Annotated in this window: 47 protein-coding genes and 1 riboswitch (1 of these 48 running past the window's edge); of the genes, 29 read left to right on the forward strand and 18 right to left on the reverse strand. The window is 36.5% G+C overall.

Annotated elements, in window-relative coordinates:
* Positions 1 to 131: 131 nt before the first annotated feature.
* Positions 132 to 1,208: a hypothetical protein gene (locus tag MM214_RS00005; RefSeq protein WP_241290633.1), complete on the reverse strand. Its 1,077-nt coding sequence runs from the start codon at positions 1,206 to 1,208 to the stop codon at positions 132 to 134.
* A gap of 512 nt (positions 1,209 to 1,720) precedes the next feature.
* On the opposite strand from MM214_RS00005, the gene MM214_RS00010 reads away from it, so the two are divergent.
* Positions 1,721 to 5,188, forward strand: a complete 3,468-nt coding sequence (locus MM214_RS00010; RefSeq protein ID WP_241290634.1) for an alpha-L-rhamnosidase — start codon at positions 1,721 to 1,723, stop codon at positions 5,186 to 5,188.
* A 142-nt stretch (positions 5,189 to 5,330) separates the two neighbouring features.
* Here MM214_RS00010 and MM214_RS00015 read toward each other — a convergent pair whose 3' ends face one another.
* Together MM214_RS00015 and topA are read right to left on the reverse strand one after the other, a co-directional pair.
* On the reverse strand, positions 5,331 to 6,029 hold the full coding sequence (locus tag MM214_RS00015) for an SIR2 family NAD-dependent protein deacylase (RefSeq protein WP_241290636.1): 699 nt from the start codon (positions 6,027 to 6,029) through the stop codon (positions 5,331 to 5,333).
* Positions 6,030 to 6,093: 64 nt separating this feature from the next.
* Complete coding sequence (topA, locus tag MM214_RS00020) at positions 6,094 to 8,412, reverse strand: type I DNA topoisomerase (RefSeq protein ID WP_241290637.1); 2,319 nt, start codon at positions 8,410 to 8,412, stop codon at positions 6,094 to 6,096.
* A 159-nt stretch (positions 8,413 to 8,571) separates the two neighbouring features.
* On the opposite strand from topA, the gene MM214_RS00025 reads away from it, so the two are divergent.
* Together MM214_RS00025 and MM214_RS00030 are read left to right on the forward strand one after the other, a co-directional pair.
* A complete protein-coding gene (locus MM214_RS00025; RefSeq protein ID WP_241290638.1) occupies positions 8,572 to 9,042 on the forward strand; it encodes a SixA phosphatase family protein in 471 nt (156 codons plus the stop codon).
* Positions 9,043 to 9,513: 471 nt separating this feature from the next.
* Entirely contained in the window at positions 9,514 to 10,581 is a 1,068-nt protein-coding gene (locus MM214_RS00030) for an agmatinase family protein (RefSeq protein WP_290294941.1), read from the forward strand.
* Positions 10,582 to 10,635: 54 nt separating this feature from the next.
* Here the strand turns inward: MM214_RS00030 and MM214_RS00035 are convergent, their stop codons facing one another.
* From MM214_RS00035 to MM214_RS00045, 3 genes are all read right to left on the reverse strand, one after another.
* Positions 10,636 to 13,287 (reverse strand): TonB family protein, encoded by a 2,652-nt coding sequence (locus tag MM214_RS00035; RefSeq protein ID WP_241290639.1) that lies wholly within the window; start codon positions 13,285 to 13,287, stop codon positions 10,636 to 10,638.
* Positions 13,288 to 13,297: 10 nt separating this feature from the next.
* The gene (locus tag MM214_RS00040) at positions 13,298 to 13,660 is read right to left on the reverse strand and encodes a BlaI/MecI/CopY family transcriptional regulator (protein ID WP_241290640.1); all 363 of its coding nucleotides are present in this window, start codon (positions 13,658 to 13,660) and stop codon (positions 13,298 to 13,300) included.
* Positions 13,661 to 13,861: 201 nt separating this feature from the next.
* Entirely contained in the window at positions 13,862 to 14,611 is a 750-nt protein-coding gene (locus tag MM214_RS00045; RefSeq protein WP_241290641.1) for an acyl-CoA desaturase, read from the reverse strand.
* Positions 14,612 to 14,774: 163 nt separating this feature from the next.
* On the opposite strand from MM214_RS00045, the gene MM214_RS00050 reads away from it, so the two are divergent.
* Positions 14,775 to 15,149, forward strand: coding sequence for a phage holin family protein (locus MM214_RS00050; protein WP_241290643.1), 375 nt, complete (start codon positions 14,775 to 14,777; stop codon positions 15,147 to 15,149).
* Positions 15,150 to 15,233: 84 nt separating this feature from the next.
* Here MM214_RS00050 and MM214_RS00055 read toward each other — a convergent pair whose 3' ends face one another.
* A complete protein-coding gene (locus MM214_RS00055; RefSeq protein WP_241290645.1) occupies positions 15,234 to 15,665 on the reverse strand; it encodes an AlbA family DNA-binding domain-containing protein in 432 nt (143 codons plus the stop codon).
* 126 nt (positions 15,666 to 15,791) lie between these two features.
* Here MM214_RS00055 and MM214_RS00060 point away from each other — a divergent pair, with 126 nt between their 5' ends.
* The 11 genes from MM214_RS00060 (at position 15,792) to MM214_RS00110 (ending at position 28,201) form a co-directional block, all read left to right on the forward strand.
* Positions 15,792 to 16,364 (forward strand): hypothetical protein, encoded by a 573-nt coding sequence (locus tag MM214_RS00060; protein ID WP_241290646.1) that lies wholly within the window; start codon positions 15,792 to 15,794, stop codon positions 16,362 to 16,364.
* A gap of 42 nt (positions 16,365 to 16,406) precedes the next feature.
* Positions 16,407 to 17,309 (forward strand): histone deacetylase family protein, encoded by a 903-nt coding sequence (locus MM214_RS00065; protein WP_241290647.1) that lies wholly within the window; start codon positions 16,407 to 16,409, stop codon positions 17,307 to 17,309.
* A gap of 92 nt (positions 17,310 to 17,401) precedes the next feature.
* Positions 17,402 to 18,007, forward strand: coding sequence for an OmpH family outer membrane protein (locus tag MM214_RS00070; RefSeq protein WP_241290648.1), 606 nt, complete (start codon positions 17,402 to 17,404; stop codon positions 18,005 to 18,007).
* A 159-nt stretch (positions 18,008 to 18,166) separates the two neighbouring features.
* Complete coding sequence (locus MM214_RS00075) at positions 18,167 to 19,138, forward strand: deoxyhypusine synthase family protein (RefSeq protein WP_241290649.1); 972 nt, start codon at positions 18,167 to 18,169, stop codon at positions 19,136 to 19,138.
* Positions 19,139 to 19,172: 34 nt separating this feature from the next.
* Positions 19,173 to 20,876: an OmpA family protein gene (locus MM214_RS00080; RefSeq protein ID WP_241290650.1), complete on the forward strand. Its 1,704-nt coding sequence runs from the start codon at positions 19,173 to 19,175 to the stop codon at positions 20,874 to 20,876.
* 6 nt (positions 20,877 to 20,882) lie between these two features.
* Positions 20,883 to 21,398, forward strand: coding sequence for an acyl-CoA thioesterase (locus MM214_RS00085; RefSeq protein WP_241290651.1), 516 nt, complete (start codon positions 20,883 to 20,885; stop codon positions 21,396 to 21,398).
* A 379-nt stretch (positions 21,399 to 21,777) separates the two neighbouring features.
* Complete coding sequence (locus MM214_RS00090) at positions 21,778 to 22,368, forward strand: DUF3244 domain-containing protein (RefSeq protein ID WP_241290653.1); 591 nt, start codon at positions 21,778 to 21,780, stop codon at positions 22,366 to 22,368.
* Positions 22,369 to 22,740: 372 nt separating this feature from the next.
* Entirely contained in the window at positions 22,741 to 24,276 is a 1,536-nt protein-coding gene (locus MM214_RS00095; protein WP_241290654.1) for a M20/M25/M40 family metallo-hydrolase, read from the forward strand.
* Between the two features lie 215 nt (positions 24,277 to 24,491).
* Positions 24,492 to 25,649 carry an acyl-CoA dehydrogenase family protein gene (locus MM214_RS00100; protein WP_241290657.1) on the forward strand — a complete coding sequence of 386 codons (1,158 nt, stop codon included), beginning with the start codon at positions 24,492 to 24,494 and terminating at the stop codon, positions 25,647 to 25,649.
* Positions 25,650 to 25,869: 220 nt separating this feature from the next.
* Positions 25,870 to 27,555, forward strand: coding sequence for an AMP-binding protein (locus MM214_RS00105; RefSeq protein ID WP_241290658.1), 1,686 nt, complete (start codon positions 25,870 to 25,872; stop codon positions 27,553 to 27,555).
* A 223-nt stretch (positions 27,556 to 27,778) separates the two neighbouring features.
* Positions 27,779 to 28,201 (forward strand): hypothetical protein, encoded by a 423-nt coding sequence (locus MM214_RS00110; RefSeq protein WP_241290660.1) that lies wholly within the window; start codon positions 27,779 to 27,781, stop codon positions 28,199 to 28,201.
* 248 nt (positions 28,202 to 28,449) lie between these two features.
* On the opposite strand, the gene trpS is transcribed toward MM214_RS00110, so the two are convergent.
* Entirely contained in the window at positions 28,450 to 29,421 is a 972-nt protein-coding gene (gene trpS / locus MM214_RS00115) for a tryptophan--tRNA ligase (RefSeq protein WP_241290661.1), read from the reverse strand.
* A 162-nt stretch (positions 29,422 to 29,583) separates the two neighbouring features.
* Here trpS and MM214_RS00120 point away from each other — a divergent pair, with 162 nt between their 5' ends.
* Both MM214_RS00120 and MM214_RS00125 read left to right on the forward strand, forming a co-directional pair.
* On the forward strand, positions 29,584 to 30,591 hold the full coding sequence (locus MM214_RS00120; RefSeq protein WP_241290662.1) for a DUF1573 domain-containing protein: 1,008 nt from the start codon (positions 29,584 to 29,586) through the stop codon (positions 30,589 to 30,591).
* A 122-nt stretch (positions 30,592 to 30,713) separates the two neighbouring features.
* Positions 30,714 to 30,971, forward strand: a complete 258-nt coding sequence (locus tag MM214_RS00125) for a YtxH domain-containing protein (protein WP_241290663.1) — start codon at positions 30,714 to 30,716, stop codon at positions 30,969 to 30,971.
* Positions 30,972 to 31,026: 55 nt separating this feature from the next.
* Here MM214_RS00125 and MM214_RS00130 read toward each other — a convergent pair whose 3' ends face one another.
* The 3 genes from MM214_RS00130 to MM214_RS00140 form a co-directional block, all read right to left on the reverse strand.
* A complete protein-coding gene (locus tag MM214_RS00130) occupies positions 31,027 to 32,904 on the reverse strand; it encodes a CocE/NonD family hydrolase (protein ID WP_241290664.1) in 1,878 nt (625 codons plus the stop codon).
* A 126-nt stretch (positions 32,905 to 33,030) separates the two neighbouring features.
* On the reverse strand, positions 33,031 to 33,642 hold the full coding sequence (locus tag MM214_RS00135; protein WP_241290665.1) for a hypothetical protein: 612 nt from the start codon (positions 33,640 to 33,642) through the stop codon (positions 33,031 to 33,033).
* Between the two features lie 183 nt (positions 33,643 to 33,825).
* Positions 33,826 to 34,527 carry a hypothetical protein gene (locus MM214_RS00140; protein WP_241290666.1) on the reverse strand — a complete coding sequence of 234 codons (702 nt, stop codon included), beginning with the start codon at positions 34,525 to 34,527 and terminating at the stop codon, positions 33,826 to 33,828.
* Positions 34,528 to 34,592: 65 nt separating this feature from the next.
* Between MM214_RS00140 and MM214_RS00145 the strand changes: the two genes are divergently transcribed.
* A complete protein-coding gene (locus MM214_RS00145) occupies positions 34,593 to 35,117 on the forward strand; it encodes a HEAT repeat domain-containing protein (RefSeq protein WP_241290668.1) in 525 nt (174 codons plus the stop codon).
* 48 nt (positions 35,118 to 35,165) lie between these two features.
* Here the strand turns inward: MM214_RS00145 and hrpB are convergent, their stop codons facing one another.
* The 3 genes from hrpB to MM214_RS00160 all read right to left on the reverse strand — a co-directional run bounded on the left by hrpB (position 35,166) and on the right by MM214_RS00160 (position 39,476).
* Entirely contained in the window at positions 35,166 to 37,649 is a 2,484-nt protein-coding gene (hrpB, locus tag MM214_RS00150; protein ID WP_241290669.1) for an ATP-dependent helicase HrpB, read from the reverse strand.
* 112 nt (positions 37,650 to 37,761) lie between these two features.
* Positions 37,762 to 38,277 (reverse strand): DUF2911 domain-containing protein, encoded by a 516-nt coding sequence (locus MM214_RS00155; protein ID WP_241290670.1) that lies wholly within the window; start codon positions 38,275 to 38,277, stop codon positions 37,762 to 37,764.
* A 53-nt stretch (positions 38,278 to 38,330) separates the two neighbouring features.
* The gene (locus MM214_RS00160; RefSeq protein ID WP_241290672.1) at positions 38,331 to 39,476 is read right to left on the reverse strand and encodes a Gfo/Idh/MocA family protein; all 1,146 of its coding nucleotides are present in this window, start codon (positions 39,474 to 39,476) and stop codon (positions 38,331 to 38,333) included.
* A gap of 273 nt (positions 39,477 to 39,749) precedes the next feature.
* On the opposite strand from MM214_RS00160, the gene MM214_RS00165 reads away from it, so the two are divergent.
* Positions 39,750 to 40,208, forward strand: a complete 459-nt coding sequence (locus tag MM214_RS00165; protein ID WP_241290674.1) for a (2Fe-2S)-binding protein — start codon at positions 39,750 to 39,752, stop codon at positions 40,206 to 40,208.
* Positions 40,209 to 40,210: 2 nt separating this feature from the next.
* The gene (locus MM214_RS00170; protein WP_241290676.1) at positions 40,211 to 42,373 is read left to right on the forward strand and encodes a xanthine dehydrogenase family protein molybdopterin-binding subunit; all 2,163 of its coding nucleotides are present in this window, start codon (positions 40,211 to 40,213) and stop codon (positions 42,371 to 42,373) included.
* Positions 42,374 to 42,481: 108 nt separating this feature from the next.
* Here MM214_RS00170 and MM214_RS00175 read toward each other — a convergent pair whose 3' ends face one another.
* Positions 42,482 to 44,962: a S9 family peptidase gene (locus MM214_RS00175; RefSeq protein ID WP_241291230.1), complete on the reverse strand. Its 2,481-nt coding sequence runs from the start codon at positions 44,960 to 44,962 to the stop codon at positions 42,482 to 42,484.
* A gap of 346 nt (positions 44,963 to 45,308) precedes the next feature.
* On the opposite strand from MM214_RS00175, the gene MM214_RS00180 reads away from it, so the two are divergent.
* Positions 45,309 to 46,055 (forward strand): hypothetical protein, encoded by a 747-nt coding sequence (locus tag MM214_RS00180; protein WP_241290678.1) that lies wholly within the window; start codon positions 45,309 to 45,311, stop codon positions 46,053 to 46,055.
* Positions 46,048 to 46,644 carry an ATP-binding cassette domain-containing protein gene (locus MM214_RS00185; RefSeq protein WP_241290680.1) on the forward strand — a complete coding sequence of 199 codons (597 nt, stop codon included), beginning with the start codon at positions 46,048 to 46,050 and terminating at the stop codon, positions 46,642 to 46,644. Before MM214_RS00180 ends, MM214_RS00185 begins: the two co-directional genes overlap by 8 nt.
* A 132-nt stretch (positions 46,645 to 46,776) precedes the next feature.
* Here MM214_RS00185 and MM214_RS00190 read toward each other — a convergent pair whose 3' ends face one another.
* Both MM214_RS00190 and MM214_RS00195 read right to left on the reverse strand, forming a co-directional pair.
* Positions 46,777 to 47,478: a TetR/AcrR family transcriptional regulator gene (locus tag MM214_RS00190; RefSeq protein WP_241290682.1), complete on the reverse strand. Its 702-nt coding sequence runs from the start codon at positions 47,476 to 47,478 to the stop codon at positions 46,777 to 46,779.
* A 252-nt stretch (positions 47,479 to 47,730) separates the two neighbouring features.
* On the reverse strand, positions 47,731 to 48,081 hold the full coding sequence (locus MM214_RS00195) for a hypothetical protein (protein WP_241290684.1): 351 nt from the start codon (positions 48,079 to 48,081) through the stop codon (positions 47,731 to 47,733).
* A 173-nt stretch (positions 48,082 to 48,254) separates the two neighbouring features.
* On the opposite strand from MM214_RS00195, the gene MM214_RS00200 reads away from it, so the two are divergent.
* The 6 genes from MM214_RS00200 (at position 48,255) to MM214_RS00225 (ending at position 55,981) form a co-directional block, all read left to right on the forward strand.
* Positions 48,255 to 49,397, forward strand: a complete 1,143-nt coding sequence (locus MM214_RS00200; protein ID WP_241290686.1) for a cysteine desulfurase family protein — start codon at positions 48,255 to 48,257, stop codon at positions 49,395 to 49,397.
* 126 nt (positions 49,398 to 49,523) lie between these two features.
* Positions 49,524 to 50,765, forward strand: a complete 1,242-nt coding sequence (locus MM214_RS00205; RefSeq protein WP_241290688.1) for a protoporphyrinogen/coproporphyrinogen oxidase — start codon at positions 49,524 to 49,526, stop codon at positions 50,763 to 50,765.
* 85 nt (positions 50,766 to 50,850) lie between these two features.
* Positions 50,851 to 51,807, forward strand: coding sequence for an aldo/keto reductase (locus MM214_RS00210; protein WP_241290690.1), 957 nt, complete (start codon positions 50,851 to 50,853; stop codon positions 51,805 to 51,807).
* 68 nt (positions 51,808 to 51,875) lie between these two features.
* Complete coding sequence (locus MM214_RS00215) at positions 51,876 to 52,049, forward strand: hypothetical protein (RefSeq protein WP_241290692.1); 174 nt, start codon at positions 51,876 to 51,878, stop codon at positions 52,047 to 52,049.
* 312 nt (positions 52,050 to 52,361) lie between these two features.
* A riboswitch (cobalamin riboswitch) is annotated at positions 52,362 to 52,557 on the forward strand.
* A 241-nt stretch (positions 52,558 to 52,798) separates the two neighbouring features.
* Positions 52,799 to 55,165, forward strand: coding sequence for a 5-methyltetrahydropteroyltriglutamate--homocysteine S-methyltransferase (metE, locus tag MM214_RS00220; RefSeq protein WP_241290694.1), 2,367 nt, complete (start codon positions 52,799 to 52,801; stop codon positions 55,163 to 55,165).
* Positions 55,166 to 55,498: 333 nt separating this feature from the next.
* On the forward strand, positions 55,499 to 55,981 hold the full coding sequence (locus MM214_RS00225; protein WP_241290696.1) for a PAS domain-containing protein: 483 nt from the start codon (positions 55,499 to 55,501) through the stop codon (positions 55,979 to 55,981).
* Positions 55,982 to 56,004: 23 nt separating this feature from the next.
* Here MM214_RS00225 and MM214_RS00230 read toward each other — a convergent pair whose 3' ends face one another.
* Positions 56,005 to 56,916 (reverse strand): SMP-30/gluconolactonase/LRE family protein, encoded by a 912-nt coding sequence (locus MM214_RS00230; protein ID WP_241290698.1) that lies wholly within the window; start codon positions 56,914 to 56,916, stop codon positions 56,005 to 56,007.
* A 121-nt stretch (positions 56,917 to 57,037) separates the two neighbouring features.
* On the opposite strand from MM214_RS00230, the gene MM214_RS00235 reads away from it, so the two are divergent.
* On the forward strand, positions 57,038 to 57,671 hold the start of the coding sequence (locus MM214_RS00235; RefSeq protein WP_241290700.1) for an AbgT family transporter. The gene runs 920 nt beyond the window's last position; 634 of the gene's 1,554 nt are visible here — the first part of the coding sequence; its start codon is at positions 57,038 to 57,040; its stop codon lies off the right edge, out of view.

Here is a 57,671-nt window from a genome sequence, read left to right on the forward strand (position 1 = left end):
CAACCTTAAAATACAAAAAAGAAAACCCCGAAAAAAGCTGGGAACAGCCAAATTCGGGGTTTTTGTGTTATGTTTTTGTTAATTATTTTACTGATTATCAGTTAGTTAATAATTAAGCAAGAAGCCCATTTTTATCGGTTGAAAGGACGCTCATTCACCCAATTGAATCCACGTTTAATTAGCAGGTAATCTTCTTTGATCTTTCTTGTAGTTTCTAGCTGATAGACATTATCACCAATTTTTGTCTCCAACCTATAGGTTTTCTCACCATCTATTGGAGTTATTCTCAAAGTAAATGGATCTTCTTGTTCATTGTCTTCCACGAAATTGATCTCACCTTCATTCCAGATATTTTCAATGGTATAGTAGTTCCTTGTTTTGGCATTGTTTATTGTGATGATGGTTTTTCCTTGAATCAGCACCTTGTTCCACTTAGCTGTGAATGCTAAGTCTGGCTTACCTTCAATTTCAAAAGAATCAACTTGATATACTCCTTCCCACTCATTGATGTATATATAGAAAGATTGGCTATTGACGTGGCCTACAATTAGACCAAGTGGGATCAAACCTACCAGAAATATTTTAACTGAATAGTAGCTGACTCTTTTCCATTTCTTATCAAATCTATATACACTTGGTCTGATCAGCGTACGCTGATGTAATAAGAAAAATCTGATCAAGTACTTGATACTCGGTGCTGCGATAAAGATGGAGAATAGAAGTAAATGCCCTGAGAAAAGTTTGACTGGTACATCAAAGGAAAGATTGACAAGGAATATGTTAGTACATACCGCTATAGATATAAGAGATCCTAATATGGCGGTTCTTCTAAAGAGTAATAAAAATCCAGCGAGAACTTCGGAAACACCCATAAAGCCTTTGTAAATATTAGAGTATCCCAAAAATCTCCATGCCAATCCCATTGGAGAAGATTCTCCATAGGTGGTTTCTAAAGTAAGTAAGCTTGGACTAGGGAATTGACCTTCTAGAAATTTGATTACACCATAAGAGATCAAGGTAAGTCCAACAAAATAGCGCGCATAAATCAGCATCATGGCATAAAAGCTGTTAGCTCTCTGCTTATTTTTCAAAAAGAATAGTACTGGAACAGACATTGAAATGGCGATAATTGAATAACTAATTAGAGCCAAATAGTGCATTATTGTATCTCCACTGCCATTGGTAGGTGAATGAACTAAATCACTCATGCCTAGCAGTTTTCTACCTATGAAAAGTGTAAACTCAGATTTTAATGCATAAACATATTTGCTAAAATATGCATACACATATGGGATATTATCTAATGGAAAAGGGAAACAATAAATCAAGATATATAGACCCAAAAAAATCTTAAAATAGAAAGAGAGGAAATATTTGGGATTTTTCATAATTTTCTAAGTTTTAGTCAATCAATATAACTTATTTTTTAAACATAAGCAGGACAATACAGCATAGTTGATATTTATATTCTTTCATTTTTTGCTTTTATTCAGGACTGGTATGATATTTCGACCTTGAAATGAATCATATCTATTATTCATCAAAATTTGTTTGTTGTCAATTTGCTCAATAATGAGGTTTATATCTTATGAAGACTTAATTGAATTCCCAAGCATCTAGATTTGATGTAAATAATTCTTACTACTATTAAATCTATTATGCGTCATATTTTGAGCCATCGCAATTATTCAATACCATCTCTTTGTTCACACCATTAAGCATGACTATTTTCTATCGTTTATTTGTTGTAGTTTTTATCAGCACTTTCACAGGAATTACTGCTTCAGAAAGTAAAATCCTCAATTTGAAGACAGAGTATGAAGTGACTCCTCTGGGTATAGATGTAGCCGAACCTAGGTTCAGTTGGAATATGGGAGGAGCGACATTTGGAGATTTTCAGAAAGCCTATCAGATTTCTGTATTGGATGAAAGTGGAGAAGTAGTCTGGGATTCAGGTAAGACAAGCTCCAATGAATCTGTGCATATAAAATATCAAGGGAAACAGCTTCATCCCCGAACAAGATATGTATGGAAGCTTAAAGTTTGGGATCAGAAAAATAAGATACATCATTCGAGTTCATGGTTTGAGACAGGATTTTTAGACCCAAGGATTGATGCTTGGGATGGTGCTAAGTGGATAGGAGGAAGTGATCAAGACTTGGTGTTGTATTCTCAATACTTACCGGTATTTAAAGTGGACCTTACAGTTCAATTAGAAGAAGCGTCACAAAGTACAAAAGTTGGTTTTATCTATGGGGCCAATGATGAGCGCTTGATGGATAAGAATAAGAATATTTTTCAACTAGAAAATCAACGTGATCAATCTTATGTCTTGGTAGAGCTAGATATTTCTCCTCTCAAAACTGGAGAAAATGCCTTATTGAAAATATTTAGGGTGGGCTATTCACCAAAAGATCAAAGAAGCGTTCCGCTTAAGCAATTTGAAATCCCTCAAGAAATCATCAATGCAAAGAATCAATATGAAGCTCACAAGATTTATATCCATTCTAACTTAGGCTATACAGATGTATATGTGAATGAAGAAAAGAAAACGAATCATATAGGATACGTTGGTCTAAACCCAAACGGTAATGGGGGAGATTATATCAGTTTTCCTGTATTGGCTGATATAGGGATACATTTGGAAGATGACCAAGTAGCTCAAATCTCCAATGTAACTATCCGAAACTTCCGAGCTCCTTCAAATGTTCTATTTGAGGGTGCTTTGAATAGAGATCAACCAAATGGAAGTTTTTTGAAAACACTAGACCCGAGCCGAAACTCATCACCAATGCTTCGAACAGCCTTTGAAGTAAAAGGTAAGGTGTCAAAGGCGAGACTTTATGTGACGGCTAGGGGGATTTATGAAATTCAGCTCAATGGAGAAAAGGTAGGGGAGGATTATTTTAACCCAGGTTTTACACAATACAACAAAACCCTATTTTATCAAACTTATGATATTACTGACCAGATTCAAGAAGGTAAAAATGGCCTGGGGGCAGTTCTGAGTGAAGGTTGGTGGAGTGGAGCAAGCACTTACATGGGAGAATATTGGAATTTCTTTGGAGATAGACAGTCTTTACTTGCTAAATTGGTGATCACTTATGCTGATGGAAGCATAGAAGAAGTAAATTCAAATCCTGAAACTTGGAAATATTATAATAATGGCCCAACAAGCTACAGCAGCATGTTTCAAGGTGAGGTATATGATGCCAACAAGGAAGCTAATGTCAAAGGTTGGTCTACTGGTGCTTTTGATGATGCAGGATGGTCAAATAGTGTAGAAGTTTCACTTTCTGGCACGACAAACACCGATCCAAATTCCGGTAATGTGCCTAGCGTAGCTGATCATGATAAGTTAAAAATAATTGGGCAATATGGCTCAAATGTAAAAGCTATTCAGGAAGTTTCTGCCCAATCATTTGAAGAAGTAAGGCCAGGGGTATATGTCTATGATTTAGGTCAAAACTTTGCTGGTGTTCCTAAGGTTTTGGTAAAGGAAACCTTGCCAAATCAAAAAATTTATTTGCGCTTCGCAGAAGTGAAATATCCTCAAATGGAAGAATATGGTGAAAACCAAGAAATGATCATGCTCGAAAACATTCGTGCTGCAATGGCGCAGGATGTGTATATAGCCAAAGGTGGTGAGGCATTGATTTCTCCAAAATTCACTTTTCATGGATTTAGATTTATAGAAATTACAGGACTAGAAAGCCCACTACCCCTTGAAGATGTCAAAGCCCAAGTGCTAAGTTCTGTGCATGAATTGGCGTCAAGTTACCAAACTTCCAATCCCTTGGTGAATAAATTGTGGAAAAATATTACTTGGTCTACTTATAGCAATTTCTTATCCATTCCCACTGATTGTCCTCAGAGAAATGAGCGGTTAGGGTGGAGTGGTGATATTTCTGTTTTTGCTCCTACAGCAAATTTTTTAACTAACATTCCTCAGTTTTTAAGGCGTCACTTACTAGCTATGAGAGATGTACAAACTGAAAATGGTAGATTTCCTGATGTAGCACCATTAGGTGTCGGGTTTGGAGAAATGATGTGGGGAAGCGCTGGTATTACTGTTCCTTGGGAAAGTTACAAGCAGTATAATGACATTGACTTGCTAAAAGAGCATTACCCCTCTATGACAGCCTACATGGACTATTTGCTGGAAGATATCAATGCCGAAACAGGCGTATTCAAAGAAGATGAAAAAGATGTCTGGGGAAGCCTTGGTGATTGGTTGAGTCTGGAAGATAGAAATAACGAGAAATTGCTTTTTTGGGAAGCATATTTGATTTATAACTTGGACTTAATGACGAAAATGGCTCAAGTGTTAGGTCAAAAAGAAGATATGATCAAGTTTTCGATACTATCTGAAAGCAGAAAGGATTTTTTCAACAATACGTATTTTGATGCAGAAACAGGAAAGACCAAATATCAAGACAAGTTAATTGATACCCAAGCATCTTATGCGCTTCCATTGGCATTTGAGATTGTGAAAAAGGATATTCTGGATCAGGTAATTGATAATTTTGCCAATAGCATCACACGAAAAAGCAAAACAGATCAGGGTATAGATACACCTCCATTTTCCCTGATGACGGGATTTATTGGTACGGCTTGGATTTGCAAAGCACTTTCGGATCACGGTCTTGATGACTTGGCTTATAGGCTCCTGCAGCAAAAGGAGTATCCTTCTTGGATCTATCCTGTCGAACAAGGAGCTACTACGGTTTGGGAAAGGCTTAATTCCTACACCCATACGAATGGTTTTGATGGAAACAACAACATGAATTCATTCAACCATTATGCATTTGGAGCTGTCGGTGCATGGATGTATGGCTATAGCCTTGGGATAAAAGTGAATGAAGCTAACCCTGGTTTTCGTCAATTTGAATTAGCGCCAACACCTGATCCATCAAACCTCATGACATTTGCTAAGGGACATTATGATTCTATGTATGGAAGAATCGAAAGTGCTTGGACTAAAACAGATAAAGGAGTGAATTATAGCTTTCAAATTCCAGCAAATACCAGTGCGAAAATTATTCTTCATGCAAGTGAAAGTGATCAGGTATTGATTAATGGTAAGGATTATAAGAAGAATAAGTTTGTAAGTCTAATTGAGAGAGAAGAAGGGAAGCTTATTTTCGAAGCTAAGGCTGGAACTTATAGCATAGAAATAAATCAATGAATCATTACTGATTAGTTTAGACCTTTCAGGTTTTTCATCAAATAGCAAATGAGCGAATTAATCGTCCTCTCCCAAAATGCAAAACAAATCTGGAAGGTCTTCTCGGTTTAATTCAAAATCTGTGTTTTTAAAAGGCACTTTTCTACTTATGCAAACCCTCTATTAATTCGTCTGCCATTATTTTTGTCCCTACTGAAACCAATGCTTCAATTACTTTTAGGTTTTTGACTGGAGGAATTGCGGGAGATTTGATATCTATGAGGTACTTTTTACAATTTTCACTGGCATATTGAATGAGTCCAGCAGCAGGATATACTAAAAGTGATGTGCCTATAACAGCAAATATATCAGCTGTACTTGCAATTTCTGCGGCAGGCTCAATCATCGGTACCATCTCCCCAAACCAAACAATAAATGGACGAAGCTGACTCCCTTTTTCACATTTATCACCGATGTTAATCTCTAAAGTGTCCATGTTGTAAACTAAACTGGGATCAACTGTACTTTGAGATTTGAACAACTCTCCATGAAGGTGTATTACCTTGCTAGAGCCAGCTTTTTCGTGCAAGTTGTCTACATTCTGTGTGATGATCGTCACATCAAAGTATTGCTCAAGTTTTGCCAAGATATGGTGAGCTTCATTTGGCTTTACACCATGTGCTTGTTTCCTTCTTTTATTGTAAAAATCCAAGACTAGACTTTTGTTTTTTCTCCAACCCTCGGGTGATGCCACTTCCATGATATCATGGCCTTCCCAAAGCCCATTACTATCTCTAAATGTAGCAATGCCACTTTCGGCGGAAATACCTGCACCCGAAAGGATAACCAGTTTCTTTTTCATGAGATTATTTTCTTTAAGGTAAATAAGAAAGGCAAGATTTTCATCTTGCCTTATAATGTTCAGCTTATTTCTTTTTAGTGAATCTTCCTTTTTTCTTTTCAGGTTGATTTTCTATGATCTCAATAGTATCTGCATAAGTCAACTCAGCGGCCTCCTTATCTTTTGGGATTTTGAAATTATTCTTTCCAAATTTGATGTAGGGACCCCATCGACCATTTAGAATTTGAATTTCCTCATTTTCTTCAAAAGTTTTGATATGCTTTTCTGCATCAGCTTTTCTCTTAGCTTTGATAAGCTCAATGGCTTCATCCTCGGATATGCTCAATGGATCGTGTTCTTTTCCTAAAGATACAAACTTGCTGTCATGTCGTAGGTATGGGCCAAACCTTCCAATGGCAGCTACAATTTTTTTATCTTCAAAATGTCCTACATCACGTGGAAGCTTAAACAATTCCAAAGCTTCTTCTAAAGTTACACTTTCTATGAATTGACCTTTCTTCAAACTAGCGAATTGCTTTTCCTCATCGTCTTGTTCACCTATTTGTGCCAATGGCCCAAATTTACCTAGCCTTACGATGATTTTTTTACCAGTTTTTGGATCTACGCCCAATTCACGTGCGCTGTTCACATCTGCACGAGCAACATTGGCAGTCTCTTCTACACGTGTATGAAATGCTCCGTAGAAATTCTGGATCATGTCTTCCCAGTTTTGACCACCATGTGCAATGTCATCAAACTCCTTCTCAACTCTTGCAGTAAAAGAGAAATCAATCACATTTGGGAAATGCTCCACCAAAAAATCATTTACCACCATGGCTATGTTGGTAGGGAATAATTTGTTTTTATCTGCTCCCGCTATTTCAGTTTTTGAATCTTTTTTAAACTGGCCTTTGCTGATTTTCATTTCAACATAATTCCTCTCATTTCCATCACGAGATTCTTTGATTACATAGTTTCTCTTTTGGATTGTTGAAATAGTTGGTGCATAGGTAGATGGTCTACCTATGCCCATTTCTTCAAGTTTTTTAACCAATGAAGCTTCAGTATATCGAGGGGCAGGTCTACTGAATGTTTCACGACCTTTCATCTCTATAAGATCTAGTACTTGACCTATAGATAGGGGAGGTAAAAGTCCTTTTTCTGTAGACTCCTCATCTTCTGGTTCGTCATCCGTACTTTCTAAATACACTTTCAGAAACCCTTCAAATTTAATTACTTCCCCACTTGCACTTAAAGTTTGAGGTAAAGTGGAAATACCAATGGTCACCAAGGTTTTTTCCAGCTCGGCATCAGCCATTTGAGAGGCAATAGCTCTTTTCCAAATCAGCTCATAAAGCCTTTGTTCATTCCTTTCGCCTGTGGTATTGTGCTCTGAAAAGTCCGTAGGCCTAATGGCTTCGTGGGCTTCTTGTGCTCCTTCATTTTTGGTGGTGTATTTTCTTGACTTATGAAAAGAGGCGCCATAAGCAGAAGTGATTTCATTTTTGGCAGCTACCATGGCATCTTCAGATAGGTTTGTACTATCAGTCCTCATATAGGTGATTTTACCAGCTTCATACAGCTTCTGTGCCACAGACATAGTTTGAGCAACGGAGAATCCAAGTTTTCTACTAGCTTCCTGTTGAAGGGTGGACGTAGTAAAAGGTGCTGCTGGGGATTTTTTGCCTGGTTTTTTCTCTAGGTTATTGATGCTGAATTCAGCATCAAGACATTTTTTGAGAAAGTCTTCAGCATCAGCTTGTTCTTCGAATCTTTTTGGCAATTCTGCGGAAAGCGTTTTTCCTTCTACATCAAAAAGTGCTGTAATTCTATAGGCTGATTTTGATTTGAATTTCTCTATTTCTCTCTCTCTTTCTACAATAAGGCGAACAGCCACCGACTGAACGCGGCCAGCTGAAAGACCTGCTTTGATTTTTTTCCATAGTATAGGAGATAATTCAAATCCCACAAGCCTATCTAAGATCCTACGAGCCTGCTGTGCATTTACCAAGTCATAATCAATGGTTCTTGGATTTTCTATTGCTTTCAAAATCGCATTTTTGGTGATTTCTCTAAATACGATTCTTTTGGTACTTTCCTCTTTGAGCTTCAGGACTTCTTTCAAATGCCAACTAATAGCTTCTCCTTCACGGTCATCATCACTTGCCAAGTATACTGTTTCTGCATTTTTAACCAAGCTTTTTAATTGTTTGATCACTTCCTTTTTGTCAGCAGTAACCTCATAAGTAGGCTTGAACTTATTTTGAATGTCGATCGCTTTGTCTCCCTTAGGCAAATCCCTGACGTGACCGTAGCTGGATGCTACTTTAAAATCTTTTCCAAGGTAACCTTCTATGGTCTTTGCTTTGGCAGGTGACTCTACTATAACTAGATTTTTTGACATGCTTGTTTCGAATTTAAACAATAGGCTTCTTTTCCAAGAACCAATTAAAATCTAAAAATAGATGGCTTTAAATTGTATTCCAAATTAAACTGTATTTCATATATAATTTGGCATGATTATTTCAACTATTTGTGTGAATTAAATATTTCAGTTAAGATTATGAAAAAAGTGCTGGGCTTGTTGAGACATGGAGAAGCAGGGTTTGATTTTGAAAGTGATTTTCAGAGAGAACTCAGTGCTAAGGGGAGAAGTAAGTTGATAAAAATGAGCGATAGCCTATTCAGAGCTGACTTTTCCCCCCAGAAGATCATTTCTAGTTCTGCTACGAGGACCATACAAACTACAGAAATAATTTCCTATGGATTTCCAAGCGCTGAAGTAGCATTTTTCAAAGAGCTGTATGAAGCTGATTCTTCTATCATTTCTTCCAAAATATCTGAAATAAAAAATGAAATAGATGAGGTGTTGCTTGTTGGCCATAATCCAGGTCTAAGTTTATTTGTCTCACAAATAGCAGATCAGGGTTATTTGAGTATGGAACCTGGTATGATCATTATACTTGAACTATACATCCAAGAATGGAGTCATATTGGTATAGGCACTGGTATAATCAAAGAGGTATTAGTTTAAGTTAATAGAACTGCCTTAATTTCTCACAATTGCTGTTTGGACTAAATCTAAACAGGTTTCATTAACCTGAATCTTAAAAATCAAGTAAAAATTATTCACTCATGCCTTCCCCGTTTTAAAGTTTGGATAGTGAAGTTTTATTCTTGATTATTGTGATTTGAAATTTCAGCAAAATTTAGTAGCATGAGATATTCTATATCTTTGTGTATTTTTAAAGCTGAAATTAAGAATAGTTTGTTTAACTCATAAAGTAGAAATTCATCCGACATAAGATTACATCAGGATCAATTTCTACTAGAAACTTATTCAAAGAGAATCCAGTATTCATCTCATTCTAAATCAGAACATCATTTCATTGGATTTGATCAATGAAATCTTTGAGAATACACAAAAAAATGTAAACAGCTTAACCAATTGAATTGTTAATATATTTAAAGCAAATTTAATCTAAAGAACAAGAGTAATAATATTATGTCTTTGAAACATCAAATTATTGAAAATTTTGACCCTAACGGAGTAAGTACCCACGAAAGCCTTTTTGGACTGCCTTTCAGCGAAGATACAGCAGAACTTATTATTATCCCAGTACCTTGGGAAGTGACTGTATCGTATTCTCCTGGCACGGCTGATGGTCCTGAGGCTATTCTAAATGCATCTATGCAAGTTGATTTATTTCAAGATGATATTAGAGATGCTTGGAAACTGGGAATATATATGTTGCCTATTCCAATGGAAATCAGAGAATTAAGTGACAAACATAGGATTTTGGCAGCCAATTATATCAACTGGCTTGAGCAAGGATCACCAAAAGAAGAGCTGGAAAGGTTTGCTGCGGTTCCTAGTTTGATAAATAAAGCATCTATCGAAATGAATGATTGGGTGTATGGACAAGCTAAGAAGTATAGGTCCATAGGTAAAATGGTAGCCTTGTTAGGAGGGGATCATAGCACACCATTGGGATTGATTAAAAATATAGCAGAAACCAATGAAAATTTTGGTATTTTACAGATAGATGCTCATGCAGATCTCAGAGTAGCTTATGAGAATTTTGAATACTCTCATGCATCGATTGCTTATAATGCTTTGAAATTGCCTCAGATAAGCAAGTTGGTACAAGTTGGAATCAGAGACTATTGTGAAGCTGAAGCCATCATGGCCAAGGAGAACAATAGAATTACAACCTTCTATGATAAGGATATCAAAAAAGATGGATATGAAGGTAAAGCCTGGAAAATCATTTGTGATGAAATTGTAGAGCAGCTACCGCAGGATGTTTATATCACTATCGATATAGATGGATTAGACCCTAAACTTTGTCCAAATACTGGAACTCCAGTAGCTGGAGGGTTTGAATTGGAGCAAGTATTGTATCTTATCAAAGAAGTAGTGAAATCTGGTAGAAAAATTATCGGATTTGACCTCGTTGAAGTTGCTCCTGGTACTAATGGGGATGAGTGGGATGGGAATGTAGGGGCACGAGTACTTTATCGTGTAGCTAACCTATATGCAGCATCTCAAGGAAAGTTGAATCTAAAATAGTTTTGGATTCTGGCAATAAAAATGCCTGTATCAACTTGATGCAGGCATTTTTATTTAAAAACTCAAATTTCTTTCGGGCTTTGAACTAGAAGGATAAGCTGTTACTTTTATTTCATTTGGTAAGTTAGATCTTTCATATTTTGTTCCATCATGAATCCTAAAGGATACTGGGAATAATACTTCTTGGTTTTTTAATGGTTTTTGAATTTTCCACTCTGGCGCATTTGCCAATGCTTTAAGTACCTCTTCATTTATTTCTTTGGATAATCCTTGAACAATTGAAGTCTTGATGATCTTCCCTTTTTCATTTAAAACAAGCTTTGAGATTACAGTTCCCATTTCATTATTTTCGCGGGCTTTAGTAGGATATTTTAAGTGACTTCTCATGTGAAATTTAAAATCATCCGTTGGTATTGCTTGAGTTGATGTAATTGACTTGTCTAATTCAAATTTAATTGGAATTCTTATGATACTATCAACACTTTTTCCTTCTTTGAAAGCAGGAATCCAATCAGGTGATGAAGTGACTAGTCTTAAGGCTTCTTGATCACATTGAAATCCAATACCCCTTAATACTTGAGGATTTGTAATTTTGCCATTTGAATCTACAGTGGCAGCGAGGTACACAGTGCCTTCGATTTGGAGTTGTTGGGCTTGAAGGGGATATCTTAAGTTGTTATTGATATAAGTTTGCCAATTCGAAAATCCACCTGCAGGACTAGCCATTTTATCAACTTGATCGATTGATGTGATACCATTTTGATTATCAGAATCTTTGCTGCCTTTAAATTTGATAGGAAGCCTCATTTTTACATTGACAGGAATACCTCGCTGAGTACCAGGAGTCCAATCCGGTGAATGTGCCAATACCCTCAAGGCTTCACTGTCCAGACTTGGTGACACTCCTCTGATTACTTCGAATTGGTCTAATTTTCCTTCTCTAGAAACTATAAATGACAAGTAAACAGTACCTTCTTCGCCAGCCTCGATGGCTTCTTGCGGGTATCGTAAATTTGCTCTTAAAAACTGATTCCACCCATCGTATCCATCATGTGGCACTGGCGGAGCTTCGACCAAATCGAATACTTCTTCTCCATTATAAATAATAAGGGGAGTATCAGCTAATTTATTCTGAAAAAAGCTGTGTGCATCAGCATTTCTCATCATGCCCTCAGAAAAGTATAAAGAAACTGATGTGTCATGTACCATGGGTACATTTTTTCCATTTACTTCACCAGGAATCCATTTAGGAGCTTTTGGAGAAGAAATTGCTTGGATTAGTTTTTCATCTACCCCGGAGCCAAAACTCTCCTTTATGACAGGATTGCTAATTTTACCGTTTTGATCTACAATGAACTCTATGCGTAAGATAGAACCAAGTCCTAACGCCTTTTCCTTTGCTGGGAGTGCTTCATTAATTTTATCCTGAAGGAAATTTTGCCATTCAGTAGCATCAGCTGGCCTAGGAGCTACGTTTGCCTTTGTTGAAAATGGAATATCTCCATATGATTTAGCTATCTGTGAGTTCTTTCTAAGTTCCTTGATGAGACTTCTTACTTTCATATACTCTTCATCGGATGAGATTTCAGAGAACTCGTATACTAATTCACCAAGTTGGACTTTTAATTTATCTCCTTCTCTTGGGCCTATAAGTTCGTAGTGCTTAGGATTGGCTAATCTTTTGACTTTAATAGATACATCTATCGAGTCTTGAGAGTCTATCAGCTGTTGTCTAATAAGTTCTATTCTTTCGATGCTTCCATGCATCAAAATTGACATTGCTGATTTAGTTTTCATTGATATTAAGCCCATGAGCATTATGGTCAATGGGATTATCATCGTGAGTTTAAACCAATTTGGTTTTGAATTTTTCTTAATCATGAGGATTCTTTTAAGGGTTGTTGATCTTATAAAATAATTACCAATAGGAAGATCCATTCCCTTAAATGCAATCTTTGCGATTAATTTTGGATAAGTTGATTTATTTTCAGTTTGTTTGAGTACATTTTCATCAGCTAAGTATTCATGAACATCCACCAAGGCAGATTTCATAAGGTGTATGGCTGGATTGAACCAAAAGAGTATGGTTAGAATTTGATAATAGAGAATATCCCAAGTGTGTTTTTGTTTGATATGTACTAATTCATGCTTTAGGATTTGATCTTTTTCTTCGAAAGTTAGTTTTTCGGTATCATCCCAAAAAAGCTTATTGAAGTATGAAAAAATGGGGGTCAGACCGTAAGTGGGGATCAAAAAATACTTCTCTCTGAGTTTGTAGGTTGTTTGATACCATCCTTTTTCTTGGATCAACCTCATTTGCATCAATTGCCAGAATAAATTTAATGTCAGAAAGACTACCAATGAAAGGTAAGCGATCAACAAATAATCCTTAATTTCTAGCAAAACAGGAAGTTTGGTACTTTGTACCGTGACTTCTGGTAAACCAAAAGTACCGACAACTTCTTCGGGCACTTGTTCAACTGATAGTGCCCGAAAAAGCTGAGAGTGCTCTATTGATATGTCAGGCTTTTCAAATCCTACTGGTATTTCTACTAGTGGAAATAATAATGCTAATATCGGGGTGATTAATATATAAATTCTTGTGACTACGAATGCTTTTTCGTTTCTCAAGAATACCCAATAAATTCCATAGAAGAATAATAAGCAGAATATACTTTGCCAAATATAATCAACGAGAGCAGCCATATGAGATCATTTATTTTACCTCATCTTTTACTTCACTCATGATTTTTTCGATCTCTTTTACATCAAGGTTCTCATCTTTTGCAAAGAATGATGCCAATTTTGTAAAAGAACCATTAAAGTAACCAGAAAGCAAATTCTTGATTGAATGGCTTCTATACTCATCTTTAGTTACTATAGGATAGTACTCATGCGATTTGCCATAAGCCTTATGCTTCACAAATCCTTTTCTTTCTAGAATTCTGATGATGGTTGAGACGGTGTTGTAAGCAGGTTTTGGCTCTTCCATCTTTTCAAGAAGGTCTTTTACAAAACCTTTCTCTACTTGCCAAAGGATTTGCATCACTTGTTCTTCAGCTCTTGTTAAATTTCTCATAATAGTGTTAAGTTTTAAATGATCCCTCAAATTATTCAGTTAGTTTTTTAAATCCAAATTTCAGGAACGAATCTTTTCTATTGGTGTCTATAAAGTTAGTGAGTAATTATTAGTTATCAAAATAAAGAATTAGGTATTTTACTAAAAAAAAACTCCTCAAGGAAGAGGAGTTAAATTTTGTCACTATTTTATGTAATTATACTATGCTGTTCTGAGCTTTATTATACCAGTAGCATGAAGAAGTTTTACAACTGGATAAGTAGGGTCAAACTCATACCACTTTACAGCAAAATTTGGTCTGTTAGGAAGTTTGTGGTGATTATTTTGAAATAATTCTCCCAGCATCAAGACATCTAGAAGCAAACTATTTTTTGATTTGTCATTATTATCAAAATTTGCATAACCATATTTATGTCCGCTCCAATTCACGATGGCCCCGTGCACTGGACCCATCAAAAAGTGAATCGGAAGTAGAAAGTACATCCACCAATGTGTACCTGGCAATTCGAATACTGAAATACAAAGGATGTATATGAGTGCATAAAATATACCCCAGCTAACTCTTGCCATCATAGAATCAGCTATTTTATCAAATTTATTCCAATCTGGAACATCTTTCGAAAATCTTTCCTCAGGTTTCAGTCTAAAACTGAAATAATCATTATAAATGTTTTTCGTCTTCCACATCATTGTAAATAAGTTTTCTGTGTGGTGTGGACTATGAGGGTCTTTAGGTGTATCACTATACGCATGGTGCATTCTGTGAAGTATTGCATAGGCTCTCGGTGATAAGTAGCTACTGCCCTGTGTGACCCAAGTAAAGATATAGAAAAATCTTTCCCAGAACTTTGACATGTAAAACATTTGATGGGCTGCGTATCTATGCAGAAAGAAGCTTTGGCAAAACAAAGAGAAGTACCAATGCAAAAGGAAGAAAACGATTAATATCACTATTGAATTTTATTGATGTTGAGGTACAAAGATAAAACCTATATCCTGAAAAAGTGATCAGATAAGATAAAAATTTGAAGTTTTAAGAAACGTACCTCATTTTTTACTATTTTGAGGTGCAGTTTTTGATAAATAAAAAACATCATTCCAAACGAAATACATTATGAGCAAAGCAAAAGAAGCATGGGGCATTATTTTCCAGTTGATATTAGGTGGACTAGCGGTATTGATCACCAGTTATATTTTACCAGGTGTCGCTGTGGAAGATTTCTTGACGGGAGTAGTAGTAGCTGCACTGATAGCTTTATTGAATATTACAATCAAGCCAATTTTAATATTTTTAACCATTCCGATCACCATAGTAACTTTAGGACTGTTTTTAATAGTCATCAATGCATTACTTATTTTGCTCTGTGCAGAAATTGTACCTGGGTTTGCAGTCAATGGATTTTGGTGGGCAGTATTATTTGGGTTGATTTTAGGATTGATCAATTCGCTTCTTGGTGTTTCGCTAGGTGGTTCACCAAATGTAAAGTAGCTCCTAATTGATGTTTTAATTTATATTCTATAGTGAGATAAAAAAAATGACTAACATCAAGTTGTTCATGTGACTACTTGCCATCTAAGAAATAGCAGGAATGCTTTTATCATGAACCCTGTGGTATTTGATCAGTTTTCCTTCTTTATTTAGGACTCCATGTGTTACATTCGACTTATTGACATGAATCAGAAGGACATAAACCTCAGGATCAATTTTTTCTTCATCGATATAGTTGACCTCAAAAATCTCACTTTTGAACTCAATAGGTGGAATGCAACATTCAAGAGCTGCTTTTTCAATCATGTATAATTCTTCTGCTGGATCTATTCCCAAGATCTTTTTTTGATCATTGATACCAATAGCGATTGTACCACCTGAAGTATTTGCAAATGCTGTTAGCGTCTTAGCAATTTTTAAACTATCATTAATGGTGAGTTTGAAATCTAAAGTAATTCCCTCTGATTGATTCAAAATATCCTTAATGTTGTCAAAATTTTTATTTGGTACAAACATTTTTTTTTAGATAAAGTGTTGTATATTAATTCATTGAAAATAGTAAGCAGTTATGAAAGAAAATTATGCTTTCATATTAACGAGTTCCGTATTAAGTTGTCCACGTAAACCTAAAAATTTTTAAGCATGAAAAACCAAAATGAAGGATTTGAACCAGAGATCATAGAAGCACTAAAGAGTGAGTTAAAAGCTTCTGGTAAATCGTTTAAAATAATAGAAGGAGAAGAGGAGAATTCTGATGAATTTGTCAATTTTCTTTTTATTGGAATGTATGAAGGCAAGGAGGTCATTTATGATGCCGCGCTTTATACATTGAGGCTTCACCATTCATCAGAAGTTTATGAATTGGCGGAGCATGAAGCAGCGAAGAAATTTCCAAATTTCAAAGGTATCCGATATGAGGAGGATGAAAATGGTAATTTAAAACCTTTGAGTAGTGAAGATGAGGAGATTGGTTGGTTTATTACAGAAATTATCATGGATATAGAAGAAGAGGAAATTGTAAAAGTACAGGAGTTCATTGATATTGACACCCATCACGATTACGGTATTGGTCTAGATGCAGCTATTCATGTAGAATTTATCGACGAAAAAGTAATTGATAGATTTGTAAAGCAATTCAATGATGATACAATCAAGCTAGACGAAACGTTTTATGCATTTCAGTCAGAAGAGGAAGAAGAAGACGTAGAAGATTAATTTAATGCGCTTATTTTTTTCGAAATTAGGCGCGTTGTAAAAATGTTAAAAATAGCTTATTCACCCCTATATGCTCACCCACTCCCTAAAGGTCACCGATTTCCAATGGAGAAATATGAGCTTTTGCCAGAACAATTAGTGTATGAAGGAACTGTCAAAGAGGATAGTTTTTTTGTTCCAGATGATTTTGGTGAAAAATGGATTACTTATTCTCATGATTTAGCCTATTTTGATAGATTAAAGAAACTTTCCCTTACAAAATCAGAGATTAGAAAGACGGGTTTTCCGCTGTCTGATGACCTGATCAAAAGAGAAATTCAAATCATGAATGGATCTATACAGGCATGTTTGTTTGCTTTGGAATTTGGAATAGGCATGAACATAGCCGGAGGTACACATCATGCTTTCTCCGATAGAGGAGAAGGATTTTGTCTACTTAATGATATCGCTATATCTGCAAATTATCTGATTGCTAATCAACTGGCAAAACGCATATTGATCATAGATTTGGATGTACATCAGGGAAATGGAACGGCCCAGATGCTGACCCATGAGCCAAATGCATTTACCTTGAGCATACATGGTCAGTCCAATTATCCATTGCATAAAGAGAAATCTGATTTGGATGTAGGCTTACCTGATGGTACCACAGACGAAGTTTATTTATCAATTTTGGAATATCACCTTTTCCCACTTATTGATAACTTTCAGCCAGATTTTATTATTTATCAAAGTGGGGTTGACGTTTTGAAAAGTGATAAATTGGGAAGGCTGGGAATGAGTATTGCTGGCTGTAAGTCTAGAGATCAGATGGTTTTACAGTCTGCAAAGAAAAATCAGATACCCATTATGTGCTGTATGGGCGGCGGATACTCACCTCGAATCGCAGATATCATAGAGGCGCATTCAAATACTTATAGACTTGCACAAGATATATTCTTTTAACCCAAATTAACAAAGTCAGAATCTATATTGATTTGTAGATTAGATTCTTTGTTTATATTTGCGCCAATCAATAAACAATATTTAGAACCATCGTGAAGAAATTATCAAAAGTATTAGGTGTATTAGGATTTGCAGCTGTTGTATTTTCCTCTTGTGACAAGTCTACAAACAATTCAGCTTCGAATGTAGCTGCTGAAGATTCACAAGAAGTAAGCATTACCGATTTGAAAATTGCTTATATTTTGACTGATAGTGTGATTGCCAATTTTGATTTATTTAAAGACAAATCTGGTCAAATCACAGAAAAGGGTAAAAAGTTTGAATCAGAATTGGGTAGCAGAGCAAGAGGATTTGAGCAAGAAGTAGCAAACTTTGAGCAATCTGCTGGTACCATGACACCAAATCAAGCAAGAGCCAAGCAAGAGGATTTGATGAAAAAGGAGAGAAATTTAGTGACATATAGGGATAACTTGATGCAAGAATTGCAAAGCGATGAGGCTCAGCTTTATAGCGATGTGATTGATAAAATTCAAGAATTCTTGACTGAGTATGCAGAAGAGAATGACCTAGAGATGATTCTTTCTTATACAAGAGGAGGAGCTGTATGGTATTCAAAAAAATCTTTGGATATCACTGAAAAAGTTACTGCTGGTCTTAATGCAAAATATGCATCAAGCAAAACAGAAGCTGCAAAATAATTTACTACTCAAATATCTTACATTTTAAAAGCTCGGAATTTTCCGGGCTTTTTTCATGTAAAAGAAATTGGTACTTTTGTACTCTTTATAACAAAAGCTCTAGAATTTATTTTTGAAATGATTTTAGAATTGTTCACAGAAAAGAAAAAATAAAAACATATGAAAATTACGGAATTTCTTAAGCACAACTACAGACATTTCAATGCAGCAGCATTGATAGATGCAGCTGAAGGATACAAAGCCCATATTGACAATGGAGGTAAAATGATGGTGACTCTTGCAGGTGCAATGTCAACCGCTGAACTTGGGATTTCTTTGGCTGAAATGATACGTCAAGACAAAGTACAAATCATAACTTGTACTGGAGCCAATTTGGAAGAGGATGTTTTCAACCTTGTTGCTCACGATTATTATGAGAGAATTCCTAACTATAGAGATCTTTCTCCTGAGCAAGAGAATGAGCTTTTGGCAAGACATATGAACAGGGTAACCGATACTTGTATCCCTGAGATGGAAGCTATGCGGAGGATTGAGGATGTGATTTTGGAAGAATGGGTGAAAGCAGATCAAGCTGGTGAAGCTTATTTTCCACATGAGTTTTTTTATAAAATCTTACTTTCAGGAAAATTAGACAAATCATTTCAAATAGATCCAAAAAATAGCTGGCTATTGGAAGCAGCAAAGAAAAATCTTCCGATCATCGTTCCTGGATGGGAAGATTCTACATTAGGAAATATGTATGCTGGTCACGTCATCTCTGGAGATATCAAAGATGTACATACTGTTAAAGGGGGAATTCAATATATGATGTTTTTGGCTGATTGGTATACTAACAATGCCAAAGAAGATAGCACCGTGGGGTTCTTCCAAATCGGTGGTGGTATTGCTGGAGACTTTCCAATCTGTGTTGTTCCTATGCTTCATCAAGACCTTCAAAGAGATAATGTGCCTCTTTGGGGATATTTTTGCCAAATCTCTGATTCCACGACATCTTATGGCTCATATTCTGGTGCCGTACCTAATGAGAAGATCACATGGGGCAAGCTAGGGATCAAAACACCTAAATATATTATAGAATCTGACGCAACTATTGTAGCTCCATTGGTATTTGCGATCGTTTTGGATCAATAATTGTTAAGATTCAAATATGATTGAAATTAACAGTATGAATAATTTTCTTAAGGCAAGCGGGATATTCCTGCTTGCTTTTTCTTTTGCTACTCAATCAGTGGCACAAGAGGTCGTCCCACTTAAAGTTTTGAACACTCCTTATGATGAACAGCATCCTGTGGTTTCACCAAATGGAGAGTTGTTTTATTCAGTGGGTTTTCACCCTGATAATTTAGGAGGGAATACAGACCTAGGGGATATTTGGATGGCCAAGCAATCAGCAAGTGGGGATTGGCTAGCCCCAGTACATGTGCGCTCTCTTTCTACCAATGGAAATGATGTTGTCGTAGGTTTTCCAGACGCCTTGACAGCCTATGTATATCATAGTGGAGACGGGGTAAAGATAAAACAAGGAATTCATCAATATGCAAGGTTTGGATCTGAATGGAATTATGTTAGGATGCTTTCAATGGGCAATTTCAGAAACCAAAGCAGTCATTTTAGTGGGAGATTAAGCAAAGATAATAAAGCAATCATCATGGCATTAAATTCGTATGGATCATATGGCAATGAAGATCTTTATGTTTCAGAAATGATTCGTGAAGGCTTGTGGAGTTCTCCAACCAATCTTGGATCTGATGTTAATTCATTCGGACAAGAAATGACACCTTCTATTTCCTCAGATTTATCTACAATTTATTTTTCAAGTAATTCCAACACAGCTGGTAGAGGCAGAGATGTCTATATGGCCAAAAGGAAAGGTGAAGGATGGGATCAATGGTCTAAGCCTATTCCACAATCCCAAGTGAATACAGAAGGGGCAGAATTAAGCTATCTAGTGTTTGACCTAGAAAATGAACGTGCCATTTTCACAAGTACCAAAAACTCTGAAGGCTTTGGAGATCTAATGTTAGTGGCTCATCTAATAAATGAAGAAGATGAATCGAAGGAGGAAAACACGATCTCTGAAACATTTCAAACTGTGCAAGATTCTAATGTGGTCACTCAACCTGATACTTTGACTCGGAATGCTATGGATACATCTGTAGTCAATGAGCGTGAAGCAATAGAAGAGTTAAAATCAGAGGTGAGTCAAATAGCTGATGCAGTAGTGTCTATTGAGACACCAGAATCACCTGATTCTGTTAATTTTGATTCAGAAAAGTCTCATGTTCAAATCACAGTCAAAGATGCCTCAACTTTAGATGAAATAAGCTATAATTTGACCACTACCAATAGGCAAGGTGTGAAAAGCACCTTGGAAGATGCCGAAGCTTTGGAAAATATGATGAATACTGGGCAGCTAGTTAGCTTTACCATATCAAGTCAAGGGTATATTCCCGCTACTTTAAGCGCAGGGGTGTTGAATGAAGATAAGTTAGAAGTGCTACTTACTCCAGTAAGGTCGGGAGCTTTAATTGTACTAGAAAATATCCAATTCAATAGAGGAACGGCTGATTTTGCGGATGCACAATCTATCAATCAACTGGATGAATTGGTAGATTTCATGAAGGCAAATCCAAATGTGACTGTAAGACTAGAAGGTCATACAGACAATGCAGGAGACCCACAACTTAATAAGGAGCTATCTATGCAGCGAGCATCCAAAATCAGAGCTTACCTTACTTTGAAGGGAGTGGAGTTTGAAAGCGTAAGGATAGCTGGATGGGGAGGGGCTAGACCCATTGCTGATAACGGTACGGAGGAAGGAAGAGAGAAAAATAGAAGAGTTGAATTTATCATAGACAGAATAAAGTGATATAAGATGTTCGAATACAATCAAGAGAAGCATTACCCAAAAGAAACAGAAAGCAGAGTTGTCGTAAGGTTTCAGGACTGTGATCCACTTCAGCACCTCAACAATGCAAAGTATTTTGATTATTTTTTCAATGCACGAGAAGATCAAGTTCCAAAACTCTATGGCGTTGAAATGATTGATTTTATTAAAAAATACAATGCGGCTTGGGTGGTTTACAATCACAATATTGCTTATGTAAGACCTGCCAAGGTTGGTGAATGGATCAGAATCAGGAGTAGAATACTGTGGTATAATCATAATACTGTTTTGGTCGAGTACTATATGACTGACGATACACAGAGAGAGCTAAAAACCTTACTTTGGACGACAATGAGGTATGTCACCATCAAGGATGGCATGTCTACTGAGCACAAAGGTGCCGTTTTGGAATTTCTCAAAGCTACCTCAGAGGACTTGGACATACAGGATCTTTCGATAAATCAAAGAGTGAAGCACTTAAAGTCAAAATTGATAGGTTCATAGATTACTCAATTGATCGTTCGTTTTTAGACTGGGTTTGTACATTTGCGTACAGGTCCAGTCTTCTTTTTTTTCATTTAGATAGATTTTGGAAAATAAAGTAAAATTAAGTTTTCTTAATTTACCCTAAGGTATGCAACCTCTTCGAGAACTTGATTTGAAAGGATTATTTACATAATTGTATCACATCGATACAAGTGGACAATAGGGTGTTATGAAAATAGTACAGTTTTATCGAAAATATTTTTTAATTTTTAGTTGATAATTTGTAATTTATAGTAATTCAAATGGTTAGGGATATTTAAATTCTAGCATAGCTGATTTTTTTGGTACAAATGCTGGATATAGTATGGTATCAAACAAACCAAAAAATACAGCTATTATGAAAACATTAATGACACTGGCTATGGTACTTTCAATGAGTATTGCAAGCATGGCAAATGAGGGAATTGTAAATGTAAGTGCGGCATCTAAAGTCAAAGTGAATGGTAAGTCTTTTACACTTTCACTTGATGAAACACTAGGTAAGGTTAGGGTAGTGATCTCTAACCCACAAGGGAAAACGATTCATCAGCAAGTATACTTTATAGAAGAAAATACCAAAGTACCTTTCAATCTATCTAATTTGCCAGAAGGTACTTATCATGTAGAGATTGCTAGTTTGGAGAAAAGGCATGTGGTCGGAAAGACGAAATATGATATCAAAATTTCTAATTCAGAGCCAATGGCATTGCCCTTAATGGCTTCCTTCAAACCTATAGATGACAACAAAATTAGGTTATCTGTTGTTGGTCTTGAGATCCCTGGACTTCTTGTGAAAATCAAAGATGCTCGAGGACAGGTAGTCTTTAAAGAGTATATAAATGAGGAAGGAGGATTTCAAAAGATATACAATTTCCAAAAATTAAATACTAATGGCTTTACTATGGAGTTAGAAGATGCCAAGGGAAGATTCAAAACCCTAGCGCTGTGAGCTATGAAATATAAATCCGAGAAATAGGCAATCAAGAGAGATTTTGATTGCCTATTTTTTTTCGCTCAATGAAATATTTTTCTTTTGAGAATAACTGTTTTTGCACTAGAAGTTGTAGATCAAGTAAATAATAGATGGCTTCTAGAAGACTTTACGCATTCTCTAATTAACGACATTTACATTAGCGGTTATTTCAAGTAATTTTTTTTCTACAATTTTGGAAAGAGATCTTCGGCTTCGAGTTTTGAATCATTCATCAAAATTTACCTCTTTTTCCTTGTTTAAAATCAGTTTAAAAATAGGATCTATTAAGAGAAAAGCTAAGGATGTCAGAGTTCAATTTGATAAATCAAATTTAAAACAACGATAGAAATGCAGTTCAAAAACCAGTTTAAATTATTGCTTTTTGCCTTATTTGTTTGGTCAAGTTTCGCTTATGCGCAAGAGAAAATTGACTTGGAAGTAATCTATAAGATAAAAAACGAAGGCATGAGAAATTCTCAAATTCAAGATTTATCTTTTCACCTTACAGACCTCATGGGACCAAGACTATCAGGATCGACCAATCTTCGAAGATCAAGAGAATGGACAGCCGAAAAATTCAAAGAGTGGGGATTGGAGAATGTGAAGATAGATTCATATGGAGATTTTGGAAGAGGTTGGGATGTGAAGAAGTCATATATAGCCATGAAAGATCCCTATTATGCGTCTATCATAGGTCATCCCAAAGCTTGGACAGATGGTACAGATGGTTTGATTTCTTCAGAAGTGATATTAGTTGATATTCAAAGCGAGTCTGATATCGCAAAATACAAAGGAAAGCTTTCTGGTAAAGTGATTATCGTCCCCACGACTTTATCTACCTCACCTGCTTTTGAAGCAGAAGCAAAGAGGTTGACTGATGAGGATTTGGAAGCAAGAAAATCCGTAACTGTAGGTGCTCAAGGTGGTAGATGGACACCACAGCAGCTGGAGACAATGAGACTACAAAGAGAGCTAGATGCAAAAGTGAACGATTTTCTTTTGCAAGAGGGAATAGCTTTGAGGTTGACAGGGACTAGAGGTAATTTTGGTACTGTTTTTCATACTAGGGCTGGTTCATTTAGCACTGATAAGAAGAAAACCATACCAGAGATGGAAATAGCTTTAGAGCATTTTGGAAGGATAGAGCGATTGATCAAGAATGGTCAAAAAGTAAGTATTGATGCAGAAATAGAAGTAGAATGGCTTGATGATGACTACAAAGGGTACAATGTCCTTGCAGAGATTCCAGGTACTGACAAGACTTTGAAACCAGAGCTCGTGATGCTAGGTGCTCACCTTGATAGTTGGCATGCAGGTACAGGAGCCAATGACAATGCCGCTGGGGTGGTAGTAATGATGGAGGCCATCAGAATATTGAAAACCATTGGAGTCCAACCAAAGAGAACTATTAGAATTGCACTTTGGGGAGAGGAAGAGCAGGGACTATTTGGCTCTAGAGGGTATGTTCAAAAGTATGTGGCTGATAGACTATCGAAAGATAAAAAAGGAGAGTGGGACAAAATATCTGCTTATTATAACGTGGATAATGGATCTGGCAAAATAAGAGGTATCTATTTGGAAGGCAATGATCAACTGGTACCAATTTTTGAAAAGTGGTTTGAACCATTTCATGAAATGGGAGCTAAAACTATTACTAGAAGGAATACTGGTTCCACGGATCACGTAGCATTTGATGCAGTTGGTGTTCCAGGATTTCAATTTATTCAAGATCCGATAGATTACGGTAGGGGTTATCACACCAATATGGATCTTTATGAAAGAATGCAGCAAGGAGACATGACCCAAGCAGCAATCATTGTAGCTGCTATGGTGTACAATACCGCACAAAGAGAACAAAAACTACCAAGAAAAGCTTGGGATTAAGAGAAAAAATCATTTATAAAGAAAGAGGGATCCAAAATGATCCCTTTTTTCATGTATTATTATCTCTTGATCTTTGAAATTTCAATTCCAGTGAATTTCAAATAAAAATGTCGTTTTGAGGCATCAGTTTGTAGAAACACCGTATATTGGTATATTGAAAACGCTAAGTTTTCTTTAAAAAACAACAAATTGTATTGATATAAACCCAATAGAGAATGCAAAGTATACCAAGGACGATTTTTGATGATGAACATCAAATGTTCAGGCAATCAGTCAGAGATTTTATCGAAAAAGAAATCAAACCCTACAATTCAGAATGGGAAAAACAAAAGATGGTTTCCAAATCATCTTGGAAAGCATTGGGAGATAACGGTTTCCTATGTATGAGCGCACCTGAATCTTATGGAGGATTAGGTTTGGAGGATTTCAGGTATGCGGCTCTATTTATAGAAGAACTCGGTCTTAGTGGGTGCTCAGGACCAGCGATAGGATATCCACTTCATTCGGAAATTGTTTTTCCATACATTTTACATTATGGTACAGAAGAAGCAAAGCAGAATTATATCCCTCAGCTCATCTCAGGTGAGATGATCTCAGCAGTTGCCATGACCGAACCTGGAGCTGGCAGTGACCTCCAAAATATCAAAGCCACAGCGATAGACAAAGGTGATCATTACATTATCAATGGTACCAAGACATTCATTACCAATGGATATTTGTGTGATCTGGTCGTCGTGGCTGCCAAGACAGATCCGACCTTAGGAGCCAAAGGAATTAGTCTTTTTCTGGTTGATTCAAAAATGGAGGGATTTTCAAAGGGCGTGCCTTTCGAAAAAGTTGGTTTACATGCCCAGGATACTTGTGAGCTTTTTTTTGAAGATGTAAAAGTTCCCAAATCAAATCTTCTTGGCAATGTAGGTGAAGGATTTAAATATTTAATGACAGAACTCGCTCAAGAACGTCTCGTAGTTGCATTAGCCGCATTAGCGCTTGCAGAGAGTACCTTTTATGCCACTGTGGAGTATGTAAAGCAAAGACCGGCATTTGGCAAAACTATAGCTGATTTTCAAAACACAAGATTCAAAATTGCCGAAATGTCTGCAAAACTTGAAATGGCAAGGATATATTTAGACCAATTGGTCATGCTTCATAATGATAAAAAAGTAGACTCAGCCATGGCATCCGCAGCAAAATACTCCATGACGGAACTCCAATGTGAAGTAGCTGATGAATGTGTACAGTTACACGGGGGATATGGCTATATGTGGGAGTATCCAGTAGCTAGAGCTTATGCAGACGCGCGTGTTCAGCGTATCTATGCCGGTACCAATGAAATTATGAAAGAACTTATCGCAAGAAAAGTGTTAAAATAAATTGTAAATTCAATCAGTTTAAATTTCTTCTTGAAATTTAAACATCCTTTTGACCTTAAGAATGGTGTATTTCAAAGTTTGGAATCAAGCATAATTCATGTATTTTACTCCCCGATTTAAAATTATACAAAACCGTTAATTTCTTTTTTAAGAATAAGACGATAAACAGAACAATATTAAATACCGTTAAACTATTGTTAACCCAAAATAGATATTATTCATGCAAGATTTTCCATGGTTCAAATTTTATCCTTCAGCAGTAGATAAGGAAATAGATGTACAAGCTTATTCTTCAGTTGTAGACCTTTTTGAAGAAAGTGTAAAAAAGTATGGGGATGCAGTAGCCTATGAATGTATGGGCAAGACCATAACTTTCAATCAAGTAGATACTTATTCGAAAGTATTTGCCTCCTACCTTCAGAATAATCTAAAAATGAAAAAAGGGGATAGGGTCGCCATACAAATGCCCAATTGTTTGCAATATCCAGTGGCGATGTTTGGAGTTTTGAGGGCAGGTATGATAGTGGTGAATACTAACCCGCTCTATACAGCTAGTGAAATGAAGCATCAGTTTACAGATGCTGGAGCTGATGCGATTGTTATTTTAGCCAATTTCGCATCAAATCTTCAAAAAATAAGGAAAGATATACCCGCCAAGCATGTGATCATAACCGAGTTAGGAGATATGTTAGGAGGGATAAAGGGCTGCATAGTAAATTTAGTCGTGAAGTATGTGAAGAAGATGGTGCCTGCATATGATCTTCCTCATGCGATCAAGTGGAAGCAAGTGATGTCGACAGCCAAAGGAAATGGTTTCAAGAAAGAGACGCTGACTTTAAAAGACACAGCTTACCTACAATACACAGGAGGGACTACGGGAGTTTCAAAAGGAGCTGAGTTGACTCATGGTAATATTGTGGCAAACATGCAGCAGATTTCTGCTTGGATGAAGCCTAAACTTAAAGAGAATGAAGAAATAGTAATCACAGCCTTGCCTTTGTATCACATATTTGCATTGACAGTGAATTGCCTTGCCATGATGAAAATCGGCGCACATAATGTATTGATTACCAATCCTAGAGATATGCCAGGTTTTATCAAAGAATTAGGTAAACATAAGTTTACCGTTTTCACAGGAGTCAATACACTTTTCAATGGATTACTTAATCAAGCTGCATTTGCCAGCTTAGACTTTTCATCCTTAAAAATTGCAGTAGGTGGTGGTATGGCTGTACAAAAAGCAACTGCTGAAAAATGGGTAAAAGTCACAGGAACGCCTTTGGCAGAAGGCTATGGGCTTACAGAGACATCACCTGTTGCTACTTGTAACCCGATCGATGGAACAGAAAGAATTGGTACGATAGGAATACCTCTACCTCAGACTGATATCAAAGTGATAGATGATGATGGGAATGAGCTTGGAGTAGGCCAAAAAGGAGAACTATGCATCAAGGGGCCTCAAATCATGAAAGGCTATTGGAATAGGGCTGATGAAACAGAAAAAGTAATGGAAGGTGAGTGGTTCAAATCAGGAGACATAGCGGTGATAGATGAAGATGGCTTTGTGAAAATTGTAGATCGAAAGAAAGAAATGATTCTTGTTTCGGGATTCAACGTGTATCCAAATGAAGTCGAAAATGTAATCGCTTCACATCAAAAAGTCCTCGAAGTAGGAGTAATAGGAATGCCAGATGATAAATCCACCGAGAAAGTTGTCGCTTATGTAGTACCAAAAGACAAGTCAGTCAGTGCTGAGGAATTGATAGCTTTCTGTAGAGAAAACCTTACCAATTATAAAGTGCCTAGAGAGGTTCATTTTGCAGAAGAACTGCCAAAGACCAATGTAGGTAAAATACTTCGAAGGAAGATTAAAGAAATGCACGAGGAGAAATTGAAGGTAAAGTAATGATCATCCTAAGAAACTTCTCATGAGTGACGTCTAGAAGTTCGTCAATATTTAGCCTGCTATTGGAATAGAAGATTTTTGGTTTTCATGCCTAATCTGAATCGATAGCAGGCTAATTTGTTTGAAAAAATCAAGGCATATACCTACATTATATAGTTTCAAAATTGGAAAGCCTTTTGTTATTCAATAACTTCGTATCAAGATTAGAAAACAACAAGAATTAATGGATTTAAACAAACTTGACCAAGACCTGACGGCAATTGTGGAGAAAAGAATTGCATTGAGTAAAATCACCTATGCTGATGAAAGGTATGATGATATCGAAGAGGAGCTACATGATTTGGAAGATGACTTCAATGAGGATTATGGTGATGTGTTAGAAGCTGAATTAGAGAAAATTTATAAGAAGCTTAAGTCTGATAATGATGTCCTGCTTCCTTCTGCCTATCTAGCCAATGCTTATGTACCTATGCTACCGGATGCAAATGGAACAGTTTCATATGAAGTCAAAGGGCCTCAGGGAGTTCCAGTAGAATCTGATCAATTTGAAAATCAGGATGTAAGAATTGTCCTGATTCCGAACCCATGTAGATTTGTAATGCAGATCAACGGAGTATCATTGAAAGATTTGTGGAGAGCAAGATAAAGTATTGAACAATACATAACTATATCTCCAAAGTATCTAGATTTCAGACAATACAAATTGCTTTTGAGATTTAGATAATTTTGAATGATATTAATCAATTAAAGAATAAGTAACTGGTGAAGATTGATTGATAAAAAATCTAGTATTTATTTGAATTTGCACATCTTGACTAGTAGCAGATAGTCAAAAAATATATGACCATAGCTGATGTAGGTTTTAGAACATCATCAGCTATGGTTTTTAATTTATCAAAAGCCTAGCTTTTGTCTTACAGCTGATAAGATTTTTTGTGCCTCAGCTTTCGCCCTGATTTCACCTTCAGCAAGTTTTGAGTCGAGTATTTCTGGATTTGACATATAATGATCAAATGCCTCCCTTTCTTTGCTGAATTTTGCTAAAATCAACTCCAAAAATGCTGTTTTAGCATGACCATATCCGAAATTACCCGCCAAGTATTTCTCTCTCAAAGCAAGTGTCTCTTCTTGATTAGCTACAAGACTGTACAACTTGAAAACATTGCATGTGTCAGGATCTTTTGGCTCTTCTAGGGGGGTACTGTCAGTTATGATAGTATTGATATTTTTCTTCAACTGCTTTTCAGGAAGAAAAATATCAATGATATTATTATATGATTTACTCATCTTTTGACCGTCTGTACCAGGAATGATTTTCACAGACTCACTTATCCTTGCCTCTGGGATAGTAAGCATTTCTTCCTCCACGATCCTATTGAATGTACTGGCTATGTCTCGGGTGATTTCTAAGTGCTGAAGCTGATCCTTTCCCACAGGAACAAGGTCTGCACTATACATCAAAATATCAGCAGCCATGAGTACAGGATAAGTGAATAAACCTGCATTTACATCTGCTAATCTATCTGATTTGTCTTTGAAACTATGGGCATTGGCCAACATTGGGTAAGGAGTAAAGCAACTCAAGTACCAGGTCAATTCTGTAACCTCTGGAATTTGAGATTGTCTGTAAAAAACCGTTTTGTCTATATCCAATCCAAAAGCAAGCCACGCCGCAGCAACCGCACGGGTGTTCATTTTTCTCAATTCACCATCTTTGATAGTGGTCAGTGAGTGCATGTCTGCAATAAAAATATATGATTCTCCTTGTTCTTTTTTTGTCAAAGCTATAGCAGGCATGATCGCACCTAGTATATTACCTAAGTGTGGTCTGCCTGAACTTTGTATTCCTGTGAGTACTCTTGCCATTTATTTAAAATTTTGACGCAAATTAATTAAATATGGGTAGATTTCGCTCGATTTTTGACGTTATTTGTCCATATGAAAATCTCTATGTTTAGGTTACTAATCTGTTTGTTTTGCTTTGGATTTAGCAAAGTGTCTATCGCTCAAGATATTAATCGGAATTTAATGTTTTGGGAAAATAGAATCATTGATGTAGGAACAATACTTCAGGAAAATGGTACCGTGGAAGTTGAGTTTTTAGGCTTAAATCAAACTGATTCTCCTATTGTCATTACAGATGTGATTACAGATTGTGGCTGCACCGCAACAGCGTTTGACCGCGATTCTATCCCAAAAAGTAAAGTAAGTAGTATCAAAGTAAGCTATGAGCCAGACTATCTAGGAGGTCCTTTCACCAAAATGATCATCGTAAGGACTAATCAGGATATCTATGGTGATACGCTATATTTCAGAGGTGTGAACGTAACTATGCCGGAAGATGTGGAAGCTGCTTATTCTCATAAATATGGAACTATAGGACTCAGACTTCCTGTGATCAATATGGGAAATGTATACACCAATGAGCCAAAAACAAAGATGATTGAAATTTTCAACTTTGGTAGAGATACATTGAGATTAGAGGGGCACGAGTTAGAAGTAGTAAAAGATTTTATCTCTACAAAGCTATCTCCAGAAGCAATAGCTCCAAATTCAAGAGGAATACTGGTTTTAGAATACAATGGATTGGAAAGAAATGATTTCGGTTTTGTGAATGATCATGTACTTTTTCAATTTAACACCATATCAGATCCGATTAGGTTGAATTTGATAGCAAATCTTTTTGAATACTTCGAACCAGTGCCCAAAACTAAGGAACTTGAAGTACCTAGGATAGGAATTAATGAAATTGACCTTGACTTAAGAGAGGTCAGGTCTGGTCAAAATGTCAAAAAGTCAATTCAAATTTCAAATATTGGTGGTGAGCCATTGGAGATAAGGAAAGTAACGACTACATGTGACTGTCTTCAAGCGAGTCTGGCCGATTATGAAATTGGAGTTAATGGAAGTACACGCCTAGAATTTAATTTTGATACTTCTGGAAGAAAAGGAATTGACCATAAGCATATTACAATTTTTTCCAATGATCCTATAAATCCGGTACGAACAATCGTAATAAAAAGCAACATTAAATAAAAAATCGTTAAAAAAAGAACATCGTGGCATAGTTTTCGTTAGATTTATCGTAGAATTTTGAAATAATAAGAACATTTCAAAATCTATTTAAAAATTTTATTTTCACTTAAAAAATTTAAGACATGAGTTCTACAAAATTTCTTTTAGGCGCTCTATTAGGTGCAGCTGTCGGTGTACAAGTAGGTATTTTGATAGCTCCAGATAAGGGTGTAAACACAAGGAAAAAACTTGGTAAAAAAGGCAGCGAATACATTGACGATGTAAACAGCAAGGTGAATAGCTTCATCGATGGACTCACTAAAAAAGTAGATGAGGCAAGTCAGGAAGTAGATAAACTTGCGAAGAAAGCTAAATCTGAAGTTGATAAATTATCTAAATAATTATCTTCTATAGGTATAAAAAAAGGCAATCCAGATGATTGCCTTTTTTTATGTATTATTTACCAACTATTGGAAGCGTAATACTACTTGGGTATTTGCTTGAATGATGTATCTTGTTTGTAGCTATTATGCCTTTAGTTTCATCATATGTATTTCCCCCTGTATTCATATTTCTATCAAATCTTGGGAAATTAGAAGAAGTAATCTCTATTCTGATACGATGCCCCTTTTTGAAATAATTGGATGTGGACATAGGGGTAAGGTTGACCTCGTACACATTGCCCTCTTCCATAAACACCTCTTTTTCATAGCCTTCTCTGTATCTTACTCGCTGAATAGTTTCATCTAAGTTGTAAGCCCTTCCATCAGGATACACATCAATTATTTTTATAGTCAAATCTGTATCCCTTACATCTGATGATAAGTAAAGTTTTGATTGAATAAAGCCTGTCACCTCTGTTCCTTCTGTCAAAGGTTCTGTGGTATAGACCAATATATCTTCTCTCAATTCTATCTCTTGCTGATCCCAAGATCCACCCTGAATGGCATTTCCAGTACAGCACACATTTCCTCCATATGAGGTCACAGGGTTCATTGGGTCATAGGTGAAGGTATCTGGATTGTCTTTGTTGGGTTTTCTCTTTGTCAAAGTACCGTCACCAAGTCTGCTGTTGGCATTTCCTTTACTATCTAGATAGAAAGTAGTCATTTTGGCTTCTTTGGGAGGCCAAGTATCAGAAGATTGCCATACATTTGAGCCCATGGTAAAATATTGCACTTTTGGCATATCTTTTTTTACCTGGTTATCATCTTGCTTTAGCCAAAAGTCAAACCAAGCATAGGTAAGCTCATTGTAGTTTAATCTTGCATCACCTAGAGACCTTTCACCAACTATGGTGTCATCAGTGGCTCTGGTAAATGCACAGTGTAGGGTGGGTGCTATGACCAGATATTGATTGTCTTTGGTAGCTTGATTTTTTGCGTTTTTGATGATGTGATTATACATCGCAAGGTTAGGACTGCTTGCTACATCATACCAAGATACAAACCAAAATCCTGGTTTTTCAAAAGGCATATCATCATGAAACAATCCACCTTCATACCACTTTGGATCATTAGGTTTTCTGGTTATCATCTCTTCATAGATGCCTTTTGGACCATTGACATTTTTAATGATGTCTTGAATAGGTAAGTGTTTTAAACCTTCTTTCCAGTCTACTCGAGGGTATCTTGGTGCCATATCGTAGAACTTTTGAAGCCTTTGAAGATCTTCCTGCGCTATTCCTTCTGGAAGTCTTGGTGCCATTGGGTCATGCTGTGTACTGTAAAGCCAAGTGGTGAATAGCATCTGCCCAGCACCACCTCTGTACCAATTGCCTTGCTCGTAGTAATCCCCAATTCTTCCAACACCTGCTCCAAAACCCTGAGGAATCAATGCTGTGTGAGCGGGATGATCCAGTGCAGCTACTGCCATTTGCCATTCAGCTGTAGAAGAACAGCCTATTGTACCGATTTTTCCATTGCTCCAAGTCTGAGAAGACATCCAGTCCATCGCATCATAGCCATCAGTCAATGGAGTGCCTAAAATATCCCAATCTCCTTCCGAAAAGAATCTACCTCTTTCATTTTGAACTACATAAGCATATCCTTTTTCTACCGCTTCTAATGCAGATTGCAAGGTTCGGGTGACCAATTCACCGTCTCTGTACGAATTGAAATTATAGGGTGTTCTTGAAAAAATAATCGGAACAGGCTGATCACCTTTCGGTCTGTAGATGTCTGTAGATAGTCGCACCCCATCTCGCATTGGCATCATTACTTTTTGATCAATTACAGCAATTTCATCGAGTCTTTCTAAAATGGACTTTTCTTGAGCTGAAATTTTACCAAAAGATATAACAAGGATTAAAACAAAGTAAATTTTTTTCTTCATAGTGAATTGGATTGTAATTGCAGATAGACGATTTTCATTGAAACTTGTTCTCGAAGTTTCAAAAGAAGTTCTATCCTAAAAATAGCAATTAAAATCTCTCCAAAACAGAGAATTTTTTAAACGGACTTAATTTCTGCCAAACCGCTCTTTTATTCCCTCAAAAAATGGAGTTCTGTTTTTTTTGCGCTTTGCTCTGGCTCTTTGACGTTTCTTTTTATTTTGAGTCTTACTTTTTACCAAGACAGTTCTTGCAGAAATCCCCACTTGACCTCTGTAGAATTCCTGTCTTCCAGACATATTGAAGTTTGGCTTATAATCCAGAGAAATGGTGGTGTTCAAAAGTGTCATTTCTACTCCACCGATCAAATCGACACCATTGGTAACATTTCCATATGTGGTGATGATTTCTCTGGTGTCTGGATTTTTTACCTGACTTTCTTCCCAGCCAAAAGAATATCCTAGTCCATAATAATAATTGAATCGTTTGGATATTATTGGCTTATGTTGTTCCAATAACAAGTGCATTGTAGTGTTTCGACTGAAATCTGACTGAACAATTCCTTCGATTGTGACATGTTTTAATATCCGCTGCTGAGCCGTAAGACCCACAGTTCTGCTGTAGTTGTTTGAGCCTAACCTCAACCCTGCGGCAGTACCGTATCTTTGTGCCTGCAAAGGAAATACTATTAATAAGGAAATACTTACTATGAAAAGTCTGGGGATGAATCTGTTTTTCAAAATATCATTAGATTAGTTTGGCTAAAATCATTCAGTTTTCTTTTTGCCTGTCAATTACAAATAGGTTCTTAAGAAGATATCAAATCTACATATTATCGTCTTTCATTTTGTAATTGCAAAACAATTATTACAGAAAAGAAGGAAAATAAATCAACATTTATTAACAACTTCTATTCCAAAGTGTCACCAGTCATCTTGATCTTTTTTACTTTCAGAATCATTGTTCATATTCATTTGCTCCAAATAGTCCTTACCATCAGGGGAAAATTTGACTTCACCCTTTTTCAAAAACTCGTTTGTATCAATCAATGCTTCATAAGTTGGATTTTGGATATGTTTGGGGATTTTGAATATTCTTTCATCTTGCTTTTCAAATGGTAAAGGAGATTTTGTTCCATAAAAATAGGGGATTAGCGTTTCTGCACAGCTAATTCCAATTCTGTCTATTCTATGAGATTCGAAATGTTCATTGATTCTTTTCGAGATGTCCTCAAAAAAATCAAGTGTCTCTTGTAACCTGACACGAGAACCTGCTCGAGATTTTCCTTTGGTCTTTAAATGTTTGATTTGACTTTTTCCTTGCTTTTTTCTTACCATATAGGCTCGAAATACAATGTGTTTTTCATTTTCGAAATTTTCAAAATATCCGACAGTCGCAATTCCCGATCTTATCATTATCAAGATATAATTCAAGAATTCACAGTCAATAATTTGATTCCTATTTGTATCAAAAGCCAATGAAAGTGGAAGTCTTATGGATATAGCTTTTTGATTTTCAATGTAATAATTTACTTGATGTTTACTTGACTTATATTCAAAATTTAAGTTTTGAATATGGGGAATTAATTTTTTTATAGACTGAATATCAGTGATATATGATTTCATGTAAGGTGATTTGACCAGAGTAGAAGTATTGCCCTTATATTTGTAGGACACGAAAATAATCAAGCATGGATAATAAAATACAAAGTCTCTTCATTAAAATGTGCGATAAGTCAGAAGATGAGGCTTATGCATATGCTGATCAATTGGCTGAAATCGGGACAGAAGAAATCTTAGATAAGCTGATAGAAATTTTGAATGGAGAAGATATTGACAATTCCTATTTGGCAGCTCGCGCTTTGAGCAAAATGGAGCATAATCAAAAGGCAATTGAACCATTGCTAGAGTTGATACATCATCATAAAAACAAACATAGAAATGGTCAGTATGTTCAGGCTCTAGAAGGATTTGACTTAAGTGAGCGCTTTGTAGACTTACTGAGAATCTACTTGTTTTCAAATTTCAAATCCTCTACACTTGCTAAGTACTACTTAGATTACGTGGAATTCGACTTAAGTCCACGAACTTTAAAAAAAGCTGAGAAGCACTGGGGTCATTATGAAAATAATGTAGATAAGGAGAGTGATGATTATTTGATAAAAAAAGAGGAAGTATTGACCATGTTTGAAGAGATCAAAGCACTTTTTGAATAAATAATCAAGTAGGATAAATCTACAAATTATAATTCTTCATCTTATACTTCAAGTTTTCTTTTGAATCCCTCTCACGGCTTTAGCATCAAGGGGATTTTCGGGCCATGCATGCTTAGGATACCTTCTTTTCAGATCTTTCTTAACTTCAAAGTAAGCTTTGGTCCAAAAGCTATTGAGGTCACTTGTGATTTGAACTGGTTTGAACCCTGGAGAGAGTAAATGAAGGATAATACTGGTTTTGCCTTCATTAATCTTTGGTGTTTCAAGCCATCCAAAAACTTCTTGTAATCTAACTGCCAAAATGGGTAATTCTCCATGTTGACTATATCCTAGTAACAGTTTGCTGCCGCTTGGAACTTCAATTTTTTCAGGCACTAGATTTTCAAATTTTTGTAAAGTGTCATAGGGAAGGTTACTTTTTAGTATTTCAATGAGATCCAATTTCTTAAAATCTTCGGGTCTTTTGATAGTAGAAAAATAAGGAGCAAGTAATTCCTTATTTCTTGCAATAATGGATGATGTGGACCAATCTGGCCATTTTTCAGTGGGTCTCCAATTTCTCAATGAAGCCATTCTTGCTTGTAAGTTTTCAACTTTTTCGTTGATATCTAATAAGCTCTCTCCTTCTTTGATCAAAGCACTGCTCAATGCTTCTTCCAAATCCCCCTCCATTATCTCTTTGATCGGAGTGGATTTCAATACGATGCTACCGATACTTAAATCAATGCTAGCAATAAGCCCTCCTTTTCTACTATCCCAGAGTACTTTTCTAGTTTCTTTTACAAAGGGTAGGAGGTCTTTTGGATTGAGTTGAGAAGCTAAGAAAATCTTTCCCATATGATCTCTGGCATCAATATGAGCTACAGCAAGCCATGATTCTTGTGCCAAATCATCACGATGTGAAATCATGGCAATTCTTCCATTGGATAGTTGGAACTGAGCATTGTTTCCGGGACGTGCATAGGCGATTCTTTCAGGATAGGCGAGTGCTATCATTGCACCAGTTTCAAATGGATCGGGCAAGTTATTTTCTTCCTTAGCTCCAAAGATTTTCCTGTAGTTTGAGGCAATTTTCTCAATTTTATTAAGTCCTTTGATAGATAACCCTTCTTTTCTCGCTCTTCTAAGAGCCTCGATTCGCTTATTGATATCTACACCTGCATCTTGACCTAGTGGATCTCTTTCCTCAAGTACTCCAGCAACATCTGCAGCTAAGGAAATATTGTTTTCATCTCTAGCATTGACCAGCATATGCGCAATCCTCGGATGAGCAGGGACATGGTGAATTTTTTTTCCGTGATCTGTTATTTTGCCAAATGCTATTGCATTGAGCTGAGTCAATATTTCTATTGCCTGAGCTATGGTACCCTGAGGCGGTGGTGTCAGCCAAGTCAAGTCTCTGATATTGCTCACTCCCCATGCATACATATCCAATACCATAAAAGCTAAATCTGCCTCCAAGATTTCTGGTGTTCTATAGTTTTGAAGATTTGCTTGAGTAGCTTTTGACCAGAGTCTGTAGCAGGTTCCAGGCTGCAACCTACCTGCTCTACCTGCACGTTGATCAGCAGAATCTTTTGCGATTCTAATTGTCTCTAACTTACTTAATCCTGAATTTGGGTCAAATTTTGAGGTTTTACCAAATCCAGAATCTATTACTATAGTGATTCCTTCTATTGTAAGACTTGTTTCAGCTATGGAAGTCGATAAGACTACCTTTCTTTTACCATGTTTATTGGGCATGATGGCTTGAAACTGTGCACTTGGAGAAAGTTGACCATAAAGTGGATGAATAGAAAAGTCCGGAAGTTGTTTTTTTAGTATTGCTTCGGTTTTTTTGATTTCTCCTTGACCAGGCAAAAACACTAAAACATCGCCATGATGCTTATAAACTGCCTCGATTGTCGCTTTTGCAGACATTTCAGGCAGCAACCAAGGATCAATATCCCCTTGATAAATGATCTCTACAGGGTACATTTTCCCCTTACTTTCGATAACTGGAGCTTTAAGCAAATGTGCCAATTGTGGCATATCTAAAGTAGCAGACATCACCATGATTTTCAAATCAGGTCTCAAAACCTGCTGTGCTTCTCTGCATAGTGCCATCGCTACATCTGCGTGAATATTTCGTTCATGGAATTCATCAAAGATCACCAATCCCACATCTTCTAAAGCATTATCTGAGTGAAGCATTCTTGTGAGGATTCCTTCGGTCACTACTTCAAGCCTCGTCTGAGCACTGATCCGTGATTCAAACCGAATTCTATAACCCACTGTATTCCCTAAAGGCTCACCCAGTAAATCTGACATTCTACTAGCAATAGACTTGGTTGCCAGTCTTCTAGGCTCAAGCATAATGATTTTCTTACCTTTCAGATAATCTTCTTCAAGCAATGCCAAAGGAAGGAGAGTGCTTTTACCAGCGCCAGGAGGTGCTTGAATGATAAGTGTACTCTCATTTTTAAGCGTGTCTTTTACTTGAGGAATGATATCTCTTACTGGTAAATCGATGTGGAATGGATCAAAGTTCAAAATGAAATAATTTTTTAGCTAGGCTGTTTGGTCAATGTTTTCTAGTAAAAAAATCCGCTTACTTGCCCAAAAATGGATAGTAAGCGGATTTTTAGTTTTGGTAAAGCTAATTCTATTCTACTTTTGCAGAAGCTTTTCCATATTCCCAACGGATTTCAAATCCATTGTTTGTCACCTCGTACACCAGACGTTCCTCAAGCTTAGAAGTTTGTTCTGAGGACACATTCACCCTTAGGGCATCTTGTCCTTGGTCATAAGAATAAGCTCCCCACTGCTTCTCTACTTTATTGAAAATGAAAGTAGATTCCACTTCACCTGGGATTACGAAGAATGTGTATTTTCCAGCAGGAAGATCTTTACCTTGAATTTTTACATCTTTATCAAATTCAATTGTAGTGGCGTCATTGGCGCCAGCTCTCCATACTTGACCAAAAGGTACTAGATCACCCCAGATATTTCTGCCTTTTACAGCAGGGCTGCTGTAGTTGATGGTTATTTTTTTACCATTGACCTCTCCTTCAGCAGTTTTAGCAGGGCTTGGTTTTTCATCTTGCGCTGTGGCAATGAATGTGATTGCTACCAATAACATGGTGAGCATGCTGAATTTGTTAAAGATTGATTTTTTCATGATTTTGTTTTAAGGAAATTGTTATGTAAGAATTTAAAATAAATTGCTAATTCCTAAATTTTCACCCATGCTTGCTTTTTGTGGCTTTCAATGATTCGCTCACAAATCAGCAATTCTCTCAATCCATCTTCAAATGTAGGGAAGGTCGGCTGATCAGGTTGCTTGCCATCCAAAACAGCTGCATAAACTTCTTTGAATAGTTGTTTGGAAGTATCTGGAAATCCTTCATTGTGTCCACCTGGAAAGCTGATCAAGCCGGCTGCCTCAGGCGTAAATAGGGCAGGGTCTTTCATCAGTTGCTGATTGGCTACTTCTCGCTTTCCTATCCACATTTCATTTGGCTTCTCAGAGCACCACTCGAAATTTGACTTCGACCCAGCTATCTCTATGTTTAGCCTGTTTTTTCTACCAGCATTCACTTGAGATACAGTGACAGAACCCTTATTCCCATTGTCAAACCTAAGCATCACAGTAGCATGATCTTCTGTATTGATGGCCACTTCTTCATAATCTGCTGCATTGAGCATCTTACCTGAATAAGTTTCAATGGCTTTAAGTGGCTTTAGCCTTGTCTTGTGTACAGTGGAGAAATCAGCCATTACTTCTGTGATTTTTAGTCCAGTTACGTATTCTGTCAAGTCTAAAAGATGCGAACCTATGTCGGCAATAGCCCTAGAGTCCCCAGATTTGTCTGGTTCCAGTCTCCAATTGTAATCAGTCTGTAAAAACAGCCAATCTTGCAGATAAGAGCCCATGATACTATATATATCACCTAACTCACCACTTTCTCTCATTGTTTTCATTTGCCTCACCATTGGATAGTATCGTAGGTTAAAATGAACTGCATTGACAAGTCCTTTTTCTTTAGCTAATGCAACAAGTTCTTCGGCCTCTTCAATTTTGGTAGCTAAGGGTTTTTCGCAGACCAAATGTTTTCCTGCAAGAAGAGCTGCTTTTGATTGAGAGAAGTGTAGAAAATTTGGCGTACAAATATGTACCACATCAATTTCCTCATCCTTAAGCATCTCTTCAAAAGTATAGGCTTGGGGAATTCCCAGTAAAGTAGCTTTTTCTTTGGCAAGCTCAATATTGACTTCGCACAATGCTTTGACTTCTACATTAGGTATTCTTCTCAATGCTTCCAGATGCGCTGGACCTATGAAACCAGTGCCAACGATTGCCGCTTTAATTTTTCTCATAATAGGTTTAATAGTTATGTTAATTGAATTTGGTTCTAAATTTTAAAGATAAGTCAGTTTCTTATTTATAGCTTTATTTTCAACTTCTTTTTTGTGGTTTTTCAATTTCAATTTCTAGTAATTTATTGCCAATCAAGTGTTTAAAGGTGTTCTCATTGCCAGCCATTCACCATGTCATTAAGCAGTTTATCAAGTTTTTGTTAACAATGAAGAATGCTCATTAGTTTTTCTTATAAGATTGATTAACTTAAGTTTCTAAATTATCAAATTATCATGGCAAACTACAATCTTCAAATCAATGGAAAGCAAATGGAAGTAGATGTGGATGAAGATACACCTTTACTTTGGGTTCTTAGAGACCATCTGGGATTAGTTGGTACAAAATACGCTTGTGGTATAGCTCAATGTGGTGCATGCACAGTACATGTCAATGGGGAGCCTACTTTTTCATGTGTAAAACCTATCTCGGATGTAGCAAATGAAAAAATAACTACCATTGAAGGGCTTTCCAAAGATGGAGATCATCCAGTACAGAAGGCCTGGGATGAAGTAGATGTAGCACAATGTGGCTACTGTCAGGCAGGTCAAATCATGAGTGCTGCAGCGCTACTCAAAAAAAATCCAAAACCAAGCCTGGATGAAATAGATGAAGGGATGAATAGAAATATCTGCCGCTGTGGAACATATCATAAAATTAGAGAAGCCGTAGCCCTGGCTGCAAAAACCAAATAATCATGGCTGATATCACAAAAACAAATCGAAGAGATTTTCTCAAAATTGCAGCTACAGCAACTGGTGGCTTGTTGATAGGCTTTTATTGGTCTAGTTGTGACTCTCCAAAAGTAAAAGTATTATCCATAGAAGAGGTACTCAATAAAGCTCACAATTTTAATAGTTTTCTTTCAATATCACCAGATGGAGACATCGTAATCTATTCACCAAATCCTGAATTAGGCCAAAACATCAAGACTTCATTTCCCATGGTAGTGGCTGAGGAGTTGGATGCAGATTGGTCAAAGGTAAGGGTTCTTCAAGCTCCTTTGGATACAGATAAGTTTGATAGACAGCTTACAGGGGGCTCAGGTGCCATGCCTCACTCTTGGGAAAGGTTGAGAAAGGCTGGTGCTACTGCAAAATACTTGCTACTGGCAGCAGCAGCAAAGCAACTCGATGTGGATCAGGCTACACTTACAGCCGAAAAAAGCGTGGTCATTCATAAATCATCTGGAAAGAAACTTACTTACGGTGAATTGGTAGAAGCGGCTTCAGCCTTGCAGGCTCCAGAAGAGGTTTTGCTTAAGGATCCAAAGGACTTTACCTTGATAGGTACACCCGTGCGGAATGTCGATAATAAGGATATCGTTACGGGAAAACCACTTTTTGGCTTAGACTTCTATAGGGAAGGAATGATGCATGCCATGATTCAAAGGCCTCCATTTGGTAAAAAGATCAAGTCAGTAGATGATAGTGAAGCAAAGGCTGTGAAAGGTGTAACCGATGTGATACAGTATGATAATTTTGTAGCGATAGTAGGAAAATCTACCTGGCCACTCATCAAAGCTAAAAGGCGACTCAAAGTGACTTACGAAGCAGATGGGAATGTAGAAAGTACTGCTGACCATGATCGGATCATGAAGGAATTGCTAGATAGTAGAGACGCTAGGGTGATGAGGAGTGATGGAGAAGTAGACAAGGCATTTGCATCAGCAGCAAAGGTAATAACAAGTGAATATCAATGTCCTTTTTTGCCTCATGCCCCTATGGAGCCGATGAATTTCTTTGCTCACGTGAAAGGCGAAGAGGTAGAGCTTATAGGTCCTACACAGACACCGGATGCAGCGCGTATGCAGACTGCGGCATTGCTAGGTATTCCCAAGGAGAATGTAACTGTAGATATTACTAGATTAGGCGGTGGCTTTGGCAGAAGGTTAAGGGCAGATTATGTCATCGACGCTGTAGAAGTCTCCAAGAGGATCAATGCCCCTGTAAAAGTCACATGGACGAGAGAAGACGATATGATAGGCGGAGCTTATAGGCCAGCTGTGAGGTACAGATTTTCGGCAGCTTTGGATGAAGGGGGGAACATGATAGGTTACAAGCTTCGAGGAGTTGGATTAAATGCCGGAAATTCAGTCAGACAAGATAATTTTCCTTCTGGTGCAGTTCCCAATGTGTTGATTGAGAATATCAACTATGACTCCACCGTCACTACAAATGCTTGGAGAGCCCCAATCACAAATTTTTTAGCATATGCTGAGCAGTCATTTTTGGATGAAGTGGCCCTAGCAGTAGACAAAGACCCCGTGAAATTCAGGCTTGATTTACTTGAAAAAGCAAAATCATCACCTGTAGGAGCGGTCAACTATGATGTAGATAGAATGATAGGAGTGATCAAAGATGCAGCAGAAAGATCCAATTGGGGTAAAGATAACAATGTCAAGCAAGGGTTTTCCGTATACTTTTCTCATAGATCCTATGTAGCTCAAGTGGCAAACATCGAAATGGTGAATGGACAGCCTTTCCTTAAGAAAATCATCGCTTCTACGGATTGTGGGATAGTAGTAAATCCAACTGGTGCTAATCATCAAGTACGAGGGGGCATAGTAGATGGTATGGGACACGCCATGTTTGGTAATTTGGTATTTGAAGATGGCTCACCAAAGCAAAAGAACTTTGATACTTATCGATTGATCAGAATGAAGGAGGTTCCTGATATAGATGTGAATTATATAGATAGTGGTTTTGAACCTACTGGGTTAGGAGAGCCAGCTTTGCCGCCTACAGGTGGTGCGATTGCTAATGCTATATTTGCAGCCACAGGAAAAAGGCTGAGAAGTCAGCCGTTTATTGAGCAAAAAGAATTTTCTGACTTAAATCTTCAAATGTTTCGGAGCTAAATGAAAGGTTCTAAAGTCTAGGAGTTTTTCTTAAAATCCCTAGCTAGAAAGTAAAAAAATCCTCAAGTGTAATTCACTTTGAGGATTTTTTATTTCGTTGGAATTAAGTTATTTAGTTAGTGCTTTTTCACGCTGAACTTCAATCATATCTACAGGTGGTGGGGTATTATCTCCAAGCAAATGCTGAACAAAATAATCCCCCATTTTCCAAAAGAAATATTCAGTCATATCCCCATAGCCATGTCGCTGACCTGGCAAAAGTAAGAGATCAAATCTTTTGTTTGCTTTCATCAAAGCATTCGCCATTCTGATGGTGCCAGCGGGGTGTACGTTGTTGTCTACATCTCCTGTAGTCAGTAATAATCTTCCTTTCAGATTTGAAGCCAAATCAGGGTTTTTTTCTACTTTATAGACAAAAGTAGTGTCACCTTTTGGAGAGATTTGTTCTTTCACACCATGATGTTTTTCTGACCACCATCTGTTGTAAATATTATTTTCATGATTGCCAGCGGAAGAAACAGCTACTTTAAAAACCTCAGGGTATACTAGCATGGCGGCTGTAGACATAAAGCCTCCTCCAGAGTGGCCATGGATTCCTACTTTATTTCTATCTATGAATGAGTGTCTATCTGCTAATTGCTCAATTGCTGCTTTTTTATCTGCTAATCCATAATCGCGCAGATTTCCATAACCATAGTTATGATACCATTTTGATCTTGCAGGATGTCCTCCTCTATTGCCTAAAGTCACTACCACAAACCCAAACTGAGCCAATCTGTCTGTCCGATCCATACTCGAGGAAAAATCTTTATTGACAGCTTCAGTTTGTGGTCCTGGATAGACATATTCGATGATAGGATATACCTTGGCTGAATCAAAATCAAAGGGCTTGTACATCACACCATACAAATCTGTGATGCCATCATCAGCTTTGAAAGTAAATGGCTCTGGAAACTTGTAACCTGAGGCAAACAATGAGCTAAAATCGGCTTCTTCCAAATCCATAATCTTCTTACCAGTTCCATCATAAAGTGCTGAGGCAGGTACGGTATTGACTCTGGAATAATTGTCTACAAAATATGTTCCTTTATCATTGATAGAGATGGTATGGTTGTAGTTTCCACTATTTACCAATGTGATAGGGCCGCCGTTTAAGCTAACTTTGTAGAGGTGCTCATAATATGGGTCTTCACCTTGTTCTCTTCCATTTGCAATAAAGTACAAATTTCTACTCTTTTCGTCAATTGTTGCCACTCGGTCAGTATGAAAAGCTCCTGAGGTGAGTTGACGCTTTAGGTTTCCAAATTTATCATACAGATAAAAGTGCCCCCATCCATCTCTTTCTGACCAGTGTAGAATTTCATTACCTCCATTGATCAGTTCTGGTTTGATCAGGTCAATGTAAGTGTTGCTTCTTTCTTCTATAAGGATTTCTTTTTTCCTTTCCTTAATATTCCATCTTACTATATCTACTTTCTTTAAGTCTCTAGAAGTAATAGAAAAATAGAAATTATCCTTATCTCCAAGCCAAATAGTAGGAGAGAAGTCATCATCTCTACTAGTAATAGGTTTGGTTTGTGCGTAGAGGCTTATTGTTTGATCCTTGAAGGTGTTTATCTCTAGCTTGGTTAATTCTTCTGTATCAAAGGAGAAGTGCATCAAGTCAGTAATTGGCTGTTCTTTTTCACCTGGCATAGCGTACTTGTAAGTTTCCAAAGTAGGTCTTGGATCTTTGGTGTGATGTATTACCCATAGATCTTTTACTTTTCTTACATCCGATCTTGTAGTGATAAATTGCTTGCTATCATCAGACCAATATATTCCAGCCCTTTTTCTATTGTCTTTGTTTTTCTCTTCTTCTACATTGTCTTCGCCTCTTCCTCCTCCATAGCTATAGTCTTTTTCTCCATCAGTGGTGATTTGATGTTCCACGATCGTACTATCTTTATCATCTTTTACAGCCTTTAGAAAATTGGTTTTGTCCATCCAAAATAGATTGTCATTTTTAGCATATACCACCCTAGATGAATCAGGGGAGATACTACCCCACGCAAGTCGCTTAGCTTCCTCTTCGGGGTCTTTAATTTCAGTGAGTTGTTGGTTTTGAAGATTGTAGCGGAACACATAAGTTTTCTTTTCCAATGAATCCTTGGCACTTTTGTTTTTCTCTTTGATCTCATCCCAGTCCTTTTTTAGTACTTCTTGAGTGCTTTTAATTTTGAACTCAATGGTGTTTTCATCTTCCAAAAACTTGAGATTGGTGATGGGTAAGTTTTGTCCATCAAAAGGGTCTTTGACTATTTTAGTGATTTCAGAAGCCAATTTGTCTTTGTCAAAAAACGATTTCTTTGACTTGGCAGCAGGATCTACGATATACCATTCTTTCCCTTTGGTGGTCTCGAAGGTATACCAAAATTTATCTGACTTCTTAAGCCAATGTGGATCTACTTTGGTAGTGAACACCATTTTCTTTACTTTTTCAGGAGAGTAGCGCGCTGCTAGTTCATAATTTCCTTTTCTGGTGTAATCTTGGGCCTGCAATATTCCAATCGAAAAAAGCAGGATCATCATCAGGTGATATTTCTTCATCATTTATTAATCAATTAATCACGTGAAATTAACTAATGAATGATTGATCTTTGAACCATTGATGTAAAAGTGGAATACTCAAAATAAATTTCAAAAGTGATTTTAGTTTTATATTTTAAATTTTTCATATAAATTGATTTCATATAAGTCGTTTCTCACTTGATGCTATATGAATTATCTTCAAATTTTATATTTATCAAACTCAAGAAGAATTTCTAAAAAAAGTCATCAATTATTGTTTTTGGTGACTTTGTATGGTTTGATTTTTTCTTTTGCTTCGTACTCTATTTTTAATTTTTTTTATTTCCCTCAATACTTAGTTATATTCATTTTCACCTATCTCATCATGAGACGGACAAATACCCCTAAATTGATTTTCTTAAAAGCTTTCATGGGATACAATAAAGCCATGAAAATGCTGATCTTAGAGAATTTTATAGTATCTGTACCGTTTTTATTAGCCCTATTTTTGAATGGGTATCGTTTGGCCTGCTTGGTAGTAATCTTAATTTCAGTGCTAGTTGCTTTATTGACAGCTAAATTTAGACCAACACGAAGTTTTCCCACACCATTTTTTAATTATCCTTTTGAGTTTCAAATTGGGTACAGGCAACATTTTTTTCTAATTCTATTCTCCTATCTATTTGTTGTTTTTTCCAATCAGGAAATTAGACAAGAAGTTGAATGGGTGGTATTCCTAGGAATATTTGCTTTAATTTCTACTTTTTACTCGGAAAAGATTGAAGATACCTCCTATATCATGCTGAGTAAAAGAAGTCCTAGGTCATTTTTATTGAGAAAGTTAGGTGTGTCAATTTTTTTGACAAACATGTTGATTTTACCATTATGTAGCATTCTGATATGGTCTAATTTTATAAATTTAAAAGACATTATTTGGGTCTATTTTTCTGGTTTATTGTTTTTATGTTTTGTGATTCTTGCCAAATACATTGCATTTCCAAACAAGATCAATATTTCCCAAGGTGCGTTTATTGGATTATCGGTTGTTCTTATTCCAATCTCTATTTTTACATTTCCAGTTTTTTATTTTCAAGCTGAAAAGAATTTAAGTAGATTAATGAAAAATGATTAAGCTAAAAAAACTTTCTAAAAGCTATTCAAAATCTTTGATTTTAAATGATTTGACTGTGGATTTTGAAGAAAATAGTATTCATGGAATTGTCGGTGCAAATGGGGCGGGTAAATCTACACTTTTGTCTTGTATTGCTGGGATAGAAGCTTATGAAGGAGAAATCTCCTACGGCCATAAAGCGAAGCGTAATAACATTGCTTTTCTGCCTACAGATCCTTTCTTTTTTGAATGGATTACAGGTAGAGAATATTTGAAATTCATAGCTGATTTAAGAAAGATAGATAAGGTAAATTATGCAGAAGTCAATGTTTTTCAGCTTCCTCTCGAAGCTTATGCTTCTTCTTACTCTACTGGAATGAAAAAGAAATTAGCACTGACGGCTTTGCTCTTAGATGAATTTGATTTTTATGTACTTGATGAGCCATTCAATGGCATTGATAATGAGGGAGTCCATTTGATGATTGACATCATTCGGAACATACAAAAAAAAGGAAAAACCATTTTTATTGCTTCTCATTTCACCTCGCCGTTGAGGCAAGTTTGCGATCATATTTACAAACTTGTCGATGGAAATATTGAAAAACAATAAAAATGGCTCCTTCCAAAAGTTATATATCTCTGAAATGTCAAAGAAATGCTCTTGTGGATTCTATATTATTTTACCCCAAAGCCATCATACAAGTCATTGATAGTGGATGTGAGAATCAGGTCATTTAAAATATTAGAATAAACTGCCTTGTACACCAGGAGATCTGCTAGGTCGAATTGTTCCTCTAAGGAGGTCTTGCATCATTTTGATAAATCCTGGCTTCCAGTTTTCTACATGGATTTTAATTTCCTTCATTTCATAATTGATAGGTCCATTCAATCGCTCATAGCCTATTAGCATGCTCCAAAGCGTGTAAAAAGTGATCTCCGGCTGTAATTCAGGCCTGATGCTTCCGTCCTTGATACCTAAAGAAACTATTTGTATTCCAATCTTGCCACAATCATGATGTATGTCGAGAAGTTTGTTGAAATGAACACTTTCTAGAATCAATGGATCCATTTGACTGCGAAGTTCCTTATCATTGTATTGGTTCATTAAGCCCATAAAGTTAAGAATGGCTTCATAATACATTCGTTGCTCTTGACTGAAGTCCATATATTTGGATATCAAATCTACCAACATTTCCATTCCATTCTTATTTTTGGAACGATAGATATCTCTAAAAATATCTTTCAAATGATCAAAGGCCTTTTTGGTGACCGCCATATAAAGGTCTTCCTTGTTTTTGTAATAGAAGTAGGTAAGTCCTTTGGATATATTTGCTCCTTTGGCTACTTCATCCATTTTTGTTCCATGAAATCCTTTTTCAGTAAATAGCTTGATGGCCGTATCTAAAATTAACTTTTCCTTTTGTACCCTTTCTTGTGCTCCCATTTAAATGATATTAGATTGAATGTGGTTCAAATTTATTAAACTTGATTTAGCAAAGGAAATAATATTTACTTTTACTTATAAATTGATGATGCTCAAGACTATAATTTATTGTTTTCTTCTAAAATCCGTAGACCTTCCAAGTTTTTATAGACTACCATTCATTTATGATAAATAATCGAGTATACCCTGAAAGGTCTATTGGAACTATAAATCAATCGATTACAACAATTTCATGGGGATTTTAGGTACTTACTAAATCTCGTCCATTCCTCTCTCCATAATTTCTGGCCCTATGAAAGTGATCTCATTTTCTACTACTTTTACCTGTATTTCAATTCTTTCTTGTTTTTGATCATGAATATTTAGACAGGCATTGAAATGAATCACTGCAAAACCTAACATAACTTTCGCAGTATTATCTTCCATAGAAGCCATTGTAGAAATAAACTTAACTTGTTCTACTACAGCCCCCTGTGACTTATAATAGTAGCTAAGCATGATACCGAGTTCTTTTTGGTTCAACTCAACCTGCTTTTTGATCAAATCTTCATTTGTTTTAAATTCTTCTTTTGGATCTATACCAAAGGTCCATACTTCTTGCATAACAGATGATAGTTTTATTTATGCGGAATCATTGCGAATTACATAAAACAATTGCAAAACTCATTCATTTCAAATGCGGAGTTAATCGCCCAAACAAACTAACTGCAATTTGATTTTGTTTAGGTTATTTTTAGCAATTACATTTAGAACAATAAAGTTAAGCATATAAAAGAATGGAATACCCAATATACTTGGATTATAATGCAACTACACCTGTAGATCCAGAAGTTTTGAAAGTCATGATTCCTTATTTTTCTACTCTTTATGGAAATGCATCAAGTAGGAGTCATCCTTATGGTTGGGTAGCTGAGCAAGCCGTAGAACTTGCTCGTGACCAACTTTCAAGTCTCATAGGAGCAAGATCCAAAGAAGTAATCTTTACTTCTGGAGCAACTGAGGCGATCAATTTGGGTATTAAAGGAGTATTTGAGCATTACAAAGGAGAAGAACAGCATTATATTTCGTGTGTCACTGAGCACAAAGCTGTATTAGATACTTTAGAAAGTATTAGACTTAAGGGTGCTTCGGTCACTATACTTCCTGTCAAATCAAACGGGGATATTGATCTTGACTTACTCGAATCAAACATCACTCCCAAGACAAAGATGATCTGTCTCATGTGGGCAAACAATGAAACAGGAGTAATCCATCCGATAGATAAACTCATCAAAATCGCTGAAAAATACCAAATTATCTTTTTTACTGATGCTGTTCAGGCAGTTGGTAAAATCCCTGTAGATGTAAAGGGTGTACATTTGTTGGCCCTATCAGGGCACAAGTTCTATGCACCCAAAGGAGTAGGTGCACTCTTCATCAGGCACAACCATCATCTACCAAAACCCATTGCCATGATAGAAGGAGGTGGGCAAGAGAAAAATTTCAGGAGTGGGACACTAAATGTACCTGGAATAGTAGGATTAGGAGCTGCGGCAGAATTAGCTAGTCAAGTAATGTATGAAGAATCTGAAAGACTTATAAAGTTGCGAGATTATTTGGAAATGAGGCTTACAGCTATCCAAGGCACAGTATTGAATGGAAGTCAAACTTTGAGACTGCCACATGTTTCAAATGTAACCTTTGAAGGTGTAGAAGGGGATGAATTTCTTAGGGCTGTGAATCAGCATGTGGCTGTAAGCTCAGGATCTGCATGTACGAGCATTTCACCCAAGCCCTCCCATGTACTGGCTGCAATGGGCATTGAATCGGAATTGGGGAGATCGTCCCTCAGATTTAGTCTAGGTAGGATGACTACAAAGGAAGAAATCGATCAAGTCGTGAAAAATGTAATTGACACCTATCATTCTCTACTTCTTTAATTACATATTGTTTAGAATTGATCGATTATTTAATTTTAGGGAATTCATCTTTGGTTTTTGTATTACAGTTATTAAACAATTTTAGATGAATTTAGTCTACAAGTATAGGAACAGCAGAATATTGAAATGAATGTATATATCATCGGAGCAGGAGTCTCAGGACTAATTGCAGCATTTGAGCTTGAAAGATCGGGAAATACCCCTATTATTTTGGAATCTTCTGATCGAGTTGGAGGCAGAATTGCCACTGATTTACATGAAGGGTTTTTGTTGGATAGAGGCTTCCAAGTTTTGTTGACTGCCTATCCAGAAGCCAGAAGATACCTTGATTATGATGCATTGAATTTGAAATTTTTTACTCCTGGAGCTAGGATTATCCACCCAGGAAATAGCTATACGATAAGTGATCCAATGAGAAACCCTAGTCAACTGATTAGTATGATTTTGTCAAAAGTGGGTAGCTTATCTGATAAATTAAAGATTAGAAAACTTAATTTAGAATTAAGTAGAAAATCAATTGATGAAATATTCGAATCTCCATCTTTAACTACTTTAGCCTATTTGAAAGAATATGGTTTTTCTAGTAAGATCATAAATAATTTTTTTAAACCATTTTTTAGTGGAATTTTTTTAGAAAACGAATTGAATACTTCGAGTAGAATGTTCCAATTTGTATTCAAAATGTTTGGAGAAGGACATGCTGCTGTACCAGAAAAGGGAATGGGAGAGATAGCAAATTATCTTAAAAATAAACTTACGCACACTGAAATCAGACTGAACACTCCTGTATTATCTATAGAAGGTCCTAAGATCACACTTCAAAATGGAGAAATTATTGAAGCGGAAAAAATCATAGTTACTTGTAGACCTGATTTGGTTATAGATCAGTTGAAAGGTGAATTTAAACCTAGCCGATCTGTTTATAATCTATATTTCTCCCTCGAAAGATCTTTTATGATACAGCCACTAATAGCCCTTGTTCCAGATGAAAAATTTTTGATAAACAATTTGGTATTTATGACCGATGTTAGTAAGTATTACAGTTCTTCGGGTAAAGCACTCTTGTCAGTTTCTGTAACTAAGCCGGTGAAAAATGAAGGTTCATTGGTTGATTTGATCAAAATTGAATTAGAAGCTTTGAGTGGCATCAGTGCTGAGTTTTTTAAACATATCAAAACTTACAAAATCAAAGAGGCACTTCCTCAAGTAGATGATATGAAAGCAAACCTTCCATTTACCAATTCAAAACTTAATGATCATGTGTTTTTGGCTGGTGACTATATGCTCAATGGCTCGATCAATGCTGCTATGACATCTGGTAGAAAAGCAGCAGAAGCGGTGATATTAAGTGCTCAGAATCCATTTTAAATATCAGAAACTCTTTGATTTTTTATAACTAGGAGGAGTTTTATATGTATATTTATCCTTGAAACAAGCCAACTGAAATTAGTCTATGAAGTCTTTATCATTTCAAAATGGAGATCAAATACCAATCATAGGATTGGGCACTTGGAAATCTAAGCCTGGAGAAGTATACCAAGCTGTTTTATCAGCATTGAAAGCAGGTTATAGACATATTGATTGTGCTGCAATCTACGATAACGAGATAGAAGTTGGTAAAGCTTTGAAGGATGCATTGGCAGGTGGAATAGTTAGCAGAAAGGATTTATTTGTCACATCCAAACTATGGAACGATAGTCATAGAAAAGAAGATGTTAAGATTGGTATTCAAAAAACACTTAAAGATTTACAGCTCGACTATCTGGATTTGTATTTGATCCATTGGCCTGTAAGCTTCAAAAAGGGGGTTGGTTTCGCTGAAAGTAGGGAGCAGTTTTATACCTATGCTGATGTACCATTAGCTCAAACTTGGCAAGGTATGCAACAAATGCAACAAGAAGGATTAACAAGGCATATAGGTGTCTCTAACTTCAATACTGAAAAACTCAAAGAGTTGTTTGCTATAGGAGGACAAGGTCCAGAATTGAATCAAGTAGAAATGCACCCTTATCTGAGACAAGAAAAGCTAGTGAATTTTTGCAAAGATAAAGGGATGCTGATGACAGCTTATTCTCCACTTGGATCAGGTGATAGGTCTATATCAAGCAAAAAATCAGATGAACCAAAACTTTTCGAAGATCATCTTGTATTGAGCTTGGCAGATAAGTATAAAGTTAGCCCAGCTCAAATATTGATAGCTTTTTCGGTGCATAGGGATATTGCTGTGATTCCCAAGTCAGTAAACGAAGAGAGGATCAAACAGAATTTGGAAGCAGGCTCTATTGAATTTGAAGTAGAAGATTTCAAGGCATTGAATGCTATTACAACCCAATATCGGTTTATTGATGGTACTTTTTTTACAGGTTCCAAAAGCCCTTATAACCTATCGGACCTTTGGGAGGAGTTTTAGAAAAATTTAGCAAAAGTATACTTCCAGCTGACAAGTCGGAAGTTTACCTAAACTAATCCGGAGGCATATTGGTCAATAAAGTAACAAATAGATTCGATAGAAATGCCCATAATTCTCCTGATACAAATATAGACTACACCTTCTCTCTTACACATGAGGATATCAGTTATCATGCAGGTCTATTGACAGGAGCAACATTTTATCCTGTAAATTATTTTGGTGTTTTATTGAGTTTGGATTAGGTACCATCGGAAATGTAAATTCTGGGATTAGAATGAGGTTTTAAAGTTTATTTTCCTTTGAAGACATTTCCAATAGACGATTATTTGCCTTAGAAAATAAAGCTTAGTAAAGTAGAAATGTCTTAGCCATTGCCTCTGGTTTGGATGAACATTGTCTAAAAAAACAAATTCAATCACCAAATAAAATTTGGTGATTGAATTCCACTTTTTATCAATCTGGCTAAATCCACAAAGATTTACTTAAAACTTAAAGAATGATAAACTTGCTATAGGCTTTTTGCTAGCTTTGTGAATTGAAGTTCTTTACATCATTCTTTATCATCCGAAATCGGTTATACTTAGCTGTGTATTAAAAGGGAATCGTGTGCAAATCACGAGCTGTCGCGCAACTGTAAGTAACACACCAAAGGTTTTTGCCCAAGCATATCCACTGTTCACTAATTTGAGAATGGGAAGGATGGCAGAAACTGTTACAAGTCAGGAGACCTGCCTTTTTCGAAATGACAATGCTTTCGCGATTTGAAGCTTATGGTCAAGTATGATTCTGTTTACCTTAAAAGAGAAGTAATGCTAATTCTTCTGGTAAAACAGATTCATGAGAACATATGGATATGTTCTCAAATGGAAATGCTGTGTCTTGTCACCTCATTTTCCATTTACTTTTCAATTGCATCTTACCCAAAAGCATTGCTGAATCTTGTGATGAGCTTTTAACCTATTTATTTTCAAACAAATAAAGTTAAAAGACCATGCAAACGCATAACTTAGGCTATCCGCGAATAGGTAGTCAGCGTGAATTGAAAAAGGCTTGTGAAAACTATTGGGCCGGAAAAATCTCTCGTCAAGAACTCTTTCAAAGAGGCAATGAAATCAAACTTGCAAACTGGACAATTCAGCAGGATAATGGAATAGACTTGATTCCATCCAATGATTTCTCTTATTATGATCATGTCTTGGACATGGCATTTAGCCTTGGTGCTATACCAGAGCGATATCACCCTGTGATTTTAGACAAATCTAATGCTGAGATCGACCTATATTTTGCCATGGCAAGAGGTTATCAAGATAGAGGACTTGATATCAAAGCCATGGAAATGACAAAGTGGTTTGATACCAATTATCATTATATAGTTCCTGAGTTTCATAAAGGACAGACATTCAAACTGTTTTCTACTAAAATCATTCAGGAATATACAGAAGCCAAACTTGCAGGCTTCAAAACAAAACCTGTAATTCTAGGACCAATTTCATTTTTGTTGTTGGGTAAAGAAAAAGAAGCTGGATTTGACAGCATCGACTTGATCGAAAACCTTCTACCTGTTTATTTTCAAATCTTGGAGAAGCTTATTGCTCATGGAGTCGAGTGGGTACAGTTTGATGAGCCTTTCTTAGCCTTAGACTTGAAGGAAAAAGAGAAACAAGCTTTTCTGACTACTTATAGCAAAATCAAAAAGGAATTTCCGCATCTCAAGACACTCTTAGCAACATACTTTGGTAGTTTAGAGGATAATGTATCATTAGCTCTTTCACTACCTGTCTGCTGTCTTCATGTGGACTTGGTGAGAGGAGGTGACCAACTGACTGAAATACTGACCAAGAAGCCTCAAAATCTATCGCTTTCTCTGGGAATCATAGATGGTCGAAATGTGTGGAAAAACGATTACCACGAATCATTGACTTTGATTCAAAAGGTAAAGTCAGTTGTAGCTAAGGATCAAATATTTCTAGCGCCTTCATGTTCTTTATTGCATAGTCCGTGTGATCTGAATAGTGAAAGCACCCTCGATACTTCTATCAAATCTTGGCTTGCTTTTGCTAAGCAAAAATTGAATGAACTTCAAGATTTAAAAGAGCTAGCACAAGATGCAGTTTTAAACCAACTACTTACGGGTAGCGTTGAAGGTGAATTGACATCTGAAATCTACGATAGAAACCAGAGAGCCATTGAAAGCAGAAAGAATTCAAGCTTAATTCATCATGAAAATGTTAAGCAGAGATTAAAGGAAGTAAAAAAATCTGATTTTGAGAGAAACAGCGAGTTTTCTATTAGAAGATCAATTCAAGGAAAAATTTTGAATCTTCCAAAATATCCAACCACAACGATTGGATCATTTCCTCAAACGACTGAAGTCAGAAAGGCAAGAGCAGATTTCAAATTTGGTAGAATCACAGCTGAAGAATATCAATCGTTTATTCAAGAAGAGACCAAAAAGACCATTTTAGCGCAAGAAGAAATTGGATTGGATGTGTTGGTTCATGGTGAGTTTGAAAGAAATGATATGGTCGAATACTTTGGCGAAAGATTGAGAGGTTTTGCCTTTACATCTTATGGATGGGTTCAAAGCTATGGAAGCAGGTGTGTGAAGCCACCGATCATCTATGGTGATGTGTCTAGGCCTGAACCTATGACGATATATTGGACCAAGTATGCTCAATCTCTTACTGACAAATTTGTAAAAGGGATGCTAACTGGACCCGTGACAATATTGCAATGGTCTTTTGTCCGCGATGATCAGCCAAGAAGTCAGACATGCCATCAGATAGCTTTGGCTATAAGAGATGAGGTAAAGGATCTAGAGCGAGAAGGAGTGAAGATCATTCAGATTGATGAACCTGCCTTGAGGGAAGGATTACCTATACGAAAAGAAGCTTGGGAATCATACTTGAGCTGGGCAATTGGAGCTTTTAAGCTTTCTGCAAGTGGAGTAAAAGATCGAACCCAGATCCATACCCATATGTGTTATTCAGAGTTCAATGATATTATAAGCCATATTGCAAACATGGATGCAGATGTGATCACCATTGAGTGTTCTCGTTCACAAATGGAGCTTTTGGATGCATTTGCAGACTTCAATTATCCAAATGAAATTGGTCCAGGTGTATATGACATTCATTCACCTAGAATTCCTTCCAAAAATGAAATGGTGGAATTGCTTCAAAAAGCAGCTCTCGTGATTCCAGACCAACAACTTTGGGTAAACCCAGATTGTGGTTTGAAGACTAGAAAATGGGATGAAACCCGAAAGGCTTTGGAGCAAATGGTATTAGCTGCAAAAGAAATGCGTCTTCATTCAAAAGAGAGGGCGTTTACCTTAAACAATATCTCGAGTAATTGATTTGAGATAGGGGAGAATCAAAATTAAAGTTATGCCTTTATAGTTTTGGGAATATGATTTAAACCTAGCTCCAATGCTATAAAGGCACTTAATTACTCTGTAGTTGATTCATCATCAGGTTTAGAATTATGGATATACGGAACTTTGTCAATAACATTACAAAATTCCGATTTATCTAACTTCTGATATAAATTGATATTGGATACTTATGGATATTGACCATTAACAACCTGTTGAGCCAATGAATTGAAGTTACTGGCAAAAAAGCGTATAATCAGATTTAGAATTTATAAAGTAAAAGAAATTGTATTCATTTGAAAATTAATTCATGAAATGTCTGAATTAGAAAAAGTGAAATTCCCACTTTGGTGCTGGGATATCGTAGGAGAACAAAGGAGTTCCGATGCAGCGATTATTAAAAAAAACGCAGAATTTAGGTTTTTGACAAAATTAAGTCAAGATCATGCTTGGGTAATTGATTGGAATATTTTGTTCGAATATGACTATGAAGCGATTGTAATTACTGACCAATTTCAACAGATCATCTGGGTAAATGATGGCTTTAAGCAAATGACTGGATATAATAAGTCCTTTGCTATTGGAAAAAGACCAAGAATATTACAAGGTAAACACACTACACAGGTTTCTAGAACCAATATCAAAAGCAAACTGAAATTGGGAATATCATTTACAGAATCTATTATTAATTATAGAATAGATAAGTCTAGTTACCATTGTGAATTGACTATTCACCCAATAAAAAATGATCAAGAAATTATCGTGGCATTCATTGCATTTGAAAAAGAAATCTTATGAAATACCTATTGTATAGTCAATTCTTAATAGGTTCCATGAACTTTCATTCGGATTTTGTATACGGCTTCTGAAGCCGTAATAAAAAGGGTTTTTCTATCAGGGCCAGCAAATACCACATTTGCGGTCCATTTTTCAGGTACAGGAATATGTCCGATCTCTTCCCCTTTTCTATTGTAAATCCAAACACCTTTATCACCAGTAAGGTATAAATTGCCTTTCACATCTATCGTCATCCCATCTGAGCCTCTTTCTGTAAAGAGCTGTCTATTGGTCAGGAATCCATCTTCAATGATATCATACTTGTAGGTTTTATTTGCTTCTATATCAGCTACATAGAGTGTTTTCCCATCATATGTCCCTACGATACCATTTGGCTTCACAAGGTTTTCATCTACTTTGAAGATTTGAAGACGATCGGCAGATACCAAATAAAGGTGCTCGCCACCTTGCTCAGACACGGCTTCTCTAGTCCAATAATCTCTTTTGTAAAGAGGATCTGTCACGTACATGGTACCAGATGGCGTGATGAAAAGATCATTTGGACCATTCAATTTTTTTCCTTGAAAACTTTCTATGATCACTTCATGGCTTCCATCTTCATCTATCCTCCATATTTGATTCTTTTCGTCTGCACAAGCGATGATCTTCCCGTCTTTATCTACAAACATTCCATTTGACCTTCCTGCATTTTCTTTAAACAATTCCGTTTTGTTTGTGAAAAATGACCATTTGAAAATTTTATTGTTTGGTTGATCTGAAAAATAAACATCACCCAACCTTGTTACAGCTGGACCTTCCGTAAATCCAAACCCATCAGCTACTTTTTCAAGGCTTGCATTTTTTTCGATTAAGTTCTTTTTATCTACAATTTGTCCAAAAGCGATAGATGAACATAAACATAATGCTAAGCTTAGGAGTGTGGCTTGAAATTTCATTGATACTTGATTTGATAATTAGATTTGGATGGCAAGATAAGACACTCCAGTTGTTTTTTCTAATCTATACATTGTAAATGCAATATAGCTTATTACTTTTGAACAATTTTAAGTGTAAATCATGGAAAAATTAGAGAAAAAGAACAAATCGACCCTTGACATATTTTTAGATGTTATAGAAAAAGCTGGAAATAAACTACCCGATCCAGCGATGTTATTTTTGATCTTATTGATTTTGACTTGGATATTTTCGGCTATTTTGGCACCAATCGATTTCAAAGCTATCGATCCTATATCAGGCCAAGACCTACGAGTTGTCAATTTACTTCAAGGGGATAGATTCGCTGATTTTCTTTCCAACATGATTGGGATTTTTATTGGATTTCCGCCATTAGGCGTAGTGCTATTGGCCATGTTGGGTGTAGGCTTGGCAGAGCATTCGGGATTTATCAATGCTGGATTGAAGTATCTGCTTAGCGTCACTCCAAGGATGTTGATCACACCAATTTTGGTATTGGTCGCTATAGTGAGTCATACGGCAGCAGATGCAGGATATGTATTGGTTATACCTTTGGGAGGAGTGATATTTTATGCTGCTGGTAGACATCCCATGGCAGGAATAGCAGCGGCATTTGCTGGAGTCTCTGGTGGGTTTAGTGCCAATTTTATCCCATCTAGTATCGATCCCATGATCCAGAGTTATACCCAAGCAGCAGCACAGATTATTGAAGCAGACATTTCACTGAATCCACTTA

It is taken from the genome of Belliella kenyensis (assembly GCF_022549675.1).
Classification (GTDB): domain Bacteria; phylum Bacteroidota; class Bacteroidia; order Cytophagales; family Cyclobacteriaceae; genus Belliella; species Belliella kenyensis.

What these genes read in the sequence shown, in the direction of transcription:
- MM214_RS00160 (WP_241290672.1), bottom strand. Translation starts at nt 39,476, where the DNA reads ATGAGAAAAATTAAAGCGGCAATCGTTGGCACTGGTTTCATAGGTCCA.
- MM214_RS00105 (WP_241290658.1), top strand. Translation starts at nt 25,870, where the DNA reads ATGCAAGATTTTCCATGGTTCAAATTTTATCCTTCAGCAGTAGATAAG.
- MM214_RS00050 (WP_241290643.1), top strand. Translation starts at nt 14,775, where the DNA reads ATGAGCAAAGCAAAAGAAGCATGGGGCATTATTTTCCAGTTGATATTA.
- MM214_RS00005 (WP_241290633.1), bottom strand. Translation starts at nt 1,208, where the DNA reads ATGAGTGATTTAGTTCATTCACCTACCAATGGCAGTGGAGATACAATA.
- MM214_RS00015 (WP_241290636.1), bottom strand. Translation starts at nt 6,029, where the DNA reads ATGAAAAAGAAACTGGTTATCCTTTCGGGTGCAGGTATTTCCGCCGAA.
- MM214_RS00190 (WP_241290682.1), bottom strand. Translation starts at nt 47,478, where the DNA reads ATGGGAGCACAAGAAAGGGTACAAAAGGAAAAGTTAATTTTAGATACG.
- MM214_RS00080 (WP_241290650.1), top strand. Translation starts at nt 19,173, where the DNA reads ATGAATAATTTTCTTAAGGCAAGCGGGATATTCCTGCTTGCTTTTTCT.
- MM214_RS00110 (WP_241290660.1), top strand. Translation starts at nt 27,779, where the DNA reads ATGGATTTAAACAAACTTGACCAAGACCTGACGGCAATTGTGGAGAAA.
- MM214_RS00100 (WP_241290657.1), top strand. Translation starts at nt 24,492, where the DNA reads ATGCAAAGTATACCAAGGACGATTTTTGATGATGAACATCAAATGTTC.
- MM214_RS00075 (WP_241290649.1), top strand. Translation starts at nt 18,167, where the DNA reads ATGAAAATTACGGAATTTCTTAAGCACAACTACAGACATTTCAATGCA.
- MM214_RS00200 (WP_241290686.1), top strand. Translation starts at nt 48,255, where the DNA reads ATGGAATACCCAATATACTTGGATTATAATGCAACTACACCTGTAGAT.
- MM214_RS00055 (WP_241290645.1), bottom strand. Translation starts at nt 15,665, where the DNA reads ATGTTTGTACCAAATAAAAATTTTGACAACATTAAGGATATTTTGAAT.
- MM214_RS00170 (WP_241290676.1), top strand. Translation starts at nt 40,211, where the DNA reads ATGGCTGATATCACAAAAACAAATCGAAGAGATTTTCTCAAAATTGCA.
- MM214_RS00145 (WP_241290668.1), top strand. Translation starts at nt 34,593, where the DNA reads ATGGATAATAAAATACAAAGTCTCTTCATTAAAATGTGCGATAAGTCA.
- MM214_RS00120 (WP_241290662.1), top strand. Translation starts at nt 29,584, where the DNA reads ATGTTTTGGGAAAATAGAATCATTGATGTAGGAACAATACTTCAGGAA.
- trpS (WP_241290661.1), bottom strand. Translation starts at nt 29,421, where the DNA reads ATGGCAAGAGTACTCACAGGAATACAAAGTTCAGGCAGACCACACTTA.
- MM214_RS00230 (WP_241290698.1), bottom strand. Translation starts at nt 56,916, where the DNA reads ATGAAATTTCAAGCCACACTCCTAAGCTTAGCATTATGTTTATGTTCA.
- metE (WP_241290694.1), top strand. Translation starts at nt 52,799, where the DNA reads ATGCAAACGCATAACTTAGGCTATCCGCGAATAGGTAGTCAGCGTGAA.
- MM214_RS00165 (WP_241290674.1), top strand. Translation starts at nt 39,750, where the DNA reads ATGGCAAACTACAATCTTCAAATCAATGGAAAGCAAATGGAAGTAGAT.
- MM214_RS00205 (WP_241290688.1), top strand. Translation starts at nt 49,524, where the DNA reads ATGAATGTATATATCATCGGAGCAGGAGTCTCAGGACTAATTGCAGCA.
- MM214_RS00010 (WP_241290634.1), top strand. Translation starts at nt 1,721, where the DNA reads ATGACTATTTTCTATCGTTTATTTGTTGTAGTTTTTATCAGCACTTTC.
- MM214_RS00060 (WP_241290646.1), top strand. Translation starts at nt 15,792, where the DNA reads ATGAAAAACCAAAATGAAGGATTTGAACCAGAGATCATAGAAGCACTA.
- topA (WP_241290637.1), bottom strand. Translation starts at nt 8,412, where the DNA reads ATGTCAAAAAATCTAGTTATAGTAGAGTCACCTGCCAAAGCAAAGACC.
- MM214_RS00085 (WP_241290651.1), top strand. Translation starts at nt 20,883, where the DNA reads ATGTTCGAATACAATCAAGAGAAGCATTACCCAAAAGAAACAGAAAGC.
- MM214_RS00040 (WP_241290640.1), bottom strand. Translation starts at nt 13,660, where the DNA reads ATGAGAAATTTAACAAGAGCTGAAGAACAAGTGATGCAAATCCTTTGG.
- MM214_RS00225 (WP_241290696.1), top strand. Translation starts at nt 55,499, where the DNA reads ATGTCTGAATTAGAAAAAGTGAAATTCCCACTTTGGTGCTGGGATATC.
- MM214_RS00180 (WP_241290678.1), top strand. Translation starts at nt 45,309, where the DNA reads ATGAGACGGACAAATACCCCTAAATTGATTTTCTTAAAAGCTTTCATG.
- MM214_RS00175 (WP_241291230.1), bottom strand. Translation starts at nt 44,962, where the DNA reads ATGAAGAAATATCACCTGATGATGATCCTGCTTTTTTCGATTGGAATA.
- MM214_RS00140 (WP_241290666.1), bottom strand. Translation starts at nt 34,527, where the DNA reads ATGAAATCATATATCACTGATATTCAGTCTATAAAAAAATTAATTCCC.
- MM214_RS00025 (WP_241290638.1), top strand. Translation starts at nt 8,572, where the DNA reads ATGAAAAAAGTGCTGGGCTTGTTGAGACATGGAGAAGCAGGGTTTGAT.
- MM214_RS00210 (WP_241290690.1), top strand. Translation starts at nt 50,851, where the DNA reads ATGAAGTCTTTATCATTTCAAAATGGAGATCAAATACCAATCATAGGA.
- MM214_RS00130 (WP_241290664.1), bottom strand. Translation starts at nt 32,904, where the DNA reads ATGAAGAAAAAAATTTACTTTGTTTTAATCCTTGTTATATCTTTTGGT.
- MM214_RS00090 (WP_241290653.1), top strand. Translation starts at nt 21,778, where the DNA reads ATGAAAACATTAATGACACTGGCTATGGTACTTTCAATGAGTATTGCA.
- MM214_RS00155 (WP_241290670.1), bottom strand. Translation starts at nt 38,277, where the DNA reads ATGAAAAAATCAATCTTTAACAAATTCAGCATGCTCACCATGTTATTG.
- MM214_RS00125 (WP_241290663.1), top strand. Translation starts at nt 30,714, where the DNA reads ATGAGTTCTACAAAATTTCTTTTAGGCGCTCTATTAGGTGCAGCTGTC.
- MM214_RS00185 (WP_241290680.1), top strand. Translation starts at nt 46,048, where the DNA reads ATGATTAAGCTAAAAAAACTTTCTAAAAGCTATTCAAAATCTTTGATT.
- MM214_RS00030 (WP_290294941.1), top strand. Translation starts at nt 9,514, where the DNA reads ATGTCTTTGAAACATCAAATTATTGAAAATTTTGACCCTAACGGAGTA.
- MM214_RS00195 (WP_241290684.1), bottom strand. Translation starts at nt 48,081, where the DNA reads ATGCAAGAAGTATGGACCTTTGGTATAGATCCAAAAGAAGAATTTAAA.
- MM214_RS00095 (WP_241290654.1), top strand. Translation starts at nt 22,741, where the DNA reads ATGCAGTTCAAAAACCAGTTTAAATTATTGCTTTTTGCCTTATTTGTT.
- MM214_RS00035 (WP_241290639.1), bottom strand. Translation starts at nt 13,287, where the DNA reads ATGGCTGCTCTCGTTGATTATATTTGGCAAAGTATATTCTGCTTATTA.
- MM214_RS00065 (WP_241290647.1), top strand. Translation starts at nt 16,407, where the DNA reads ATGTTAAAAATAGCTTATTCACCCCTATATGCTCACCCACTCCCTAAA.